Genomic DNA, 57,671 nt, shown 5'->3' with positions numbered 1-57,671 from the left:
ACCCAAGAAATTTTGGAATTTGCTGCCCAAAAAATAGGAAAAGAAGACAAGGAAATGGCAGTCACTTTTGTGACCAACGAGCGTAGTCACGAACTCAACCTCAAGTACCGTGACACCGATCGTCCGACGGATGTCATCAGCCTTGAGTATAAGCCAGAGTTGGATATTGCCTTTGACGAAGAGGATTTGCTTGAAAATCCTGAATTGGCAGAGATGATGTCTGAGTTTGATGCCTATATTGGGGAATTGTTTATCTCTATCGATAAAGCGCATGAGCAGGCTGAGGAATACGGTCACAGCTTTGAGCGTGAGATGGGCTTCTTGGCAGTACACGGCTTTTTACATATTAACGGCTATGATCACTACACTCCGGAAGAAGAAGCGGAGATGTTCGGTTTACAAGAAGAAATTTTAACAGCCTATGGACTCACAAGACAATAAACGAAAATGGAAAAATCGTGACCTGGTATCCAGTTTAGAATTTGCCCTTACAGGAATTCTTACTGCGATCAAGGAAGAACGCAATATGCGAAAACATGCAGTGACAGCCCTTGTGGTTATCCTTGCAGGTTTTGTTTTTCAGGTGTCACGAATCGAATGGCTCTTTCTCCTAATGAGTATTTTCTTGGTAGTGGCCTTTGAGATTATTAACTCCGCTATCGAAAATGTGGTGGATCTAGCCAGTCATTACCACTTTTCTATGTTGGCAAAGAAAGCCAAGGACATGGCAGCAGGAGCCGTGTTGGTGGTCTCTCTTTTTGCTGCGGTAACAGGTGCACTTATCTTTCTCCCACGCATTTGGGATTTATTATTTTAAACACTAAGAGGAAATTATGACATTTAAATCAGGCTTTGTGGCCATTTTAGGACGTCCCAATGTTGGGAAGTCAACCTTTTTGAATCACGTCATGGGGCAAAAGATTGCCATTATGAGTGACAAGGCGCAAACAACACGTAATAAAATCATGGGGATTTACACAACGGATAAGGAACAAATCGTCTTTATCGACACACCAGGGATTCACAAGCCTAAAACGGCTCTTGGAGATTTCATGGTGGAATCTGCCTACAGTACTCTGCGTGAAGTGGATACTGTTCTATTCATGGTGCCAGCTGATGAGCCACGTGGTAAGGGTGACGATATGATCATCGAGCGTCTGAAGGCTGCCAAGGTTCCAGTTATTTTGGTGGTCAATAAGATTGACAAGATCCATCCAGACCAGCTTTTGGCTCAGATTGATGACTTCCGTAACCAGATGGACTTTAAGGAAATTGTTCCGATCTCAGCTCTTCAGGGAAATAACGTTTCTCGTCTAATTGACATCCTCAGTGAAAATCTTGAGGAAGGTTTCCAGTACTTTCCGTCTGATCAAATCACAGATCATCCTGAGCGTTTCTTGGTTTCAGAGATGATTCGTGAGAAAGTCTTGCACCTAACTCGTGAAGAGATTCCTCACTCAGTTGCAGTGGTAGTTGACTCCATGAAGCGGGACGAAGAGACAGACAAGGTTCATATCCGTGCAACCATCATGGTCGAGCGTGATAGTCAAAAAGGTATTATCATTGGTAAAGGTGGCGCTATGCTCAAGAAAATTGGGACCATGGCCCGTCGTGATATCGAACTCATGCTAGGGGACAAGGTTTTCCTAGAAACTTGGGTCAAGGTCAAGAAAAACTGGCGTGATAAAAAGCTAGATTTGGCTGACTTTGGCTATAATGAAAAAGAATACTAAGTAGAGGTGGGCTCATGCCTGCTTCTTGTTTTTACAGAAGGAGGATTTATGCCTGAATTACCTGAGGTTGAAACGGTTCGTCGTGGCTTAGAAAAATTGATTTTGGGAAAGAAGATTTCGAGTGTAGAGATTCGTTATCCCAAGATGGTCAAGACAGATTTGGACGAGTTTCAAAAGGAAGTGCCTGGTCAAGTTGTTGAGTCAATGGGACGTCGTGGAAAATATTTGCTTTTCTACCTAACAGACAAGGTCTTGATTTCCCATCTGCGGATGGAGGGCAAGTATTTTTACTATCCAGACCAGGTTCCTGAACGCAAGCATGCCCATATTTTCATTCGGTTTGAAGATGGAGGCACGCTTGTTTATGAGGATGTACGCAAGTTTGGTACTATAGAACTGTTGACACCCAACCTATTGGAAGCCTACTTTGTTTCTAAAAAACTAGGGCCTGAGCCAATAGAGCAGGATTTTGATTTGCAGTCCTTCCAAGCTGCCCTATCCAAATCTAAAAAGCCTATCAAATCTCACCTTCTAGACCAAACCTTGGTCGCTGGTCTTGGAAATATCTATGTGGATGAGGTTCTCTGGCGAGCTCAGGTCCATCCAGCTAGATCTTCCCAGACTTTGACAGCAGACGAAACGTCAGCTATACATAACCAGACCATTGCTGTTTTGGGACAGGCAGTCGAAAAGGGCGGTTCCACCATTAGAACCTATACCAATGCCTTTGGGGAAGACGGAACCATGCAGGACTTCCATCAGGTCTATGATAAGACTGGTCAGGCATGTTCACGCTGTGGCACCATCATTGAGAAATTCCAGCTTGGCGGAAGGGGAACTCATTTTTGTCCTCAGTGTCAAAGGAGGGGCTGATGGGAAAAATCATCGGAATCACAGGAGGAATTGCCTCTGGTAAGTCAACTGTGACAAATTTTCTAAGAGAAAAAGGCTTTCAAGTAGTGGATGCTGACGCAGTCGTTCACCAACTACAAAGACCTGGTGGTCGTCTTTATCAGCTCTTGGTTCAACACTTTGGGCAGGAAATCATCCTTGAAAATGGAGAACTCAATCGTCCTCTCCTGGCTAATCTCATCTTCTCAAATCCTGAGGAGCGGGAATGGTCTAGGATAACTCAAGGAGAGATTATTCGTGAGGAATTGGCTGCACTGAGAGAACAGTTAGCCCAGACAGAAACGGTTTTTTTCATGGATATTCCCCTGCTTTTTGAACAGGACTACGCCAACTGGTTTGATGAAACATGGCTGGTCTATGTGGACCGTGATGTTCAGGTGGATCGTTTCATGAAACGAGATCATCTTTCTAAGGAAGTAGCTGAGTCCCGTTTGGCTGCCCAGTGGTCTTTAGAAGAAAAGAAAAAATTGGCGAGCCATATATTAGATAATAATGGCAGTCGCGATCAGCTTGTGGGTCAAGTAGTGAAGTTACTTGAAGGAGGCGATAGCTGTGCAAGAGATTAGTTGGAAAGAGAATCTTCGTGTCGCCTGGTTCGGTAGTTTTCTAACGGGAGCCAGTATTTCCTTGGTTGTCCCTTTCATGCCTATCTTTGTAGAGCAGTTGGGAATTGAAGGGGACCAAGTTGCTTTCTATGCTGGATTAGCTATCTCAGTTTCGGCTGTTTCAGCAGCTCTAGTTTCTCCTATCTGGGGTATTCTTGCTGACAAATATGGTCGAAAACCCATGATGATTCGAGCGGGTCTTGCCATGACCATTACGATGGGAGGTTTGGCCTTCGTGCCAAATATCTATTGGCTACTCTTTCTGCGCTTGCTCAATGGTGTATTTACTGGTTTTGTCCCCAATGCAACGGCCTTGATTGCCAGTCAGGTACCTAAAGATAAGTCGGGAGCGGCTCTGGGAACTCTATCTACAGGTGTTGTTGCAGGAACACTGACGGGTCCCTTTGTTGGAGGCTTTATTGCTGAAATTTTTGGCATTCGTAATGTCTTTTTATTGGTAGGTGCTTTCTTATTTTTAGCTGCAATACTAACCATTTTCTTTATCAAGGAAGATTTTCAGCCAGTGGCTAAGGAGAAGGCTATCCCAACGAAAGAAGTATTTTCTTCTTTCAAGTATCCTAGGCTTTTAGTGAATCTATTTTTGACGAGCTTTGTCATTCAATTTTCAGCTCAATCAATTGGTCCCATTCTAGCTCTCTATGTGCGGGACTTAGGGCAGACTGAAAATCTCCTCCTTGTATCTGGATTGATCGTATCCAGCATGGGATTTTCTAGCATGATGAGTGCTGGAATTCTAGGAAAACTTGGCGATAAGGTAGGGAATCATCGATTGTTAGTTGCGGCGCAGATTTATTCAGTCATCATTTACCTTCTTTGTGCTCATGCAACCAGTCCCCTTGAACTCGGCTTGTACCGTTTTCTCTTTGGTTTGGGAACGGGCGCTCTGATACCAGGTATCAATGCCCTTCTCAGCAAAATGACTCCTAAATCAGGTATTTCAAGGTTTTTCGCATTCAATCAAGTCTTTTTTTACCTCGGTGGAGTAATTGGCCCCATGGCGGGATCCGCAGTTGCAGGCTATTTGGGCTACCATGCTGTCTTTTATGCGACAGCAGCCTGTGTAGCTTTCAGTTGTTTATGTAACATAGTGCAATTTAGATTATTATTAAAAGTAAAGGAAATCTAGTGCGAGTAAAAATCAATCTCAAGTGCTCCTCTTGTGGCAGCATAAATTATCTAACCAGTAAGAACTCCAAAACTCATCCTGACAAGATTGAGGTTTTAAAGTATTGTCCCAAGGAAAGAAAAGTAACCCTACATCTTGAATCTAAGTAGATTTTATGGTAAAATAATAGGGATTTTAAGGAGTTTGATATGTACAACCTATTATTAACCATTTTATTAGTATTATCTGTTGTGATTGTGATTGCTATTTTCATGCAACCAACTAAGAACCAATCCAGCAATGTATTTGATGCCAGCTCGGGTGATTTGTTTGAACGTAGTAAAGCGCGTGGTTTTGAAGCTGTGATGCAACGTTTGACAGGTATTTTAGTCTTTTTCTGGCTAGCCATTGCCTTAGCATTGACGGTATTATCAAGTAGATAAGAAATGGGCGAGACTAGGTCTTAGCCTATTTTTATTTTCAATGACACTTATAAAGTTATCAATCAAAAAGAAATTATAAAAATCTAGAAAGAAAACATGAAAGATAAAATAAAAGAATATTTGCAAGAGAAGGGGCGAGTGACGGTAAATGACCTAGCTCAGGCTCTCGGAAAGGATGGATCCAAGGATTTCAGTGAGTTGATTAAAACCCTGTCTCTGATGGAAAGAAAGCACCAGATTCGATTTGGAGAAGATGGAAGCCTCTCCTTGGACCAAAAGAAGAAACATGAAATTACCCTCAAAGGGATTTTTCATGCCCATAAAAACGGCTTTGGCTTTGTTAGTCTAGAAGGGGAAGAGGACGACCTTTTTGTAGGAAAAAACGATGTCAACTATGCCATTGATGGTGATACCGTAGAGGTGGTCATCAAGAAAGTCGCTGACCGCAACAAGGGAACTGCTGCAGAAGCCAAAATTATCGATATTCTAGAGCATAGTCTGACGACAGTTGTCGGGCAAATCGTTCTGGATCAGGAAAAGCCCAAGTATGCGGGCTACATCCGTTCAAAAAATCAGAAAATCAGCCAGCCAATTTATGTTAAGAAACCAGCCCTCAAACTTGAAGGTACTGAAGTTCTCAAGGTCTTTATCGACAAATATCCAAGTAAGAAACACGATTTCTTTGTCGCTAGTGTGCTGGACGTGGTGGGACACTCAACTGATGCTGGGATTGATGTCCTTGAAGTCTTGGAGTCCATGGATATTGTTTCAGAATTTCCAGAAACTGTTCTCAAGGAGGCGGAAAGTGTGCCTGATGCTCCGTCTGAAAAAGATATGGAAGGTCGTCTGGATCTAAGAGATGAGATTATCTTTACCATTGATGGTGCTGACGCCAAGGACTTGGACGATGCAGTGCATATCAAGGCCTTGAAAAATGGAAATCTGGAGCTTGGTGTTCACATCGCGGATGTTTCCTACTATGTGACTGAGGGCTCTGCCCTTGACAAGGAAGCCCTTAACCGAGCAACTTCTGTCTACGTGACAGACCGTGTAGTGCCTATGCTACCAGAACGACTGTCAAATGGCATCTGCTCTCTTAATCCTCAAGTCGATCGCTTGACCCAGTCTGCCATTATGGAAATTGATAAACATGGTCGTGTAGTTCATTACACCATTACCCAAACGGTTATCAAGACTAGTTTTCGTATGACCTATAGCGCTGTCAATGACATCCTAGCTGGTGACGAGGAGAAGAGACAGGAGTTTAAGAAAATTGTTCCTAGTATCGAGCTCATGGCCAAGCTTCATGAAAGGCTAGAAAGCATGCGTGAGAAACGTGGAGCTCTCAATTTTGATACCAGCGAAGCTAAGATCTTAGTGGATAAAAAAGGTAAGCCTGTTGATATCGTTCTTCGTCAGCGTGGTGTTGCCGAGCGGATGATCGAGTCCTTCATGTTGATTGCTAATGAAACGGTTGCGGAACACTTTAGTAAACTGGACCTTCCTTTCATCTATCGGATTCACGAGGAGCCCAAGGCTGAAAAGGTTCAGAAGTTTATTGATTATGCTTCGAGCTTTGGTTTGCGAATTTATGGAACTGCCAGTGAGATTAGCCAGGAGGCGCTTCAAGATATCATGCGTGCGGTTGAGGGAGAACCCTATGCGGATGTATTATCCATGATGCTTCTCCGTTCTATGCAGCAGGCTCGCTATTCAGAGCACAATCACGGTCACTATGGTCTTGCTGCTAACTATTATACTCACTTTACCAGCCCCATTCGTCGTTATCCAGACCTCCTTGTTCACCGCATGATTCGGGACTATGGGCGTTCTAAGGAAATAGCCGAGCATTTTGAACAAGTGATTCCAGAGATTGCGACCCAGTCTTCCAACCGTGAGCGTCGCGCTATTGAGGCAGAGCGTGAAGTCGAAGCCATGAAAAAAGCTGAGTACATGGAAGAATACGTGGGTGAAGAGTATGATGCGGTTGTATCCAGCATTGTTAAGTTTGGTCTTTTTGTCGAATTGCCAAATACAGTTGAAGGTTTAATCCACATCACTAATTTGCCTGAGTTTTATCATTTCAATGAGCGTGATTTGACTCTTCGTGGAGAGAAATCAGGAATAACCTTCCGTGTAGGACAACAGATTCGCATTCGAGTTGAAAGAGCCGATAAGATGACAGGAGAGATTGATTTCTCTTTCGTACCTAGTGAGTTTGATGTCATTGAAAAAGGCTTGAAACAAGCTGGTCGCAGAGACAGGGGTCGTGGTTCAAGTCGCCGTTCAGATAAGAAGGAAGACAAGAGAAAATCAGGACGCTCAAATGATAAGCACAAGCATTCACAAAAAGATAAAAAGAAAAAAGGCAAGAAACCTTTTTATAAGGAAGTAGCTAAGAAAGGAGCCAAGCATGGCAAAGGGCGAGGGAAAGGTCGTCGCACAAAATAAAAAGGCACGCCACGACTATACAATCGTAGATACGCTAGAGGCAGGAATGGTCCTGACAGGAACGGAGATCAAGAGTGTTCGAGCTGCTCGAATCAATCTCAAGGACGGCTTTGCCCAAGTAAAAAATGGGGAAGTCTGGTTGAGCAACGTTCATATCGCTCCTTACGAAGAGGGCAATATCTGGAATCAGGAACCAGAACGCCGTCGCAAACTCCTGCTCCATAAGAAGCAAATCCAAAAATTGGAACAAGAGACTAAAGGAACAGGAATGACCCTAGTTCCCCTCAAAGTCTATCTCAAAGATGGCTATGCCAAGCTTCTTTTAGGACTTGCCAAAGGGAAACATGACTATGACAAACGGGAGTCGATCAAGCGACGTGAACAAAACCGCGACATCGCGCGTGTGATGAAAGCTGTCAACCAGCGATAAAAGAGGAAGTGAAATGGAAAAATTAATTGCCTATAAACGGATGCCCTTGTGGAATAAACAGACCATGCCTGAAGCAGTTCAGCAAAAGCACAATACTAAAGTTGGCACTTTGGGGGAAAATTACAGTCTTGAAGGGGGCACTTAAGTTTATTGAGTTGACAGAAGATGGTGAGGTTCTTGCTGAGCACTTCTTTGAGGCTGGGGCCGACAACCCCATGGCGCAACCACAAGCATGGCACCGAGTGGAGGCTGCCACAGATGATGTAGAGTGGTACTTGGAATTTTATTGTAAACCTGAGGATTATTTCCCTAAGAAATACAATACCAATCCAGTCCATTCGGAAGTCTTAGAAGCTATGCAAACGGTAAAACCTGGAAGAGCCTTGGATTTGGGTTGTGGTCAAGGCCGTAACTCTCTCTTTCTTGCACAGAATGGTTTTGATGTGACAGCTGTGGATCAAAATGAATTGTCCCTTGAAATCTTGCAAAGCATTGTGGAACAAGAGGATCTAGACATGCCTGTTGGTCTTTACGATATCAATTCAGCCAGTGTTAGCCAAGACTATGATTTCATCGTTTCAACAGTTGTTCTGATGTTCCTACAAGCGGACCGCATTCCAGCTATTATCCAAAATATGCAGGAGCACACCACGGTTGGTGGCTATAACCTTATCGTCTGTGCCATGGATACAGAGGATTATCCTTGCTCAGTCAACTTCCCATTCACTTTTAAAGAAGGGGAGTTGGCGGACTACTACAAAGATTGGGAGTTGGTCAAGTACAATGAAAATCCAGGACATCTGCACCGTCGTGATGAAAATGGCAATCGCATTCAACTACGATTTGCGACCATGTTAGCCAAAAAAGTCAAGTAAATCAAACTTAACCCAGCGAATAGAAATCACTTTGCAAGGTTTCTATTCGTTTTTGTTTGCGTTGGTTGATTGGGACGAGCAGGATTTTATGCTATACTAGAAGTAGGAAATCTGAGCAGTAGAGGTCTATTACTGTCTCTCTGCTTAATCAGTTGTAGATGATGGAGGTGATCCAATGGCGAGTCTTTTGGTGGAGCTGTATGATCGGTATGTATTGGAAAAGAATGTCTACCAAGCCTTTGTCAGTGATTGTGACGAGATTCTTTTTCTATCTTTGACGAAAATAAGGAATGAAGAGAAGCTCTCTCTCCGTCAGTTTATCATGGAAGAGGTACCTCATATTCAACGAGTGACCTTTCGTCAGCTATCTTTAGAACAGCTGTCTGATCAGTTAGACTATTGTCTAGCAGGCTATGACCAGGTTCTTCTTGATGTTTTTGGTGGGGATTCGCTACTAGCCTTATCTCTCTATCAATACGGCTTGGATCGGGACCTCCCCATCGTTGCCATGGATGTTGAGCGAGGAAAACAATACAAGTGGGGAGCCGGTCAGTTAGAAAAAGAAGACATGGACATTCCAACCCTAAGCATCCAACAGTTGATAGCCTTGCGTGGTGGAAAAATGCTCAAATCCAAACGCCCTATCCACTCAGCTCAGCAAATTGCAGCCATCAAAAAGATAGCCAGCTCAGCTATTGCCAATCCTGCCCACTGGTACCAAGTGACCCAATTTTTCTCGCTGGCCAAGACCAATGACCTTCATGCTGAGACCGAAAAAATACTGGATAACAACGGCAAGTATTATCACTATCCAGAATCCCTGATTCCCTTACTAGTAGAAGCGGGGATGCTTCGTATTGAAAGAGAGGACAAGGAGCGAGTAATCTACAGCTTTCCAAGTCAAGAAGCTCAAATCTTTTGCCGCAACAAGGGGCATATTTTAGAGGTATATCTCTATCTCTTGGCGCTTGAATCTCAGCTGTTTGATGAGTGCATGATAGGCGGTGAGATTGATTGGAATGGCATCTTTCCAGAGGCGGACAATGTTCAAAATGAGATTGATGTCATTCTGAGAAAGGGACGCTCGATTACCTTTATCTCCTGCAAGATGACAGATTTATCAGTTGAAGCCATCAATGAGATAGAAGTCTACGCCAATCATTTTGCTGGGGAAAGTTGCCTCAAGTTAATTGTCTGTACGGGGAAAATCAATCCTGTTTATGCCAATCGCTGTCAAGAATATGGCGTGCTGGTCATTAGAAGTGAGCAGATTCCTAATCTCATTCCCATGCTAAAAAAATATTCTAAGAGACAAAAAAGATAAGAAATAATATCATGAAAGGCTGGAATTCCAGTCTTTTTTATTTCTTTTTCGAATAAATGAGAAAAGGAGGTAGACCATGTTTGTAGCCAGAGATGCACAGGGGAAATTGGTGAATGCCCTCGAAAAAGATGTTAGCAAGCAAGCTTATACTTGTCCAGCCTGTGGTGGTGGACTACGATTACGTCAGGGACAGAGTATTCGAACGCACTTTGCCCATGAAAGGTTAAGAGATTGTATTGCCATTTTTGAAAATGAAAGTCCAGAACACTTGGGCAACAAAGAGGCCCTCTATCACTGGGCCAAGAAGGACAATCAAGTCGCCTTAGAATACAGTCTGCCCGAGATTCAGCAGATTGCGGATGTTCTCGTCAATGAGAAATTAGCTCTGGAGGTTCAGTGCAGTCCCTTGTCTCAAAAGCTTTTAGGCGATAGAAGTCAAGGCTACCGTAGTCATGGTTATCAGGTTATCTGGCTACTGGGAGAAAAACTCTGGTTAAAAGAGCGATTAACACAACTGCAAAGGGGATTCCTCTATTTTAGTCAGAATATGGGATTCTATGTTTGGGAACTAGATCTCAAAAAGCAAGTTTTGAGACTCAAATATCTTCTGCATCAGGACCTACGTGGCAAGCTTCATTTTCAGGTCAAGGAATTTCCCTTTGGTCAAGGAAATCTCTTGGAAATTTTACGATTTCCTTATCATAAACAAAAACTGCCTCGTTTTGTAGTTAAGCAAGATTCATCTATCTGTCACTACATTCGTCAGCAGTTGTACTACCAAACGCCTTACTGGATGAAGAAGCAGGAGGAAGCCTATCATCAAGGAAAGAATCTATTAAACCGTCAACTAGACGACTGGTATCCTCAAGTCAAGCCGATAGAATCAGGTGATTTTTTGCAGATTGAAACGGATTTGACTAGCTATTATAGAAGTTTTCAGGCTTACTATCAAAAAAATCCTAAAAATAATCGTCAAAAGCTCTATCCACCAGCCTTTTATCGCTTATATTTCTCAAAAAATGTGGTAAAATAGAAAGGATGGAGGAATCTTATGGTATTACAACGACATGAAATAAATGAAAAAGATACATGGGATCTTTCAACAATCTACCCAACAGACCAGGCTTGGGAAGAAGCCTTGAAAGATTTAACTGAAAAAGTACAAACAGCATCTCAGTATGAAGGGCATCTCTTGGATAGTGCAGACAGTTTGCTTGAGATTACAGAATTCTCACTTGACTTGGAACGCCAAGTTGAAAAGCTTTATGTCTATGCGCATATGAAAAATGATCAGGACACGCGTGAAGCCAAGTATCAAGAGTACTATGCTAAGGCAATGACCCTGTACAGTCAGTTAGAACAAGCCTTTTCATTCTATGAACCTGAGTTTATGGAGGTTAGCGAAAAGCAGTATGCTGCCTTCCTAGAAGCTCAACCAAAACTCCAAGTTTACAAACACTTTTTTGACAAGCTCTTGCAAAAGAAAGATCATGTTCTTTCACAACGTGAGGAAGAATTACTTGCTGGAGCAGGAGAGATCTTTGGCGCTGCTAGTGAAACCTTTGCTATTTTGGATAATGCGGATATTAGCTTCCCATACGTTCTTGATGACGAAGGCAATGAAGTACAACTCTCACACGGTACTTACATCCGTTTGATGGAGTCTAAAAACCGTGAAGTGCGTCGTGGTGCCTATGAAGCCCTTTATGCGACATACGAGCAATTCCAACACACTTATGCTAAGACTTTGCAGACAAATGTTAAAGTGCAAAACTACCGCGCAAAAGTTCGCAACTATAAGAGTGCTCGCCATGCAGCCCTCGCAGCAAACTTTGTTCCAGAGAGTGTCTATGACAATTTGGTAGCAGCAGTTCGCAAGCACTTGCCACTCTTGCATCGATACCTTAACCTTCGTTCTAAAATCTTGGGAATTTCCGACCTCAAGATGTACGATGTCTACACACCACTTTCTTCTGTAGATTATAGTTTTACCTACCAAGAAGCCTTGAAAAAGGCAGAAGAAGCCTTGGCGGTTTTAGGTGACGACTACTTGAGCCGTGTCAAACGTGCCTTCAGTGAGCGTTGGATTGATGTCTATGAAAATCAAGGCAAGCGTTCTGGTGCCTATTCTGGTGGTTCTTATGATACCAATGCCTTCATGCTTCTCAACTGGCAGGACAATCTAGACAATCTCTTTACCCTTGTCCATGAAACAGGTCACAGTATGCACTCAAGCTATACTCGTGAAACTCAGCCTTATGTTTACGGAGATTATTCTATCTTCTTGGCAGAGATTGCCTCAACGACCAATGAAAATATCTTGACAGAGAAATTGTTGGAAGAAGTAGAAGATGATGCAACTCGTTTTGCCATTCTCAATAACTTCTTGGACGGTTTCCGTGGAACAGTCTTCCGTCAAACTCAATTCGCTGAGTTTGAACATGCCATCCACCAAGCAGACCAAAATGGAGAAGTCTTGACAAGTGATTTCCTCAATAAGCTCTATGCTGACTTGAACCAAGAGTATTATGGACTCAGCAAGGAAGACAATCCTCAGATCCAATACGAGTGGGCACGCATTCCTCACTTCTACTATAACTACTATGTGTATCAGTATTCAACAGGTTTTGCAGCTGCTTCAGCCTTGGCTGAGAAGATTGTCCATGGTAGTCAAGAAGATCGTGACCGCTATATCGACTACCTCAAGGCAGGTAAGTCAGACTATCCACTCAATGTTATGAGAAAAGCGGGTGTTGATATGGAAAAAGAAGACTATCTCAACGATGCCTTTGCAGTCTTTGAACGTCGCTTGAACGAGTTTGAAGCCCTTGTTGAAAAATTGGGATTAGCATAAGATGGTAGAGTCTTATAGTAAAAATGCCAATCACAATATGCGACGTCCAGTCGTCAAGGAAGAAATCGTAGAACTCATGCGCCAGCGTCAAAAGCAGGTGACTGGTTCTTTGAAAGAATTGGAAGCCTTCGCTCGCAAGGAAAATATCCCAATCATTCCTCATGAAACAGTTGCTTACTTTCGATTTCTCATGGAAAGTAAGCAGCCTAAGAATATTTTGGAAATTGGGACAGCTATCGGTTTTTCAGCTCTTTTGATGGCGGAGCATGCGCCAGATGCTAAGATTACAACCATTGACCGCAATCCTGAGATGATAGGCTTTGCCAAGGAAAACTTTGCCCAGTTTGACAGTCGTAAGCAAATCACCCTCTTAGAGGGAGATGCCGTAGATGTTTTGTCTAGCCTGACAGAAACTTATGACTTTGTCTTTATGGATTCGGCTAAGTCCAAGTACATCGTCTTTCTACCTGAAATCCTCAAACGACTTGAAGTTGGTGGAGTGGTTGTCTTAGATGATATTTTTCAAGGAGGAGATGTTGCCAAGGACATCATGGAAGTCCGCCGTGGTCAACGAACCATTTATCGTGGTTTGCAAAGACTTTTCGACGCAACTTTGGACAATCCAGGTCTAACAGCAACTCTAGTTCCTCTTGGTGATGGCATTCTCATGCTACGAAAGAATGTAGCAGATGTACAGCTACCTGATGATAAATGATTTTCAGAAAAATTTAAGAAATTATAGTAAAATAGATAAAGTAACACTTACCGTAAAAGGAGTAAACATGAAGAAAAAAATTATGGCAGGAGCCATCACACTTTTATCAGTAGCAACACTTGCAGCTTGTTCAAATAGTTCTGAAGGAAAAGATTTGATTAGCATGAAGGGTGATGTGATTACAGAACATCAATTCTTTGAAGAAGTAAAGAATAATCCAACTGCGCAACAAGTCTTGCTCAACATGACCATTCAAAAAGTATTTGAAAAACAATATGGATCAGAAGTGACTGATAAAGATGTGGATGACGCCGTTGCTGAGGAACAAAAGAAATACGGCGATAGCTACAATAGCGTACTTCAACGGGCAGGTATGACACCTGAGACTCGTAAAGCTCAAATCCGTACTAGCAAATTGGTTGAATTGGCGGTTAAGAAAGCTGCCGAGAGTGAATTGACAGATGAGGCTTACCAAAAGGCTTTTGAGTCCTATACACCAGATGTGACAGCTCAAATCATCCGTATGGATAATGAAGACAAGGCAAAAGAAGTGCTTGAGAAAGCCAAAGCAGAAGGTGCAGATTTTGCTCAGTTGGCAAAAGACAACTCTAACGATGATAAGACAAAAGAAAATGGTGGAGAAATCACTTTTGACTCTGCTTCAACAGAACTTCCAGAACAAGTCAAAAAAGCAGCCTTTGCCTTGGATGTGAACGGTGTTTCTGATGTGATTACGGCTACTGGAACACAAGCCTACAGCAATCAATTCTACATCATCAAAGTAACGAAGAAAACAGAAAAATCTTCTAATATAGAGGATTACAAAGAAAAATTGAAGACCATCATTTTGACTCAAAAACAAAATGATTCAGCCTTTGTTCAAGGAGTAATTGGTAAAGAATTACAAGCTGCTAATATCAAAGTCAAAGACCAAGCCTTCCAAAACATCTTCACCCAATACATCGGTGGTGGTGACTCAAGCTCAAGCAGTAGCTCTTCATCTAACTAAGCAATGAAAATACAAATCTCATTTGAGGTTTGTATTTTTTATGCTTGAAGACAAAAAATAAGTAAAATTCGAAGGATTAAAGGATGATAGTTTTTTTCTTTCTGAAAAAGTGGTATAATAACAATCAAAACTAGAAAATAAAACGGAATTAGGGACAACCACCTCTGTTCCTATTAGAGTGGTGAAATATGAAAATTAGTAAAAGGCACCTACTGAACTATTCCATTTTGATTCCTTATTTTCTTCTGTCGATTTTGGGATTGATTGTAGTTTACTCGACAACGAGTGCAACCCTAATTGAAGAAGGAAAAAGCGCTTTTCAATTGGTACGTAACCAGGGAATTTTCTGGGTAGCTAGTTTGGTTTTGATTGCCTTAATCTATAAATTAAAATTAGGTTTCCTGAGAAATGGACGTCTCATTTTTATCGTGATGATTGTGGAGATGATTCTTTTAGCCCTAGCGCGTCTGGTCGGAACACCTGTCAATGGAGCATACGGATGGATTTCTGTAGGACCTGTAACGATTCAGCCGGCTGAATACCTTAAGATTATCATCATATGGTACTTGGCACATCGTTTTTCAAAACAGCAAGATGAGATTGCGGTTTATGATTTCCAGGTGTTGACCCAAAATCAATGGCTACCTCGAGCTTTTAACGACTGGCGTTTTGTTCTGCTGGTTCTGATTGGTAGCTTGGGGATTTTCCCCGACTTGGGAAATGCGACCATCTTGGTCTTGGTGGCGCTCATTATGTACACCGTTAGTGGAATCGCCTATCGTTGGTTCTCGACTATTCTAGCTCTCTTGGCAGGGAGTTCAATTTTATTCTTATCTGTCATTCGTCTTGTTGGGGTTGAAAAATTTTCTCAGATACCGGTATTTGGTTATGTTGCTAAACGTTTTAGTGCCTTCTTTAATCCCTTTAATGACTTGGCGGGTGCAGGACACCAGCTTGCAAATTCCTACTATGCCATGGTTAATGGAGGCTGGTTCGGACTAGGATTGGGAAATTCTATCGAGAAGCGTGGCTATCTGCCAGAAGCCCATACGGATTTCGTCTTTTCGATTGTCATCGAAGAGTTTGGATTCGTAGGAGCGAGTATGATTTTGGCTTTACTCTTCTTCTTAATTTTACGAATCATCTTGGTTGGTATTCGAGCTAAGGATCACTTTAACTCCATGGTTGCTATCGGTGTTGGAGGGATGATTCTTGTCCAGGTCTTTGTCAATATCGGTGGGATTTCTGGTTTGATTCCTTCTACAGGGGTGACCTTCCCCTTCCTTTCACAAGGTGGGAACAGTCTCCTGGTATTATCCGTAGCCATTGCCCTCGTATTAAATATCGATGCCAGCGAGAAACGTGCTAAACTCATTAGAGAATACGAATCTCAAACTGTTGAAGGTCTGTAAGGATTGTATGGAAAGGAAAAATATATGTCTCTTCAGAAATTAGAAAACTATAGTAATAAAGCCGTCATCCAAGAAGAAGTCTTGATTTTGACAGAGTTACTAGAAGATATTACAAAAAATATGCTAGCGCCAGAGACCTTTGAAAAAATCATGCAGTTGAAGGAATTATCAACAAATGAAAACTATCAAGGGCTCAATGAACTGGTGACTAGCCTTTCCAATGAAGAAATGATTTACATTTCTCGTTATTTCTCTATCCTTCCACTCTTGATTAATATATCTGAGGATGTGGACTTAGCCTATAAAATTAACCACCAGAACAATATTGACCAAGACTATCTAGGGAAATTGTCTACAACCATAAAGATGGTAGCTGAAAAAGAAAATGCAGCTGAAATTTTAGAAAAGTTAAATGTCGTTCCTGTCTTGACCGCCCATCCAACGCAAGTACAACGCAAGAGTATGCTGGACTTGACCAACCATATCCATACTCTTTTGCGCAAGTACCGTGATGTCAAACTAGGCTTGATTAATAAAGAAAAATGGAACATGGATCTCCGTCGTTACATTGAAATTATCATGCAAACAGACATGATTCGTGAGAAGAAATTGAAGGTAACCAACGAAATCACCAACGTGATGGAGTACTATCAAAGTTCATTCCTGAATGCTGTGCCACGTTTGACGGCTGAATATAAGAAACTAGCTAAAGAACAAGGAATTGAGCTTCAACATCCAAAACCAATTACTATGGGGATGTGGATTGGAGGAGACCGCGATGGAAATCCTTTCGTAACAGCGGAAACCCTCAACAAATCAGCCTTGACTCAGTGCGAAGTCATCATGAACTACTACGATGAAAAGATTTATAATCTTTATCGTGAATTTTCACTTTCAACCAGCATCGTGAATGTCAGCGACAAAGTTCGTGAGATGGCGTTGAAGTCGCAAGACAACTCCATTTATCGCGAAAAAGAACTCTATCGTCGTGCCCTTTTTGATATCCAAGCTAAGATGCAGGCAACTAAGGCTTATTTGATTGAAGACAAGGATCTTCAGCCTAGATATGCTACTGCAGATGAATTTTATCAAGACTTGTTGGCCATTCGAGATTCTCTCCTTGAGAATAAAGGGGAATACCTGATTTCAGGAGAATTTGTTGAACTGATGCAAGCCGTTGAAATCTTTGGCTTCTACCTTGCTTCTATCGACATGCGCCAAGATTCTAGTGTTCATGAAGCTTGTGTGGCTGAGTTGTTAGCATCTGCTGGCATCAACGACCACTATAGCGATCTTTCTGAAGATGAAAAATGCGCCCTCCTCTTAAAAGAGTTGGAAGAAGACCCTCGAATCCTCTCAGCAACTCATGCTGAAAGGTCAGAACTGCTTGAAAAAGAACTGTCTATCTTTAAAGCTGCCCGCAAGTTGAAGGATAAACTGGGTGAAAATGTCATTCGCCAAACCATCATCTCTCACGCGACAAGTGTATCTGATATGCTAGAATTAGCCATCATGCTCAAAGAAGTAGGCTTGGTTGATGCTCAAAAAGCGCGCGTTCAGATTGTTCCTCTTTTTGAAACGATTGAAGACTTGGATCACTCGGAAGAAACCATGAGAAGATACTTCTCTCTTCCATTGGCTAAAAAGTGGATTGCTTCAAAAGACAACTACCAAGAAATCATGCTTGGCTACTCCGATAGTAATAAAGATGGTGGTTATCTATCATCATGTTGGACACTCTACAAGGCTCAACAACAACTGACTGCTATTGGAGATGAATTTGGCGTTAAAGTCACCTTCTTCCATGGCCGTGGTGGTACTGTAGGTCGTGGTGGTGGCCCAACTTATGAAGCCATCACATCTCAACCGCTCAAGTCTATCAAGGACCGTATCCGTCTGACTGAGCAAGGAGAAGTCATTGGAAACAAATACGGAAACAAAGACGCTGCCTACTATAACCTTGAAATGTTGGTATCCGCGGCCATTAACCGTATGATTACCAAGAAAAAGAGCGATACCAATACCTCAAATCATTATGAGTCTATCATGGATCAAGTAGTGGACCGTAGCTACGATATCTACCGTGATTTGGTCTTTGGAAACGAACATTTCTATGATTATTTCTTCGAGTCAAGCCCAATCAAGGCTATATCAAGCTTCAACATTGGTTCACGTCCTGCAGCTCGTAAGACTATCACTGAAATTGGTGGTCTACGTGCCATTCCTTGGGTCTTCTCATGGTCACAAAGTCGTGTCATGTTCCCTGGATGGTATGGAGTAGGATCCAGCTTTAAAGAGTTTATTGATCAAGATCCGAAGAATATCGAGTTTCTTCGTGACATGTACCAAAACTGGCCTTTCTTCCAATCTCTTCTTTCCAATGTAGACATGGTCTTATCTAAGTCTAACATGAACATTGCTTTTGAATATGCTAAGCTCTGTGAAGATGAAGAAGTGCAGGCTATCTACTACACTATTTTAGATGAATGGCAGTTGACTAAGGACGTTATTTTAGCTATTGAAGGCTATGACGAACTCTTGGCAGAAAACTCTTACCTAAAAGACAGCCTAAATTATCGTATGCCTTACTTTAATATCCTTAACTACATTCAGTTGGAATTGATCAAACGTCAACGTCGTGGCGAATTGTCAGCTGACGAAGAAAAACTGATCCATACAACTATTAACGGAATTGCAACCGGTTTGCGTAATTCAGGCTGATATTCTACAAACTTCCTCTTTTTTCAGGGGGAAGTTTTTGAATTGTTTAAAAAATTCTAAAAATAGCCTTGACAAGTAGTTGAAAAATGATATAATTTAAACATTCAGAAAGTAATCATGCTCATTTTTTAGAGAGTCTGTGGTTGGTGAAAACAGATAGATGAAAGTGATGAAATTGGGCTGAATGTTATTAAGAATTTGAAATCATAAAAATTCGGTGAGCACACCTTACAGTGCAACTCGTTATTGCGAGAAAGAGCGATAGGGATACTCCCTATAATTGAGGTGGTACCGCGCATCGACGTCCTCACACAAGTTTTTTGTGTGAGGATTTTTTCTATGGGAGGAAAGATTATGAAATTTAGACGATGGCGTCGCTTGTTTTGAGTGAAAAGAGTATTATACAAGTGATTTAAAAGGAGAAAGAATATGAAAAATAAACGTTTGATTGGAATTATCGCTGGATTAGCTATATTGGTGGTGGCTAGCTTGATTTATTCATCAATGAACAAGCCAGTAGCTAAGGAAGAGCAAAAGGTTGCTAAGGTTGGTGTCCTTCAATTTGTTAGTCACCCATCCTTGGACTTGATTTACCAAGGGATTCAAGATGGACTAGCTGAAGAAGGCTATAAGGACGACCAAGTAAAAATAGACTTTATGAACTCTGAAGGAGATCAGAGCAAGGTTGCAACCATGAGTAAACAATTGGTGGCAAATGGAAACGATGTTGTTGTTGGGATTGCAACACCAGCAGCTCAAGGACTTGCAAGTGCTACTAAAGATCTACCTGTTATCATGGCTGCTATTACAGACCCAATCGGTGCTAACTTGGTCAAAGATTTGAAAAAACCAGGTGGCAACATCACAGGGGTATCAGACCACAACCCAGCTGAACAGCAAGTGGAATTGATTAAAACTTTGACACCAAATGTCAAAACAATCGGAGCTCTTTACTCAAGTAGCGAAGATAACTCAAAAACACAGGTAGAAGAATTCAAGGCTTATGCTGAAAAAGCAGGTTTGACAGTCGAAACCTTTGCCGTTCCTTCCACTAACGAAATTGCTTCAACAGTTAATGTCATGACAAGCAAGGTCGATGCGATTTGGGTTCCAATTGACAACACCATCGCATCAGCATTCTCAACAGTTGTTTCAAGCAACCAAACAGCTAAAAAGCCAATCTATCCAAGTGCTACTGCCATGGTAGAAGCAGGTGGATTAGCATCTGTAGTAGTTGACCAACACGATCTTGGAGTGGCTACTGGTAAAATGATTGCCAAAGTTTTGAAAGGTGAAAAACCAGCTGATACGCCAGTTAATGTCTTCTCAACTGGTAAGTCGGTTATCAATAAAAAACTAGCGCAAGAACTTGGTATCACAATCCCTGAGTCTGTTCTAAAAGAAGCAGGACAAGTGATTGAATAAAGATAAAGGAGGAGTTGGGGACATCTCCTCCCATTTTTACTAAAGAAAGAAATGAGTGAAAGATTATGATAGTATCCATTATTTCTCAGGGGATGGTCTGGGCGATTCTAGGTTTGGGAATCTTTATGACTTTTCGAATTTTGAATTTTCCAGATATGACTACTGAGGGCTCTTTTCCTCTTGGGGGAGCAGTAGCTGTAACATTGATAACACAAGGAGTCAATCCATTTTTAGCGACCTTGGCTGCAGTAGGAGCAGGCTGCCTAGCTGGTATGGCAACAGGTCTCTTATACACCAAAGGTAAAATACCAACTCTCTTATCAGGGATTTTGGTCATGACTTCTTGCCATTCTATCATGCTGATGATTATGGGACGTGCCAATCTGGGGCTTCTTGGAACCAAGCAAATTCAGGATGTCTTTCCTTTTGATTCAGATCTTAACCAACTCCTGACTGGATTAATCTTTGTAGCTCTTGTTATTGGCCTTATGCTCTTTTTCCTTGATACCAAACTAGGTCAGGCTTACATCGCTACAGGTGACAATCCCGATATGGCTCGTAGCTTTGGTATCAATACAGGACGAATGGAACTTATGGGCTTGGTTCTCTCAAATGGGATCATCGCACTTGCAGGGGCCTTAATTGCTCAACAAGAAGGATACGCAGATGTTTCTCGAGGAATTGGAGTGATTGTCGTAGGGCTTGCTAGCTTGATTATTGGTGAGGTTTTGTTCAAGAGTTTGACCTTGGCAGAGCGACTCATGACCATCGTAGTAGGGTCTATCGCTTATCAGTTCCTCGTCTGGGGAGTGATTGCTCTTGGCTTTAACACCAGCTATTTAAGACTCTACAGCGCCTTGATTTTGGCAGTTTGCCTCATGATTCCAACCTTCAAAAGCAAATACCTGAAAGGAGTCAAGTTTAGCAAATGACAGCAATTGTAGAATTAAAAAATGCTACCAAAGTCATCACGAATGGCTTTGACGAGGAAAAAATCATTCTGAATGATGTTTCTCTTGAAATTTTTGAACATGATTTCATTACCATCCTAGGTGGAAATGGAGCAGGGAAGTCAACGCTTTTTAACACTATTGCAGGTACCCTACCTTTAACAAGTGGAAGTATCCGTATCATGGGGGAGGATGTGACGCATTTTTCACCTGAGAAGCGGGCTAAGTACTTGTCTCGTGTCTTTCAGGATCCTAAAATGGGTACGGCTCCTCGTATGACGGTGGCGGAAAATCTCTTGATTGCCAAGTTTCGTGGTGAGAAGAGAGGACTCCTTCCCAGAAGGCTATCAAGTCATCGGGAAGAGTTTCAGACAACCATTGAAAAAGTGGGAAATGGTCTTGAAAAACATCTGGACACTCCGATTGAATTTCTATCAGGTGGTCAACGTCAGGCCTTGAGTCTCTTGATGGCAACCTTAAAGCGACCAGAGTTGCTCTTGTTGGATGAACACACAGCAGCTTTAGATCCAAAGACCAGTGTTGCCTTGATGGAGTTAACAGATGAATTTGTCAGCAAAGACCATCTGACTGCCCTCATGATTACCCACCATATGGAGGATGCTCTCAAGTATGGAAACCGTCTCATCGTTATGAAAGAAGGCCGTATCATCCAAGACCTCAATAAAGAAGAAAAAGCTAAGATGAAAATTTCAGACTACTATCAATTATTTGAATAGATGAGTTAAATTATTATCAAAAATAGTGAAGAAAAACTTAGAATCCTGAAAGTGTTTCTGAGTTTTTTATCTTCCTTTTCTATCCAGAAAAATATGGCAAAGAGAATTCCGGAAAGCGTATGAAATGGTTTACTTTTTTTCAGAAATAAGCTATACTAGTTAACGTAAAACTATGATAAGATGGAGGTATTGTGTATGGTTGACAAGCAAGTTATTGAAGAAATCAAAAACAATACCAACATTGTGGAAGTCATAGGCGACGTGATTTCTTTACAAAAGGCTGGACGGAACTATTTAGGGCTCTGTCCTTTTCATGGTGAGAAGACCCCTTCTTTCAACGTTGTAGAAGACAAGCAGTTTTATCACTGTTTCGGATGTGGTCGTTCAGGAGATGTTTTTAAGTTCATCGAAGAGTACCAAGGTGTGTCCTTTATGGAAGCTGTTCAGCTCTTAGGGGAGCGCGTCGGTATTCAATTATCCATGCCTGTCCAGTCTCGTCCTCAACAGGCCTCCCCTCATCAAGCTTTATATGATATGCATGAAGAAGCTGCCCGTTTTTACCATGCAATTCTCATGACGACCAAGATGGGAGAAGAAGCAAGGGCTTATCTCTACAAACGTGGATTGACGGATGATGTTCTGAAGCACTTTCAAATTGGACTGGCTCCAGCAGAGAGAACCTATCTCTACCAACGTTTATCTGACAAGTTTGAGGAAAAGGATTTATTGGATTCGGGCTTGTTTTACTTGTCAGATGGCAATCAGTTTTATGATACTTTTTTCGGACGTATCATCTTTCCTTTGACCAATGACAAGGGGCAGGTTATTGCTTTTTCAGGTCGTATCTGGGACGAAACTGATAGTCAGACTGCCAAGTACAAAAATAGTCGCTCGACTGCAATTTTTAACAAGAGTTACGAATTGTATCATTTGGACAAGGCAAAAAAGGGAACAGGGAAGATCACAGAGCTCTATCTGATGGAAGGTTTCATGGATGTAATCGCAGCCTACCGTGCTGGTATAGAAAATGCTGTAGCTTCCATGGGGACAGCCTTAAGCAAGGAGCATGTTGACCACCTCAAACGCTTTACCAAAAAAATTGTTCTCAGCTATGATGGCGACAAGGCAGGACAGGCAGCAACAGCCAAGGCTCTAGAGGAGTTAAAAGACTTCTCAGTTGAGGTTGTTCGAGTACCTGATGCCATGGACCCAGATGAGTATTTGCAAAAGAATTCTGCTGAAGACCTAGCTTACCTCTTAACAAAGACTCGGATCAGTCCTATAGAGTTCTATATACACCAGCTCAAGCCAGAAAATAGTGACAACTTGCAGGCACAAATCGAATTTATTGAAAAGATTGCGCCCCTAATCGCTAAAGAAAAGTCTATCACTGCCCAGAATTCTTATATCCACATTCTGGCTGATAATCTACCTTCTTTTGATTACCAGCAGGTGGAGCAGATTGTAAATGAAAGTCGCATTGTTCAAAGGCAGGAAAGAGTCAAAGAGGAGCAACCTCCGGCAGCGATTAGTTTACCTGTAACGCGGCAACTGACAGCAGTCATGAGAGCAGAGGCTCATCTCCTCTATAGGATGGCTGAGAATCCAGTTGTTTTGAATGACTATCGATTAAGAGAAGATTTTTTCTTTGATACCCCAGAATTTCAGATTCTTTACGAATTATTAAGTGAGCAGGGAGAAATCGGCTCAGAGGAGCTTTCTCATCAGACACCTGAAGTTGAAAATGCCTGGTACCACGTGCTTAGCCTGGATTTGCCAGCTGAGATGTCGCCTCAGGAGCTCGCGGAAGTCGAAGAAACTCGAAACCGTGCCCTCCTCAGCAAGGACAACTTACGAATTAAAAAGAAAGTGCAGGAAGCTAGTCATGTAGGAGATACAGACACAGCCTTGGAAGAATTGCAACGATTGATTTCCCAAAAGAGAAGAATGGAGTAATAATGGCAACAAAACAAAAAGAAGTAACCACATTTGATGTGCAAGTAGCAGATTTTATCCGTAACCACAAAAAAACAGGAACAGCAACAGACGACGAAATCAATTCAAGTCTGGTTATTCCTTTTACCCTGGATGCAGATGGCATTGAAGACCTTTTGCAACGGATTCAGGATGCTGGAATTTCTATCACAGATAACGAAGGAAATCCAAGTGCGCGTGTGCTTAGTGCAGAAGAAGAACCAGAACTCAGTGATGAGGACTTGATTGGCTCAACTTCAGCCAAGGTTAATGACCCTGTCCGTATGTATTTGAAGGAAATCGGGGTTGTTCCTCTCTTGACCAACGAAGAGGAAAAAGAATTGGCCCTAGCTGTTGAGGCTGGTGATATCGAGGCCAAACAACGTCTTGCCGAAGCCAACCTTCGTTTGGTGGTTTCTATCGCTAAGCGCTACGTAGGGCGTGGCATGCAGTTTCTTGACTTGATCCAAGAAGGAAACATGGGCTTGATGAAGGCTGTTGACAAGTTTGACTATTCAAAAGGATTTAAGTTTTCAACTTACGCAACTTGGTGGATTCGTCAGGCAATCACTCGTGCCATCGCTGACCAGGCTCGTACCATTCGTATCCCTGTCCACATGGTTGAAACCATTAACAAGCTTGTCCGTGAACAGCGGAATCTCCTTCAAGAATTAGGGCAAGATCCAACTCCTGAACAAATCGCTGAGCGTATGGATATGACACCTGACAAGGTCCGTGAAATCTTGAAAATCGCCCAAGAACCAGTATCACTTGAAACACCGATTGGTGAAGAGGACGATAGCCATCTTGGGGACTTTATCGAAGACGAAGTGATTGAAAATCCAGTAGACTACACAACTCGTATCGTTTTGCGCGAGCAGTTAGATGAAGTCTTGGATACTCTTACAGACCGTGAAGAAAACGTCTTGCGCTTACGTTTCGGACTAGATGATGGGAAAATGCGTACTCTTGAAGATGTTGGTAAAGTCTTTAACGTAACTCGTGAACGTATCCGTCAGATTGAAGCCAAGGCTTTGAGAAAATTGCGTCAACCAAGTCGCAGCAAACCACTTCGTGATTTTATTGAAGACTAAGAGTGAGGAATAACATGGCTTATACAGAAGAACAAATTGAAACGATCAAAACACGCATTTTAAATGCCTTGGAAGAGGTCATCGACCCTGAGTTGGGGATTGATATTGTCAACCTAGGTTTGATTTACGAGATTCGTTTTGATGGTGAAACAGGTCACACGGAAATTGATATGACCTTGACAACTATGGGTTGCCCACTGGCTGACCTCTTAACAGACCAGATACACGATGCGATGACAGAGGTGCCTGAGGTAACCAATATCGAAGTCAAATTGGTCTGGTATCCAGCCTGGACGGTTGAAAAAATGAGTCGCTATGCGCGTATCGCCCTAGGAATTAAGTAATCGATTGGAAAATTACGAGAGACGATTGGAAAAGAGAGGGGCTCCTCCATTTTCCTCTGGTCTCTTCTTTCTTTTACTGATTTTCTTGAAATAAAATGGTATAATGAGTAATATGGAAAACAAAAAATTGCGTATTAATATGCTAAGTTCAAGTGAAAAAGTGGCTGGTCAAGGAGTGTCAGGAGCCTACCGTGAATTGGTGAGTCTCCTTCATCGTGATGCCAAAGATCAGTTGATTGTTACGGAGAATCTTCCTGTAGAGGCAGACGTAACCCACTTTCACACCATTGATTTCCCTTATTATTTATCCACATTTCAAAAGAAACGCTCTGGGAGAAAAGTTGGCTATGTGCATTTCTTGCCTGAGACACTCGAAGGGAGTTTGAAAATTCCATTTTTCCTAAAAGGAATTGTCAAACGCTATGTTTTTTCCTTTTACAATCGGATGGAACACTTGGTGGTGGTCAATCCCATGTTTATAGAGGATCTAGTTGCTGCGGGTATTCCACGAGAAAAAATAACTTATATTCCCAATTTTGTAAACAAAGAAAAATGGCATCCATTACCAGCTGAACAAGTTGCACAACTTCGTGAAGAAATGGATCTCGCAAAAGATCAGTTTGTCGTGGTTGGTGCGGGCCAGGTTCAGAAACGAAAAGGGATAGATGATTTTATCCGTCTTGCTGAAGAATTGCCAGAAATTACCTTTATCTGGGCTGGTGGTTTTTCATTTGGTGGAATAACAGATGGTTATGAACGCTATAAGAAGATTATGGACAATCCACCTAAAAATCTAATTTTCCCAGGTATTGTGTCACCGGAGAGGATGCGGGAACTGTATGCTTTAGCTGATTTGTTCTTACTACCTAGCTATAATGAACTATTCCCTATGACCATCTTAGAGGCAGCTAGTTGCGAGGCTCCTATTATGTTAAGGGATTTGGACCTGTATAAGGTCATTCTTGAGGGAGATTATCGTGCTACAAGTGATGTCTCTGAGATGAGAGAAGCAATCCTAGAATATAAAGAAAATCCTGAAGCGTTGAAAGAATTGAAAGAAAAAGCTAAAAGGATATCCAAGCAGTATTCAGAAGAGCGTTTACTGGGAATTTGGTTAAAATTTTATCGGGAACAGGCTGCTCTAGGTAAAAAGTGAGGTAATCTATGCGAATTGGTTTATTTACAGACACCTATTTTCCTCAGGTTTCCGGGGTTGCGACCAGTATTCGAACCTTGAAGACAGAGCTTGAGAAGCAAGGCCATGCAGTTTTTATCTTTACAACAACAGATAAAGATGTGAACCGCTACGAGGATTGGCAAATTATTCGAATTCCAAGTGTCCCTTTCTTTGCATTTAAAGATCGACGATTTGCCTATAGAGGTTTTACAAAGGCACTTGAAATCGCCAAGCAGTATCAACTCGATATCATTCATACCCAGACAGAATTTTCACTTGGATTATTAGGGATTTGGATTGCACGAGAATTGAGAATTCCTGTTATCCATACTTACCATACCCAGTACGAAGACTATGTGCATTATATTGCTAAGGGAATGTTGATTCGTCCAAGTATGGTAAAATATTTGGTACGTGGTTTCCTTCGTGATGTAGATGGAGTAATCTGTCCTAGCGAGATTGTCCGGGACCTTTTATCTAAATACAAAGTGAAGGTTGAAAAACGTGTCATTCCAACCGGAATTGAGCTAGCTAAGTTTGAACGACCTGAGATTAAAGAGGAAAACTTGCAAGAACTTCGTTCGAAGTTAGGTATTCAGGAAGACGAGAAAATGCTACTGAGCCTTTCGCGTATTTCTTACGAGAAGAATATCCAAGCAGTTCTAGATGCTTTTGCTGAAGTATTGAAAGAAGAAGATAAAGTAAAGCTGGTCGTTGCTGGAGATGGTCCTTATCTGGACAGTCTGAAAGAGCAAGTAGTGAAATTAAACCTGCAAAAACATGTGATTTTTACAGGGATGATTGCTCCAAGTGAGACAGCTTTATACTATAAGGCTGCAGATTTCTTCATCTCTGCCTCTACTAGTGAAACCCAAGGATTAACTTATCTAGAGAGTTTAGCCAGTGGAACACCCGTCATTGCTCATGGCAATCCTTATCTTGATAACCTGATCAGTGACAAAATGTTTGGAACCCTCTACTATGGAGAACAGGAGTTAGCAGGGGCCATCCTTGAAGCCTTAATCGCTACTCCGGATATATCTGAACAAAAGTTGGCGGATAAGTTGTACGAAATTTCGGCTGAAAACTTTGGAAAACGAGTACATGAGTTTTATCTTGATGCCATTATCTCAAATAACTTTGAACATGAATTACATGATGGAAAACCTGTCAGTCAGCGCTTCTTGAAAACGATTTTATATCTACCCCAACAGGCTGTTACAAGTCCAGTAAAAGAGTCTAAGCGTATTTTGCGGGCTTCTCGGAAGCAATTATCCAGCATCAGAGATTATTGGAAAGATGAATTCAAATAATAGAATAAGAGGAAAATATTATGAAAAAATTAATGCGAAGTGGAAAAAATCAAATAATTGGTGGAGTCTGTGCCGGTGTTGCCAACTATTTTGATATTGATCCGACAATTGTCCGAGTGATTTGGGGAGTTCTAGCCTTTTGTTATGGAGCAGGGGTTCTTGCTTACTTGATTTTGTGGGCAATTGCGCCTGTTTCTACAGAATATTAAATTAAAATTATAGAGTGAAAAGGAGAAACTATGGCTTTTGGAGATAATGGTAACCGTAAAAAAACAATGTTTGAAAAGGTGACACTTGTTGTCGTGCTCATCATGTTGTTTGTGACCCTTGCTGGTATCTTTGCAACGGCGCTTGGAGCTTTTAGCAGATTCTAAGCAAGTTGTTTAGACAGAAACAATGACTAATGACTGGGATTTCCCAGCCTTTTTAAAGTGAGAAGAAAATATGAGTATGTTTTTAGATACAGCCAAGATTAAGGTCAAGGCTGGTAATGGTGGCGATGGCATGGTTGCCTTTCGCCGTGAAAAATATGTCCCTAATGGAGGTCCTTGGGGTGGTGATGGTGGACGTGGAGGTAACGTTGTTTTCGTGGTAGACGAAGGCTTGCGTACCTTGATGGATTTCCGCTATAACCGTCATTTCAAGGCTGATTCCGGTGAAAAAGGGATGACCAAAGGAATGCACGGTCGTGGGGCAGAAGATCTTCGTGTTCGGGTACCCCAAGGGACTACTGTACGTGATACGGAAACAGGAAAAGTCATTACAGACTTGATTGAACATGGTCAAGAATTTATCGTGGCTCATGGCGGTCGTGGCGGTCGTGGGAATATCCGTTTTGCCACTCCAAAAAATCCTGCACCTGAAATCTCTGAGAATGGAGAACCAGGTCAAGAACGTGAGTTGCAACTGGAATTGAAAATCTTAGCAGATGTTGGCTTGGTCGGTTTCCCATCTGTCGGCAAGTCAACTTTGCTTAGTGTCATCACTTCAGCTAAGCCAAAAATCGGTGCTTACCACTTTACGACTATTGTTCCTAATTTGGGCATGGTTCGTACTCAGTCAGGTGAATCTTTTGCAGTAGCAGATCTTCCAGGTTTGATTGAAGGTGCCAGTCAAGGTGTTGGTCTTGGAACCCAGTTTCTCCGTCATATCGAACGCACTCGAGTTATCCTCCATGTCATTGATATGTCAGCTAGTGAAGGACGTGATCCTTACGAGGACTACCTTGCTATCAATAAGGAATTAGAATCCTACAACCTTCGTCTCATGGAACGTCCACAGATTATCGTAGCCAACAAGATGGATATGCCTGGAAGTCAGGAAAATCTGAAAACTTTCAAGGAAAAGTTGGCAGCAAACTACGACGAGTTTGAGGAACTTCCAGCCATCTTCCCAATTTCTGGTCTGACCAAGCAAGGCTTGGCAACTCTTTTGGACGCGACAGCTGAATTGTTAGACAAGACTCCAGAATTCCCAATCTATGATGAATCCGATATGGAAGAAGAGGCGTACTACGGTTTTGACGAGGAAGAAAAAGCCTTTGAGATTAGTCGTGATGATGATGCGACATGGGTACTTTCTGGTGAAAAACTCATGAAACTCTTTAACATGACCAACTTTGACCGTGACGAATCAGTCATGAAGTTTGCCCGTCAGCTTCGTGGTATGGGGGTTGACGAAGCCCTTCGTGCACGTGGTGCCAAAGATGGCGACTTGGTCCGCATCGATAAATTTGAATTTGAATTTGTAGACTAGGAGATTGATATGGGAGATAAACCGATATCATTCCGAGATGCAGATGGAAATTTTGTTTCTGCAGCAGATGTATGGAATGAAAAGAAACTAGAAGAATTGTTTAATCGTCTCAACCCTAAACGTGCCCTTCGATTAGCACGTACAAAGAAAGAAGATACACAGTCAAAGAAATAAAAAATTCCCGTGATTTTTAATCACGGGATTTGTTTTATTCACTAAAGAAAAATGGTGGTGCGTATTTTTTAAGACTTTCAAAACAAGCTTGCGCTTTTGTAGCATCTTCACAGATAATCATGCAGACATCGTCTCCACAAAGGGTTGCAATGACATCTGGAAAGTCCAAAGAATCAATTACAGATCCAAACGATTGGGCTAAACCGGGTAGAGTTTTCAAAATAACCTGGTGTTGCACAGGACGCAACATAATAAGAGCATCTTCCATATAATTTTCAAGACGTTTTTCCCATTTGGAGATAGACCCTGTATTTAGCACATAGTAAGAATGATCTTCTTCGCGAACTTTTGAGAGGTTCATGGTTTTGATATCGCGTGATAAGGTGGCTTGTGTAACTTGGATATCATTTTCCGCTAACAAGGCTTGTAATTCAGCTTGAGTATGGATTTTGTTTTTTGAAACGAGGGCGCGGATAAGTTGGTGTCTGTGTTCAGATTTGTTCATAAGTGTTAATAGCTCCTTTTATGAGGGAATAGTGATAGTAGACTGTGCTAAATCAACAGTCAAGTGATAGTCTGTATTATCTCGAATTGTAATCTCAAAGTCTGTTGTGTAGAGCACTAAGCGGAGAATGTCTCCTTCTTTAAGTTTGTAAATAGTTGGTTGAAGCTCTAGCTTGAAGTCCATCCATTCATTTGGTTGGATTTCTTCGATTGTCAAGAGATCATCTCGGTTTTGAAGATTGAGGTAGGCTTTAGTGATGACACGTTGAGCACTTGGATTGAATGGCAGTTCACAGAGATTTTCTAACATGTGGTAACGACCATTGTCAATTGTTCGGACTGATTGAACTGCTGGATAGGGTTGAAGGTACTTCTGTTGTCCTAGTTGGAGGAGTTGAGCAGACAATAAGCCCTTGTTTGTATTTGATTTGACACGAAGTTTCAGCTCCACTCGCCCATTTAAGTGAATGTCTTGACTTACTGGAAGGTCAATGGTGATTTGATTGGCTTTTCCTTGGTAAAGTTCTGTGTTGAAGGTTTGGTAAGTCTTGCCATACCGCTCAAAATCTTTTTGATCATACTGGTTTTGAATCACTTTTTCTTCAGTTCCAAGTGGGAAAGTATGCAGTTTATTCTGCTTGCCAAAGTCATCAAGTCTCTGCCATGTTTGCGGTGCAGTATTGTCCTGCCAGATGACAGTAGGGAGTTGATAGCTTGAGTCAAGTCCTAACAATTTCTTACTTAACAAGGCATTCATGGACTCGCGGAAGTCAATTGACTGCCAGTTGTTCACATAGATATGGGCACCATGATGGAAAAAGAGGTGCTTATTGATATGAGTTGGAAGAGCATGAAACATCTGGTAAACATGAAGAGGTTTGACGTTCCAATCCTGGGAACCATGTGTAAAGACGACCTCAGCTTGAACCTTATGAGCATTGAGCAGATAGTTGCGGTCATGCCAAAACTGATTGTAGTCACCAGTCTTGCGATCTAATTGTTCTTTTACCTTCTCTAAGTCTGCCTGATGAGCTCCATTACCACGAATATAATCACCAGCTAGGAGATTACGGGAGTAGGTCAATTCAGCAAGTGAGTCAAAATCCTCACCTGGATAACCACCTGGGCTAGTCACCAAACCATTTTCCCGATAGTAGTTGTACCATGAGGAAATACCTGCTTCTGCGATGATCACTTCTAAGCCATCAACACCAGTGGTCGCAAGTCCATTGGACATGGTCCCTAGATAGGAAATTCCTGTTGTTGCGACTTTGCCGTTTGACCAGTCAGCCTTGACTTGACGTTTGCGTGTGTGATCCGTGAAAGCACGGCAACGACCATTAAGCCAGTCAATCACGTTTTTATATGCTTCAATTTGATGGTAGTCCCCATTAGTCATGAGACCTTGGGAATCCCTGGTACCAACACCCGATACATAGAGATTGGCAAATCCTCGTGGGAGGAAGTAGTCATTGAGGGTGTATGAGCTATTGATATGAGCTAACTTTTCTTCAGCTTCAGAGACGAGTTCAGCTTGGCCGAGAGGCTCGACTAAATTCAGCTTAGGCTCCTCCTCAAGCTCAATGGTGTGGGCAGGTTTGACCTCAAGTTCTCCTTCCATTTTGTAGAGAGCTTTATCGCTAGCTTTGACGTTGGTCCCTTGGTGATAAGGGCTGGCAGTCATAAGAGCAGGTACTTGACCATCATAACGCGGGCGAATAATGCTGACCTTGACTAAGTCAGGGAGACTGTCTTTATCAGTATCCACACGACTCTCGACATACACGACTTCACGAATGACATCACGAGTAGAGAAGGTTGCCAAGCTCTTACCGTTAAAGTAGTGGTAGTGATTGTCTTCTAAAATGAGTCCGTCACTAACAAGTTGGTCGATGAGCGTATTTCCTTTTTTAGTTCGTGTATTGAGCAATTGATAAAGATTTTCGATGAGATCTCCATAAACAATAGGAAATCCAGTTTCTTTACGGAATTGTTCGGCGTCCTCAAAGTCAACAAGATAGTTAAACCCTAAAAGTTGAAAAACTACCGTGTAGAAAACATCAGCAGTTAAATCACGCTCTGATTGGAAAAAAGTTAATAGATCTGTTTCGTTATCCGCGGCCAAAGTGGATAAGGCATAATCAGTGTTAGAATAAGTGAAAAAACTCCAACGGATGAAGTCTTCAAATTGCTTTTTTAAGGGCAGTTGAGGTGACAATTCCAGACCAAGACTTGCTAGTTCATCTAATTGTTGAGAACTAGTGGTCGGAAGATAGCTAAATTGATTAAAACGCATGGTTCTCTCCTTTGAAAACAGACTGAATTTATTATATCAAAAAATAAGGAAAAATGGAATAAATAAACTTTAATGCAAGAAATTTCGTGAAGCGGAATACCTATTTAGTAAGTTATTATAAAATGATGAATAAATACTATAATAAAAAGCCCTTTCTTAGAATTTTTTATATGTGAAATTGCATATAGAGTCTGACTTTATTATACTTTACTTAGTATAAAAATGTCTAAAATGATATTCAAATCCATCTTATAATATTAAAAATTAAAGGGAAGAAAGACGGAGAGGTTGTAAATGCTGATGTTGAAAAGAAAGCATCCGAGTTGCTTCAATATCCAACTTAAAATGGTATAATAGTAGTAAAACGAAAGCAAGGAGGAGAAGAAATGATTGTGCAGCTCGACACCAAGACTGTTTACAGTTTTATGGAAAGTGTGGTTTCGATTGAAAAATATGTACAAACAGCTAAAGAGTATGGCTATTCTCACCTTGCTATTATGGATGTGGATAATCTCTATGGAGCCTATCATTTTCTAGAAGTGACTCGTAAGTATGGCATCCAACCTTTAATTGGTCTTGAAATGACCTTGATCAAAGATGAGGAGAATATTTCTCTTCGTTTTCTAGCCCTATCCACTAAAGGCTATCAAGAGTTGATGAAGTTATCCACTTTAAAAATGACTGGACGGAAAAATTGGTCTGACTTCACCTCCCACCTCGAAGATGTGGCCATTATTGTTCCCTATTTTAATGGGGTCGAACAACTGGATTTGGGGCATGATTATTTTATCGGTGCCAGTCCAGATACTCCTCAAGAAGTCTTTACCAGACCGATTCTTCCACTCTATCAAGTCAATTCTTTTGAAAAAGAAGACCTACAAGTTTTGCAAATCTTGTCGGCAGTCAAGGACAATGTCAGTCTTAGGGAAGTGGATCTGCATTCACAACAAGGGATTTTTTTACCTGCCTCAGATTTAGAAGCTCGGTTTAAAAATCGCTTCTCTCAGGCATTTGCCACTCTTCAAGGTTTGATAGAGAATGTTAGCTACCAACTTGATCCAAGTTTAAAACTTCCTCGCTTTAATCCTGAAAGACCAGCGGTCGAAGAACTTAGAGAGAGAGCTGAGCAAGGCTTGAGTGACAAGGGGCTAACCTCAGCTATTTATCATGAGCGACTGAACGAGGAATTGGCTGTGATTCATGATATGGGCTTTGATGACTATTTTCTAGTTGTTTGGGATTTGTTGCGTTTTGGACGTTCCCAAGGCTACTATATGGGAATGGGGCGTGGGTCTGCTGTTGGTAGTCTGGTGGCTTACTCACTTGACATTACAGGAATTGATCCGGTTGAAAAGAACTTGATTTTCGAGCGCTTTTTAAATCGTGAGCGCTATACCATGCCCGATATCGATATCGATATCCCTGACCTTTATAGACCAGAGTTCATTCGTTACGTTCGTGATCGCTATGGCAGTCAACACGTGGCACAGATTGTCACTTATTCGACCTTTGGAGCAAAACAAGCGATTCGTGATGTTTTCAAACGCTATGGCGTTCCAGAGTACGAATTAACAAATATTACGAAAAAAATCAGTTTCCGAGATACGCTAACGACGGCCTATGAAAAGAATTTGCAATTTAGGCAGGTCATCAATAGCAAGATTGAATACCAAAAAGCTTTTGAGATTGCTCGAAAGATTGAAGGATATCCTCGTCAGACCTCTATCCATGCGGCAGGAGTCGTTATGAGTGACCAAGATTTGACGGACTATATTCCTCTAAAATACGGTGAGGACATGCTAATCACCCAATATGATGCACATGCAGTTGAAGCAAATGGCCTTCTAAAAATGGATTTCCTAGGTCTGCGTAACTTAACTTTTGTCCAAAAAATGCAGGAATTACTAGCTGAGTCAGAAGGTATTCATTTGAAAATCGAAGAGATTGATTTGGAAGACAAAGAAACTCTGGCCCTTTTTGCTTCTGGAAATACCAAGGGGATTTTCCAATTTGAACAACCTGGTGCCATTCGACTGTTAAAACGGGTGAAACCACAAGTCTTCGAAGAAGTGGTAGCAACGACATCTCTCAACAGACCAGGGGCTAGTGATTATATTGATAATTTTGTGGCTCGCAAGCATGGTAAAGAAAAGGTGACGGTGCTGGATCCCGCATTGGAGGACATCCTATCATCAACCTACGGTATCATGCTCTATCAAGAGCAAGTCATGCAGGTAGCTCAGCGCTTTGGAGGATTCAGTCTTGGTAAAGCTGACATTCTCAGACGTGCCATGGGTAAGAAAAATGCTAAAGAGATGCATTTAATGAAGGAAGATTTTATCTCGGGTGCAGTAAAACTTGGGCATTCAGAAGAGAAAGCCAATCAAGTTTTTGCAGTGATGGAAAAGTTTGCAGGCTATGGATTTAATAGATCCCACGCCTATGCCTACTCAGCCCTGGCTTTCCAGCTTGCTTATTTCAAGACGCACTATCCTGCTATTTTCTTTCAAGTTATGTTGAATTATTCAAGCGGTGATTACATTGTGGATGCTCTGCAGATGGGATTTGAAGTAGCGTCTTTAGCCATCAACAGCATTCCCTATCATGATAAAATTACCCAGAAAACAATCTATCTTGGTTTGAAAGCTATTAAGGGGGTGCCGAGAGATTTTTCCTATTGGATCATTGAAAATCGTCCCTTCTCAAGCATTGAGGATTTCGTCACACGTCTTCCTAAGAATTACAAGAAACTGTCACTTTTGTCTCCTCTGGTTGAACTGGGGCTCTTTGATGACTTTGACAAGAACCGCCAGAAAATCCTAGTGAACCTACCAAACCTATTTGTCTTTGTTGAAGAGTTGGGAGGACTCTTTGCGGATGCAAACTATAGTTGGACGGAGGCTGATGATTTTACAGAAGCAGAGAAATTTTACAAGGAGCAGGAACTGATCGGGGTTGGTATCAGTGCCCATCCTATCCAAACACTTGCCAAACAAGCCCTTTATCCAACGACACCCATTGCTACTCTCACTGAGGGGAGTCAAGCAACTCTTCTAGTTGAAGTGCAAAAACTAAAGGTGATTCGAACCAAGAAGGGCGAGAATATGGCCTTTCTACAGGTTCATGATAGTAAGTCTCGGATGGATGTGACTGTATTTTCGGATCAGTATCGAAAATTCGCCTCTATCCTATCTGAAGGGAAATTTTACTATATCAACGGGAAGATTCAATCTCGAGATGGTCGTTTGCAAATGATTGCACAAGATTTGAAAGAAGCAGTAGCAGAACGATTCTGGATTCAAGTTAAAAATCATGAATACGATAAAGAGATTTCAAGTATCCTGGAACAATATAAAGGCCCAATTCCTGTCATTATCAGGTATGAAGAGGAACAGAAAACGATTGTTTCCACACAATATTTTGTAAGAAAAGATTCTACTCTACAAGAAAAATTAAAGGAAATCACCATGAAAACGATTTATCGCTAAAAATACAAAAAATAGAAGAATTTTCGATTTAAATGTGGTATAATCAATAAGAATGTTAAAAGAAAAAGGAGCAAAACCAAATGAAACGTATTGCTGTTTTGACTAGCGGTGGAGACGCCCCTGGTATGAACGCTGCCATCCGTGCAGTAGTTCGCCAAGCAATCTCAGAAGGAATGGAAGTCTTTGGTATCTATGATGGATACGCAGGGATGGTTGCCGGCGAAATTTATCCACTTGATGCTGCTTCAGTTGGAGACATCATTTCACGTGGTGGTACTTTCCTTCACTCTGCTCGTTACCCTGAGTTTGCACAACTTGAAGGTCAACTTAAAGGGATTGAGCAGTTGAAAAAACACGGTATCGAAGGAGTCGTAGTTATCGGTGGAGACGGTTCTTATCATGGAGCTATGCGCTTGACTGAGCATGGATTCCCTGCTATCGGACTTCCAGGTACAATTGATAACGATATCGTAGGTACTGACTTCACAATCGGATTTGATACTGCAGTTACTACTGCAATGGATGCGATCGATAAGATTCGTGATACATCATCAAGTCACCGTCGTACTTTCGTTGTTGAAGTAATGGGACGTAATGCTGGTGATATCGCTCTTTGGGCAGGTATCGCAACTGGTGCTGACGAAATCATCATCCCTGAAGAAGGCTTCAAGATGGAAGAAATCGTAGCAAGCATCAAAGCTGGTTATGAACACGGTAAGAAACACAACATCATCGTTTTGGCAGAAGGTGTTATGTCAGCAGCTGAATTTGGTCAAAAACTAAAAGAAGCTGGAGATACAAGCGACCTTCGTGTAACAGAACTTGGTCACATCCAACGTGGAGGATCACCAACCGCTCGTGACCGTGTATTGGCATCACGCATGGGTGCACACGCTGTTAAACTTCTTAAAGAAGGAATCGGTGGTGTCGCTGTTGGTATCCGAAACGAAAAAATGGTTGAGAATCCAATTCTTGGTACAGCAGAAGAAGGAGCTTTGTTTAGCCTAACAGCTGATGGCAAGATTGTTGTTAACAACCCTCATAAAGCTGATCTTGAACTTTCTGCTTTGAACAAGAGCTTGTCTTAATCAACTTTCATTAATTTGGTAACATGACCATAAAAGGTCGAATTATATAAAGGAGTCACAAAATCATGAATAAACGTGTAAAAATCGTTGCAACTTTGGGTCCTGCGGTAGAAATCCGTGGTGGTAAAAAATTCGGTGATGACGGATACTGGGGAGAAAAACTTGATGTTGAAGCTTCAGCTCAAAATATTGCAAAATTGATTGAAGCTGGTGCAAATACTTTCCGTTTCAACTTCTCACACGGTGACCACCAAGAACAAGGTGAGCGTATGGCAACTGTTAAACTTGCTGAAAAAATTGCAGGTAAAAAAGTTGGTTTCCTTCTTGATACTAAAGGACCTGAAATCCGTACTGAATTATTTGAAGGTGACGCAAAAGAGTACTCTTACAAAACTGGTGAAAAAATCCGTGTTGCAACTAAACAAGGAATCAAATCAACTCGCGATGTGATTGCTTTAAACGTTGCTGGTGCTCTTGACATCTATGATGATGTTGCAATTGGAAAACAAGTGCTTGTTGATGATGGAAAACTTGGACTTCGTGTAATTGGCAAGGATGATTCAACACGTGAGTTTGAAGTGGAAGTGGAAAATGATGGCATCATTGCTAAACAAAAAGGTGTTAATATTCCTAACACTAAGATTCCATTCCCAGCTCTTGCTGAACGTGATAATGATGATATTCGCTTTGGCCTTGAACAAGGTATTAACTTCATCGCAATTTCATTCGTCCGTACTGCAAAAGACGTAAACGAAGTTCGTGCGATCTGTGAAGAAACTGGTAATGGTCACGTTCAATTGTTCGCTAAAATCGAAAACCAACAAGGTATCGACAACTTGGATGAAATCATTGAAGCTGCTGACGGTATCATGATTGCTCGTGGTGACATGGGTATCGAAGTACCATTCGAAATGGTCCCAGTTTACCAAAAAATGATCATCACAAAAGTAAATGCAGCTGGTAAAGTCGCTATCACAGCAACAAACATGCTTGAAACAATGACTGAAAAACCACGTGCGACTCGTTCAGAAGTATCAGACGTATTTAACGCTGTTATCGACGGAACTGACGCTACAATGCTTTCAGGTGAGTCTGCAAATGGTAAATATCCACTTGAGTCAGTTACTACGATGGCAACTATTGACAAAAATGCTCAGACTCTTTTAAAAGAATACGGTCGCTTGTCATCTGTTAACTTGTCACGTAATTCTAAGACTGAGGTTATGGCTTCAGCTGTTAAGGATGCGACAAACTCTATGAATATCAAGTTGGTGGTTACTCTTACTAAGACAGGTCACACTGCTCGTTTAATTTCTAAATACCGTCCAGATGCTGATATCTTGGCAATCACTTTCGATGAATTGACTCAGCGTGGTTTGATGCTTAACTGGGGAGTTATTCCAGTAACAACTGATCGCCCATCAAACACTGATGATATGTTTGATCTCGCTGAAAGAATTGCAGTTGAGCAAGGTTTGGTAGAATCTGGTGATGATATTGTTATCGTTGCAGGTGTACCGCTTGGAGAAGCTGTCCGTACAAACACAATGCGTATCCGTACAGTACGTTAATCTAACATTACAAAGCCTGTCATATCAAGCTTTATCGCTTGTGTGATAGGCTTTTTTTATTGAAATGGAATGTTTAATCAATAGGAATGGGAAAAAAATGAAAATTATGGTATAATAGAATGAAAAGACCTTTTTAGTAAATTTTGAAAGAGTATAACATGAGAAAAATTGTCATCAATGGTGGACATCCATTGCAAGGTGAGATCACCATTAGCGGTGCTAAAAATAGTGTTGTAGCGCTTATTCCAGCTATTATCTTATCAGATGATATTGTCACTTTAGATTGTGTTCCAGATATTTCAGACGTTGCTAGTCTTGTAGAAATTATGGAGATTATGGGGGCAACTGTTAAGCGTTATGATGATGTCTTGGAAATCGATCCAAGAGGTGTTCAAAATATTCCTATGCCTTATGGTAAGATCAATAGCTTGCGTGCTTCTTATTATTTCTACGGAAGTCTCTTAGGTCGCTTTGGTGAAGCTACAGTTGGACTTCCTGGTGGATGTGATCTGGGGCCTCGTCCGATTGATCTTCACTTAAAAGCCTTTGAGGCCATGGGTGCTAAAGTTAGCTATGAGGGAGATAATATGAATTTATCTGCCCAAGGTAAGGGACTTCATGGCGCAAGTATTTACATGGATACCGTCAGCGTTGGTGCAACGATTAACACCATGATTGCTGCGGTCAAAGCTAAGGGGCGTACTGTCATTGAAAATGCGGCTCGTGAACCGGAAATTATCGATGTTGCTACCCTTTTGAACAATATGGGCGCTCACATTCGTGGTGCAGGGACTGATATTATCATTATTGATGGTGTTGAGAAACTTCATGGAACGCGTCACCAAGTCATTCCAGACCGTATCGAAGCTGGAACCTATATTTCACTTGCTGCAGCGGTAGGAAAAGGAATCCGTATTAACAACGTTCTCTATGAGCACTTAGAAGGTTTTATCGCCAAACTAGAGGAAATGGGCGTTCATATGACGGTCTCAGAAGACAGTATCTTCGTTGAAGAGCAGTCTGATTTGAAGGCTATCAATATCAAAACAGCTCCTTATCCTGGATTTGCAACTGATTTGCAACAGCCAATAACTCCGCTATTGCTGACTGCTCAAGGTCGTGGAACCATTATTGATACGATTTATGAAAAACGTGTTAACCATGTTTTTGAATTAGCAAAAATGGATGCGGATATTACGACTACAAATGATCATATTATCTACAATGGTGGTCGTAGATTGCACGGGGCAAGCGTAAAAGCTACAGACTTGCGAGCTGGTGCAGCGCTTGTTATTGCTGGCTTGATGGCTGAAGGTAAAACTGAAATTACAAATATTGAGTTTATCTTGCGTGGCTACTCAGATATTATTGAGAAATTACGTAGTCTCGGAGCGGATATTACACTCATTGAAGACTAAACCGTTGAGGTGATTATGAATATTTGGACCAAATTAGCAATGTTTTCTTTTTTTGAAACGGAGCGCTTGTATTTGCGTCCTTTCTTTTTTAGTGACAGTCAAGCATTTTACGAGATTGCTTCCAATCCTGAAAATTTGCAGTTTATTTTTCCTAGTCAATCAAGTTTAGAAGAAAGTCAATACGCGCTTGCCAACTATTTTATGAAGGCTCCTCTAGGTGTTTGGGCAATTTGTCTCCAAGGAAATCAGGAAATGATTGGCTCTATTAAATTTGAAAAGATTGATGAAATCAAAAAAGAAGCAGAAATTGGTTATTTCTTAAAAAAAGATTCTTGGTCACAAGGTTATATGACAGAAGTAGTTACCAAGCTTTGTCAGCTTTCCTTTGAAGAATTTGGTTTAAAACAATTATCCATCATCACTCATCTGGAGAATCAAGCTAGTCAAAAAGTAGCCTTAAAATCGGGCTTTAGTTTCGTCCGACAGTTTAAGGGAAGCGATCGCTATACACGAAAAATGAGGGACTATCTTGAATTTCGATACATAAAAGGAGAATTCAATGAGTAAACACCAGGAAATTTTGTCCTATCTGGAAGAGTTGCCAATTGGGAAGAGAGTTAGTGTTCGCAGTATTTCCAATCACCTAGGTGTTAGTGACGGAACAGCCTACCGAGCTATCAAAGAAGCTGAAAATCGTGGCATTGTTGAAACTCGGCCACGTAGTGGAACCATACGAGTTAAGCCAAAAAAAGTGGCTATTGAACGGCTGACCTATGCTGAAATTGCTGAAGTCACCTCCTCTGAAGTTTTAGCCGGTCAGGAAGGGCTAGAGAGAGAGTTTAGCAAATTCTCCATTGGGGCCATGACAGAGCAGAATATCCTGTCCTATCTCCATGATGGTGGTCTTGTGATCGTAGGTGACCGTACTCGTATTCAACTTTTAGCGCTGGAAAATGAAAATGCGGTCCTTGTGACAGGTGGTTTTCATGTCCAGGACGATGTTCTTGAGTTGGCTAATAAAAAAGGGATTCCAGTTCTGAGGAGTAAACATGACACTTTTACAGTAGCGACCATGATTAACAAGGCCCTCTCAAATGTTCAAATCAAAACCGATATTCTGACAGTCGAAAAGCTCTATCGTCCCAGTCACGAGTATGGTTTTTTGAGAGAAACGGATACAGTCAAAGACTATCTAGACTTGGTCCGTAAGAACAGAAGTAGTCGTTTTCCAGTCATTAACCAACATCAAGTGGTTGTCGGGGTTGTTACTATGCGTGACGCAGGAGACAAGTCTCCCAGCACGACGATTGACAAGGTGATGACGCGCAGTATCTTCGTAACAGGATTGGCGACCAATATTGCCAATGTCAGTCAACGAATGATTGCAGAAGACTTTGAGATGGTTCCCGTTGTCAGAAGCAACCAAACCCTACTCGGTGTCGTAACACGACGAGATGTCATGGAAAAGATGAGCCGTTCCCAAGTTTCTGCCTTGCCAACTTTCTCAGAGCAAATCGGGCAAAAACTATCTTACCATCATGATGAAGTCGTCATAACTGTTGAGCCCTTCATGTTGGAGAAAAATGGGGTCCTTGCTAATGGAGTCTTGGCTGAAATCCTCAACCATATGACACAAGACCTCGTTGTGAATAGCGGACGTAATCTCATCATTGAACAGATGTTGATTTATTTCTTGCAGGCTGTACAGATAGATGATACTCTGCGGATTCAGGCTCGTATTATTCACCACACGAGACGCTCAGCTATTATTGATTATGATATTTATCATGGTCATCAGATTGTTTCAAAAGCAAATGTTACGGTTAAAATTAATTAGAATCTAGGAGAAAAAATGATAACTTTAAAATCAGCACGTGAAATCGAAGCCATGGACAAGGCTGGTGATTTCCTAGCAAGTATCCATATAGGCTTACGTGATTTGATTAAGCCAGGCGTGGATATGTGGGAAGTTGAAGAGTACGTTCGTCGACGTTGTAAAGAGGAGAATTTCCTTCCTTTACAGATTGGCGTGGATGGGGCAGTCATGGATTATCCCTATGCCACTTGTTGCTCTCTCAACGATGAAGTAGCTCACGCTTTTCCACGTCATTATATCTTGAAAGATGGCGATTTGCTCAAGGTTGATATGGTACTGGGTGGTCCGATTGCCAAATCCGACCTTAATGTATCTAAACTCAACTTCAACAATGTTGAGCAAATGAAAAAATACACCCAAAGTTATACTGGTGGTTTAGCAGATTCATGCTGGGCTTATGCGGTTGGTACACCGTCTGAAGAAGTGAAAAACTTGATGGACGTGACCAAGGAAGCTATGTATATAGGGATTGAGAAAGCAGTTCTTGGCAATCGCATCGGTGATATCGGTGCGGCCATTCAAGAATACGCTGAAAGTCGCGGTTATGGTGTCGTACGTGATTTGGTTGGTCATGGTGTTGGTCCAACTATGCACGAAGAGCCAATGGTTCCTAACTACGGTATAGCAGGCCGTGGGCTCCGTCTCCGTGAAGGAATGGTACTAACCATTGAACCCATGATCAATACTGGTGACTGGGAAATTGATACAGATATGAAAACTGGCTGGGCTCATAAGACTATAGATGGTGGCCTGTCTTGCCAATATGAACACCAGTTCGTGATTACCAAAGACGGTCCAGTTATCTTGACTAGTCAAGGTGAAGAAGGAACGTATTAAAATAAAGGGAGCTTAGCTCCTTTTTTTGTGTCAAATGTAGATAAAATAAACAAGCGTAGCAAACTTCTTACAATTTTTTTCTTTTATAGTAAAATAAGATTAGAATTTTGTGAAAGTAGGTAATTCGTTGGAGTCTATTATATTTTTAGTATCGGTTTTTTTAGCAGGTATTCTGTCCTTCTTTTCACCCTGCATCTTTCCTTTGCTACCTGTCTATGCTGGTATTTTACTGGATGATCAGGGAAATTCAAAAAGCTTTCGATTTTTCGGAAGAGACGTTGCATGGTCGGGCTTAATTCGGACCTTGTGCTTTATTGCTGGGATCTCCCTCATTTTCTTTATTTTGGGATTTGGAGCGGGATTCCTAGGGCATATGCTCTATGCTGACTGGTTTCGTTATGTTATGGGAGCAGTCATTATCCTCTTGGGCCTTCACCAGATGGAAATCTTACATTTCAATAAACTGGAGGTTCAAAAGACAGTCACCTTCAAACAATCTAAGTCGAATCACTATCTGTCAGCCTTTTTACTTGGGATAACCTTTAGTTTTGGTTGGACCCCTTGTATCGGACCAGTCTTAAGTTCAGTCTTGGCCCTAGCAGCTTCAGGTGGCAATGGTGCTTGGCAAGGAGCCGTGTTAACATTAGTATACACATTGGGAATGGCCCTTCCTTTCATTGTTTTGGCCTTGGCTTCGGGCTGGATTATGCCCTATTTTAGTAAATTAAAACCCCATATAATTCTACTAAAGAAAATCGGGGGAGCTTTGATTATTTTGATGGGATTATTATTAATGCTAGGGCAGTTAAATGCCTTGTCAGGAATTCTTGGATAAAAGGAGAAAAAGATGAAAAAAATTATTTTTACAGGATTGAGTATTATGTCTCTATTCTTGTTGATTGCCTGTGGTGAAAAAGAAACCAAACAGACAAGCAGTCCAAAACAACCCGCTGTACAACAAATCGCAGTCGGTAAGGATGCACCAGACTTCACCTTGCAGTCTATGAATGGCAAAGAAGTGAAGTTATCAGACTATAAAGGGAAAAAAGTTTATTTGAAATTCTGGGCTTCTTGGTGTGGACCATGTAAAAAAAGCATGCCTGAGTTGATGGAATTAGCTGCCAAACAAGATCGAGACTTTGAAATCTTGAGTGTCATTGCACCAGGTCTACAAGGTGAAAAAACAGTTCAAGACTTTCCAAAATGGTTTCAAGAACAAGGCTACAAGGATATTCCAGTTCTATATGATACGCAAGCAACTACCTTCCAAGCCTACCAAATTCGTAGTATTCCAACGGAATACTTGATTGACAGTCAAGGTAAAATTGGGAAAATTCAGTTCGGTGCTATTAGCAATGCAGATGCAGAAGCGGCTTTTAAAGAAATGAAATAAAGAAAAAATCGCGATTGTTCGCGATTTTTTTATAGTTTTTCATTGATAAAGCGGATAAAACGATTCCACCAAACCTTCAAAAAGAAGGCATTTTCTACTTTCTTTTCAGCGACCATTTCAAAAGATGGTTTTTCTGAAGTGAGGTAGCCTTGACCCACCAAATCTTGGTCATCATAGGTTAGAGTACCGACAACCTTGCCTTCTTCCAGTGGAGCTATTTCTGATTTTGGTGTGAATTGAAGAGCTGATGTTGTTTCACTTCCAACTCGTTGGACGATTGCAATATCTGACTTAGCAATTGCAGCTACCTTATCTTCTTTCCCGTCAAGTACTGTCACTTTACTATCTTTATAGGTTTCGCCTTTCTGAACGACAGTTTTTAAAGCAAAGTTCGCAGAAACATAATCTAAAAGTGAAGAAGTTGCAGTAAAACGTGCATAAGGGTTGATATCTTGTTGGTCCGCATTTAAAACAACCGTAATGATACGCATTCCTTTTTCAACGGTTGTTCCAACGAAAGAGGCACCGGCTTTGTCGGTAGTACCTGTTTTCAAACCGTCGACACCACCACGATAGGCTGGCATTCCTTCCAACATATAGTTGGTTGAGTGGATTTCAAGTCCAGCAAAAGTAGAAGTTGGTTTTTTGGTGATTTCCAACACTTGAGGATAATCTCGGATGAGATTACGAGCGACGATTGCAACATCGTAGGCACTCAACTTGTTTTCATCATCTTTTTTAGAACCTGGATAGATATTATCGCCAAGGGTCTCATTATTTAAACCAGTTGTGTTTACAATTGTTGCATCTTGGATTCCCCATTCAAGAAGTTTAGCCCTCATTTTGTCTACAAAGTCTTTCTCAGAACCAGCAATCTTTTCTGCTAGCGCAATCGCAGCACTGTTCGCGCTGGATACCATTGTAGCCTCTAATAGTTGTTCAACAGTATAATTTCGAGCTTCCATAGGGACGTTACTCGCCTCAGAATTGGTTGTAAGTTTGTAAGGATAGTCCGAAATATCAACAGGTGTAGATAGGCTGATAGTTCCTTGTTCCAGAGCTTCATAGACCAAATAAACTGTAACCAGTTTCGTAATAGAAGCAATTTCTACAGGCTGATTTGCATCTTTTTCATAGAGGATTTTTCCAGTTGTAGCCTCGACAGCAATGGCATGTTTAGCAGCAACATCAAACTCCTGAGCAGAAACAGTAGAAACTGTTCCAAAAACAAAAAGTGTTATAAAAGATAGAATTATTTTTTTCATATTAGCTTTATTTTATCATAAAGAAAAAAAATATTCTCACTTTTATACTAAAGCCATCTTATCTTTTGAAGAAATATGATAAAATAAATAGAGGAGGATGCCTATGTTCCGTAGAAACAAATTATTTTTTTGGACAGCTGAAATTTTATTATTAACACTGATTTTCTATCTTTGGAGAGAGATGGGAGCGATTATTACTCCTTTCGTGACGGTTGTGAATACCATCATGATTCCATTTTTGTTAGGTGGATTTTTTTACTACATTACCAATCCAATCGTTACCTTTTTGGAAAAGAGATGTAAGATTAATCGTCTAATTGGTGTCTTGGTCACTCTCTGTGCTTTAATTGGTGCCATCGTTGTAGGTGTTGTTTATCTCTTACCGATTTTGATTAATCAGTTGACAAGCTTGATTATTTCTAGTCAAAACATCTATAGTAGACTACAAGATTTGATCATTGATTTGTCCATGAATCCAGTCTTCCAAAATATTGATATTCAACAAACCATTCAACAACTTAACCTCTCCTATGTGGATATCCTCCAGAATATCCTTAATAGCGTCAGCAATAGTTTAGGAAGTGTTCTTTCAGCCTTGTTTAGTACAGTTCTGATTCTCATTATGACCCCTGTATTCTTGATTTATTTCTTGTTGGATGGTCATAAGTTGCTACCAATGTTGGAACGTACTGTCTTAAAACATGACAAATTGAATCTTTCTAGCCTTTTAACCAATCTCAATACAACCATAGCGCGCTATATCAGTGGAATTGCGATTGATGCTGTTATTATCGGATGTTTAGCCTATATTGGTTATAGCGTTATCGGATTAAAGTACGCTCTTGTTTTTGCTATTTTCTCTGGAATCGCAAATTTAATTCCTTATGTTGGTCCAAGTATTGGCTTGATTCCAATGGTGATTGCGAATGTGTTCACGGATCCTCATCGTATGTTGATTGCGGTTGCTTATATGCTTATTATTCAGCAAATCGATGGAAATGTTCTCTATCCACGTATCGTTGGAGGGGTTATGAAAGTGCATCCGATTACGATTTTGGTGCTCCTCTTACTGTCAAGTAATATCTACGGCGTCATAGGGATGATTGTAGCAGTGCCAACCTATTCTATTCTCAAAGAAATCACTAAGTTCTTGGCGAAATTATATGAAAATCATAAGGAAGCTAAAGAACTGGAAAAATCAGAATCCATTTAGAATCAGGGGAACCTGATTTTTTTGTGAGCATAATACCGCTAGAATGAAATAAGCTTGAATTGTATAAAGAAGCAGAAGAACAGCACTTTGTAAGATTCAGATTAATTCATAAAATATGTGTAAAACACTTGCAATTTAGCAGAAATTTGATAAAATAGTAAGGAAAGTTAGACTGTATTGCCTACTGTCTATCTATAAAATATATTTTATTGGAGGCTTTTACTCAAATGGCAAAAGAAAAATACGATCGTAGTAAACCACACGTTAACATTGGTACTATCGGACACGTTGACCACGGTAAAACTACTTTGACTGCAGCTATCACAACTGTTTTGGCACGTCGCTTGCCTTCAGCAGTTAACCAACCTAAAGACTATGCGTCTATCGATGCTGCTCCAGAAGAACGCGAACGCGGTATCACTATCAACACTGCGCACGTTGAGTATGAAACTGCAAAACGTCACTATGCTCACATCGACGCTCCAGGACACGCGGACTACGTTAAAAACATGATCACTGGTGCCGCTCAAATGGACGGAGCTATCCTTGTAGTAGCTTCAACTGACGGACCAATGCCACAAACTCGTGAACACATCCTTCTTTCACGTCAAGTTGGTGTTAAACACCTTATCGTCTTCATGAACAAAATTGACTTGGTAGACGACGAAGAATTGCTTGAATTGGTTGAAATGGAAATCCGTGACCTCTTGTCAGAATACGACTTCCCAGGCGACGAGCTTCCAGTTATCCAAGGTTCAGCTCTTAAAGCACTTGAAGGTGATACTAAATATGAAGACATCATCATGGAATTGATGGATACTGTTGATGAGTACATCCCAGAACCAGAACGTGATACAGATAAACCATTGCTTCTCCCAGTCGAAGACGTATTCTCAATCACTGGACGTGGTACTGTTGCTTCAGGACGTATCGACCGCGGTACTGTTCGTGTCAACGACGAAATCGAAATCGTTGGTATCAAAGACGAAACTAAAAAAGCAGTTGTTACTGGTGTTGAAATGTTCCGTAAACAACTTGATGAAGGTCTTGCCGGAGATAACGTAGGTGTACTTCTTCGTGGTATTCAACGTGACGAAATCGAACGTGGACAAGTTATCGCTAAACCAGGTTCAATCAATCCACACACTAAATTCAAAGGTGAAGTCTACATCCTTACTAAAGAAGAAGGTGGACGTCACACTCCATTCTTCAACAACTACCGCCCACAATTCTACTTCCGTACTACTGACGTTACAGGTTCAATCGAACTTCCAGCAGGTACTGAAATGGTAATGCCTGGTGATAACGTGACTATCGACGTTGAGTTGATCCACCCAATCGCCGTAGAACAAGGTACTACATTCTCTATCCGTGAGGGTGGACGTACTGTTGGTTCAGGTATGGTTACAGAAATCGAAGCTTAATTCGATTAAGTTCCCAGAAGAACAATTATTTAAGTCAGACACTAAAAGAATCTTGCCTTGCAAGGTTCTTTTTTTATTCTTGATCTATTTAAAGTGCTCCTACTCTAGCAGTATAATCGTTTTTTTGGTATAATAAAAGTTATGGAAATCGAAAAAACCAATCGTATGAATGCGCTTTTTGAATTTTATGCTGCGCTTTTGACAGACAAGCAGATGAACTATATTGAACTCTACTATGCTGATGACTACAGTCTTGCTGAGATTGCTGAAGAGTTCGGTGTCAGTCGTCAAGCTGTTTATGATAATATCAAGCGGACGGAAAAGATTCTAGAAGATTATGAGATGAAATTGCACATGTATTCGGACTACATTGTCCGCAGTCAGATTTTTGACCAGATCTTGGAGCGTTATCCTAAGGATGACTTTCTGCAGGAGCAGATAGAAGTTTTAACAAGCATTGATAATAGAGAATAAGTGTGGGAAGTATAGTCATCTACAAAGGTATACCCTGTACACTATTAGCTGCTGAGGAACCTTTTCCCATAAGACTACAAATCCTCTCACCTGATTCTATCTCCAGAGCTCTTCAAGAGGGATTTAGCTGTTGGGGATATCCAAATGAGATAATGAAAGAAGTCACTCCAGAAGAACTTGTTTGTTTACAAGATTTTGGACGTTTTCCACCGAATTAATGAAACATAGGAGAAAAAAATGGCATTTGAAAGTTTAACAGAACGTTTGCAGAACGTCTTTAAAAATCTACGTAAAAAGGGAAAAATTTCTGAGGCTGATGTCCAAGAAGCAACCAAAGAGATTCGTTTGGCCTTGCTGGAAGCTGACGTTGCCTTGCCTGTTGTAAAGGATTTTATCAAGAAGGTTCGTGAGCGTGCAGTAGGGCACGACGTCATTGATACCCTTAATCCAGCACAACAGATTATCAAAATCGTTGATGAGGAACTGACGGCTGTTTTAGGTTCCGATACGGCAGAGATTATCAAGTCACCAAAAATTCCAACCATTATCATGATGGTCGGTTTGCAAGGGGCTGGTAAAACGACCTTTGCTGGTAAGCTGGCTAATAAACTCAAGAAGGAAGAAAATGCTCGTCCTTTGATGATTGCGGCGGATATTTATCGTCCAGCAGCCATCGATCAGCTGAAAACACTTGGACAGCAGATTGATGTTCCTGTTTTCGCTCTTGGAACAGAAGTACCAGCTGTTGAGATTGTTCGACAAGGTTTGGAGCAAGCACAAGCCAATCATAACGACTATGTCTTAATCGATACGGCAGGTCGTTTACAGATTGATGAACTTCTCATGAATGAGCTTCGTGACGTAAAAGCATTGGCCCAACCAAACGAAATTCTACTCGTAGTGGACGCCATGATTGGTCAGGAAGCGGCTAATGTTGCCCGTGAGTTTAATGTTCAGTTAGAAGTGACTGGTGTTATCCTTACCAAGATTGATGGGGATACTCGTGGTGGTGCGGCTTTGTCTGTTCGCCACATCACTGGTAAACCTATCAAGTTCACTGGTACGGGTGAAAAGATTACAGATATCGAAACCTTCCACCCAGACCGTATGTCAAGCCGTATCCTTGGCATGGGGGATATGCTGACCTTGATTGAGAAAGCTTCTCAGGAATACGATGAGCAGAAAGCCCTTGAAATGGCTGAAAAGATGCGTGAAAACACCTTTGATTTCAATGATTTCATTGATCAATTGGATCAGGTGCAAAACATGGGGCCTATGGAAGACTTGCTCAAGATGATTCCAGGTATGGCTAATAATTCTGCCCTTCAAAATATGAAGGTGGATGAGCGCCAGATAGCTCGCAAACGTGCCATTGTGTCTTCCATGACACCTGAAGAACGTGAAAACCCTGATTTGTTAAATCCAAGTCGTCGCCGTCGTATCGCTGCAGGTTCTGGAAATACCTTTGTCGAAGTCAATAAATTCATCAAAGACTTTAACCAGGCTAAACAGCTTATGCAAGGTATCATGTCTGGGGATATGAACAAGATGATGAAGCAGATGGGAATCAATCCAAATAACCTTCCTAAAAATATGCCAAATATGGGAGGGATGGATATGTCAGCCCTTGAAGGCATGATGGGACAAGGTGGAATGCCCGATATGTCAGCTCTTGGAGGAGCAGGCATGCCAGATATGACCCAGATGTTTGGTGGCGGACTTAAAGGTAGAATTGGCGAATTCGCCATGAAACAGTCTATGAAACGCATGGCCAACAAAATGAAAAAAGCGAAGAAGAAACGCAAATAAAAAAAGGAAAGCAGAAATGCTTTCCCTGCATATAAAAAAGAACTCTGAATCTGATTCAGAGTTCTTTTTAAGTGCGATTGGCCTATTCCCACTCAACGGTTGCAGGTGGTTTACTTGTAATATCGTAGACGATGCGGTTAACGTGGTCCACTTCGTTGACGATACGTACAGAAATCTTTTGAAGGACTTCCCAAGGAATCTTGGCAAAGTCAGCTGTCATACCATCGATAGAAGTGATAGCACGAATGGCAATCGTGTAGTCATAAGTACGACCATCACCCATAACACCAACTGAACGAACGCCTGTGTTGACAGTGAAATATTGCCAGATATCACGGTCAAGTCCAGCTTTAGCGATTTCTTCACGAAGGATAGCATCAGACTCACGAACAGTTTCTAGTTTTTCTTCAGTGATTTCACCCATGACACGGATAGCGAGACCTGGTCCTGGGAATGGTTGGCGCCATACGATGTGGTCTGGCATACCAAGCTCTGTACCGAGGGCACGGACTTCGTCTTTATAAAGAGTGTTCAATGGTTCAATCAATTCAAACTGCATGTCTTCTGGAAGACCACCAACGTTGTGGTGTGACTTGATGGTTTGGGCTGTATCTGTACCAGACTCAATCACGTCAGTGTAAAGCGTTCCCTGAGCAAGGAATTTTACATCTTTTAGCTTGCTTGCTTCGTCATCAAAGACATAAACAAATTCGTTACCAATGATTTTCCGTTTTTGCTCAGGATCAGAAACGCCAGTAAGTTTGTCAAGGAAGCGTTTTGCAGCGTCTGCTTTGACGATATTCAAACCAAACTTACCACCAAGCATGTCCATAACTTGGTCAGCCTCTCCCTTACGGAGAAGACCGTGATCTACAAAGATACAGATTAATTGATCACCGATTGCTTTTTGAAGAAGAACCCCAACAACAGAAGAGTCAACACCACCTGATAGACCTAGAAGAACACGCTTGTCACCTACAGTTTCACGGATTTTCTTGATCTGCATGTCGATGAAGTTGTCCATTGACCAGTCGCCTTTAGCCTTACAGATGTTAAGGGCAAAGTTGCGAAGGATATCATTTCCGTATACAGAATGGCGCACTTCTGGGTGGAATTGGATACCGTAAATGTGCTTTTCTGGGTTTTCAATAGCTGCATAAGGACAGTCAGCAGAAGTGCCAGTACGAACAAAATCAGCTGGAATCTCTGTAACAGCATCGCCATGACTCATCAAAACAATCTGTTCTTCAGGAGTCCCTTCAAAGAGGGCAGAAGTGGTATGAGTAAGTGGTGATTGGCCATACTCGCGGTTACCAGCATCACCTGCAGGAACAACTTTTCCTCCAAGTTTATGAGTTAAAAGTTGCATACCATAGCAGATTCCCAAAATTGGAATGCCAAGTTCAAAAATTTCTGGGTCAATATCAAATGAACCATCTTCGTATACAGAGTTTGGTCCACCAGAGAGGATGATCCCTACAGGGTTAATCGCACGAACCTCTGCAGCTGAGATTTTGTGACTTTTTAGCTCTGAAAAAACACCAATTTCACGAATACGGCGTGAAATCAGCTGGTTGTATTGGCTACCATAGTCCAGCACGATGATTTTTTCGACATCTTGCAAATCAGTTGAAATGTTGCTCATCTTTTTCCTTTCTCAAAAGAAATATCTTTTTCAATATTCTATCACAAATAGGGGCGAATTACCAACTAAACAAGGCAAAGTTTGACTTTTTCTTAGCAAATACGGTACAATGGAGAAAATAAAGAAAAGAAGTGAGAATCATGTTACCAGCTTATATGAAAATCCACGATCAGATCAAGAAGGATATAGATGAGCATCATTGGAAAATCGGGGAGAGACTTCCAAGTGAGCGAGATTTAGCTGAACAGTTTCAAGTTAGCCGGATGACATTACGTCAAGCTATCTCTCTCTTGGTTGAGGAAGGGGTTTTGGAGCGTCGTGTAGGGAGTGGGACTTTTGTCTCTAGTACTCGTGTCCAAGAAAAAATGCGGGGAACGACTAGTTTTACGGAGATTGTCAAATCTCAGGGGAAAGTACCTTCTAGCCAACTCATTTCTTACAGAAGAACCATTCCAAATGAGCAAGAGGTCGCAAAGCTGGGGATTACTCCGACAGAGAATATTATCCGCATGGAGCGGGTGCGTTATGCTGACCAAGTACCACTAGTCTATGAAGTAGCATCTATTCCTGAGAAATTTATTAAGGACTTCAAAAAAGAAGAAGTAACTAGTCACTTCTTTCAAACCTTGCAAAAATATGGCTACCGGATTGGCAAATCCCAACAGATCATTTATGCGAGATTGGCTAAGGAAAAGATAGCTCACTATCTGGAAGTCGAAAAGGGGCATGCGATTCTAGCCTTGACTCAGGTTTCCTATCTTGATGATGGGACGGCTTTTGAATATGTTAAGAGTCAGTATGTGGGTGAACGTTTTGAATTTTATCTTGAAAACAACTAGTCTCAGAAGATTAGTTTTTTCTTTTTGAAAAGATTAGAATTGTCAAAACAATCTTTCTAGACTTGATTTTATCCATTATTTACTATAAAATGAGAAGGAAAAACGTCAAACTTTTATATTGCAAATAGGAGAAAAAATGACAAAAACATTAAAACGTCCTGAGGTTTTATCACCTGCGGGGACTTTAGAGAAGCTAAAAGTAGCTGTTCAATACGGTGCGGACGCAGTCTTCATTGGTGGACAGGCCTATGGTCTTCGTAGCCGTGCAGGAAACTTTACCTTTGAACAGATGGAAGAAGGCGTGCAGTTCGCCGCTAAGTATGGTGCTAAGGTCTATGTGGCTGCCAATATGGTCATGCATGAAGGAAATGAAGCTGGTGCTGGTGAATGGTTCCGTAAGTTGCGTGATATCGGGATTGCGGCAGTTATCGTGTCAGATCCTGCCTTGATTATGATTGCAGCAACAGAAGCGCCAGGTCTTGAAATCCATCTTTCAACTCAAGCCAGTGCGACCAACTATGAAACTCTTGAGTTCTGGAAAGAACTTGGTCTAACTCGTGTGGTTTTAGCTCGTGAGGTTTCCATGGAAGAATTGGCAGAAATTCGTAAACGTACAGACGTTGAGATTGAAGCCTTTGTCCATGGAGCCATGTGTATTTCTTACTCAGGTCGTTGTACGCTTTCAAACCACATGAGTATGCGTGATGCTAACCGCGGAGGCTGTTCTCAGTCTTGCCGTTGGAAATACGACCTCTACGATATGCCCTTTGGCCAAGAACGTAAGAGCCTTAAGGGTGAAATCCCAGAAGAATTTTCAATGTCTGCCGTTGATATGTCTATGATTGACCATATCCCAGATATGATTGAAAATGGTGTAGATAGTCTCAAGATTGAAGGTCGAATGAAGTCTATTCACTATGTTTCAACAGTAACAAACTGCTACAAGGCGGCTGTGGATGCTTACCTTGAAAGCCCAGAAAAATTTGAAGCTATTAAACAAGACCTGGTAGATGAGATGTGGAAAGTTGCCCAGCGTGAATTGGCAACAGGTTTCTACTATAGCACACCTACAGAAAATGAACAGTTGTTTGGTGCACGTCGTAAAATCCCTGAATACAAGTTTGTCGCTGAGGTGGTTTCTTATGATGATGCAACCCAGACAGCAACCATTCGTCAACGGAATGTTATCAATGAAGGAGATCAAGTTGAGTTTTATGGACCAGGTTTCCGTCATTTTGAAACCTATATCGAAAATCTTCACGATTCTAAAGGCAATAAAATCGACCGTGCTCCAAATCCAATGGAACTCTTGACCATTAAGGTTCCTCAACCTGTGCAAGCTGGGGATATGGTTCGAGCTCTCAAAGAAGGTCTTATCAATCTCTATAAGGAAGACGGGACAAGTGTCACAGTTCGTGCCTAGATAAGGAAAAGTGAATGATTCAAGTGCAAGGATTGTTGGTAGATAATGAAGGCAGATGTATTCATTACCATGGCGAAAAGGACATCGTTTCCCTCCAGTGTTATGAGTGTAAAAAATACTATGCTTGCTATCAGTGCCACGATGCTATAGAAACGCATTTGTTTTCACCTTACCCCTTGACGCTTACCGAGGATCGACCGATTTTATGTGGGGCTTGTAAGAGGACAATAACATTTCAAGAATACCAAAAACAAATAGCCTGCCCTTATTGCAAATCTCCATTTAATCCAGGGTGTAAACAACACTATTCCTACTATTTCAAATAAAATGAATCTATCCAAGTTCTAAACTTGGATTTTTCAATTTATTTCAGAAAATATAGAAAAAGTGGAAACACATTTCATCATAAAATGATAAACTTATCTATACAGTGGTATAAAAATAGCAAAAATAGAAATAAATCATCTGAAACGCTTCCAACGTAAGTAAAAAGTTGACAAAAACAAATTTTAGGACTAAACTAAGTAAGTAAATTTTAAATAAAAGGAGAATTCATCATGAATTTAACATTTTTCGGTCTATGTCTTGCCTGTATGGGTGTATCTCTTGCAGAAGGATTTTTGATGAACGGTTTGTTCAAGTCTGCAGCACGCCAACCAGATATCATCCCACAATTGCGTAGTTTGATGATCATGGGGATTGCGTTTATCGAAGGAACATTCTTTGTAACTCTCGTATTTTCATTTATCATCAAATAAAGAGAAGTATAAAATGGAAAAGGGAGGATTCTAGATGGAAGAAAGTATCAATCCAACCATCAATATTGGTCCTGTTACCTTTGATTTAACCTTGACAGCATTGACTTTGTTGTCTGTGGCACTGATTTTTGGCTTTATCTATTGGGCAAGTCGTAATATGACTGTGAAACCCAAAGGAAAGCAAAATGTACTAGAGTATCTCTATGACTTTGTAGTCGGATTTACAGAACCCAACGTAGGTTCTCGGTACATGAAAGATTACTCACTCTTTTACTTGTGTTTATTTCTTTTTATGGTTATCGCAAACAATCTTGGTTTGATGGCGAAACTTCAAACTACAGATGGGACAAACCTTTGGACATCGCCAACTGCAAATCTCCAGTTTGACTTGGCTTTGTCATTTGGAATTATCCTGATGACCCATATAGAAGGAATTCGTCGCCGTGGTGTTAAAAAGTATCTGAAAGGCTTTGTTACCCCAGGTTTTATGACACCGATGAATCTCCTTGAAGAAGTCACGAATTTCCTATCACTTGCTTTGCGGGTGTTCGGGAATATCTTTGCCGGAGAAGTGATGGCAAGCTTGCTTATTACTCTTTCTCATCAGGCTCTTTATTGGTATCCAGTCGCATTTGTTACCAATCTTGTCTGGACGGCATTCTCTGTGTTTATTTCCTGTGTTCAGGCCTATGTATTCACAGTCTTGTCTTCAATGTATCTAGGAAATAAAATTAATGATGAAGAGTAGAAAGGAGTAAATGATGCACGTAACAGTAGGTGAATTGATTGGTAACTTTATTTTAATCGCTGGCTCTTTTATCCTTTTGGTCGTCTTAGTCAAAAAATACGCATGGTCAAACTTGACAAGTATCTTTGAAGAACGAGCTGAAAAGATTGCTGCTGATATTGATGGCGCTGAACAAGCTCGCCAAAAAGCAGAGACTCTTGCTCAAAAGCGCGAAGATGAATTAGCAGGTAGTCGTAGTGAAGCTAAAACTATCATTGAAAATGCTAAAGAGACAGCTGAAAAGAGTAAATCAGATATTTTGGCTGAAGCTAAGCTAGAAGCTGGTCGCTTGAAAGAAAAAGCTAACCAAGAAATTGCGCAAAACAAAGCTGAGGCTTTACAAAGTGTTAAGGGCGAGGTGGCAGATTTGACAGTTAGCCTAGCTGGGAAAATCATCTCACAAAACCTTGACAGTCATGCCCATAAGGAACTCATTGATCAGTATATTGATCAGCTAGGAGAAGCCTAATGGACAAGAAAACAGCAAAGGTAATTGAAAAATACAGCATGCCTTTTGTCCAATTAGTGATTGAAAAAGGAGAAGAGGACCGGATTTTTTCAGACTTGGATCAAATCAAGCAAGTCGCAGAAGAAACGGGCTTACCTTCTTTTTTAGCTCAGGTGGCAGTCGATGAGTCAGATAAGGAAAAAACAGTTCGTTTCTTTCAAGACTCTGTGTCACCTTTAATGCAAAACTTTATTCAAGTTCTGGTTTACAATCACAGAGCAAATCTTTTTTATGAAGTAATTGCAGATTGTTTGAATCGCCTTGAAAAAGAGACCAATCGTTTTGTTGTCACGATTTCTTCAGCCCATCCTTTAACAGATGAACAGAAGGAACGTCTGCTCCCATTGATAGAGAAAAAAATGTCTCTGAAAGTGCGGAGCGTCAAAGAACAAATTGATGAAGGACTCATTGGTGGTTTTGTCATTTTTGCTAATCACAAGACAATTGACGTGAGTATTAAACAACAACTTCGAGTTGTTAAAGAAAATTTGAAATAGAAAGTGGTGTTCTTTTGGCAATTAACGCACAAGAAATCAGCGCTTTAATTAAGCAACAAATTGAAAATTTCAAACCCAATTTTGATGTATCTGAAACAGGTGTTGTAACCTATATCGGGGACGGAATTGCGCGTGCTCACGGCCTTGAAAATGCCATGAGTGGAGAGCTGTTGATTTTTGAAAACGGCTCTTATGGGATGGCGCAAAACTTGGAGTCAACAGACGTTGGGATTATCATCCTAGGTGACTTTACAGATATTCGTGAAGGCGATACAATTCGTCGTACAGGTAAAATCATGGAAGTTCCTGTTGGTGAGAGCCTTATTGGACGTGTTGTGGATCCACTTGGTCGTCCAGTTGACGGTCTTGGAGAAATCCATACTGATAAGTCTCGTCCAGTAGAAGCGCCGGCTCCTGGTGTTATGCAACGTAAGTCTGTATCAGAACCATTGCAAACAGGTTTGAAAGCTATTGATGCCCTTGTTCCGATTGGTCGTGGTCAACGTGAGTTGATTATCGGTGACCGTCAGACAGGGAAAACAACCATCGCTATTGATGCTATTTTGAACCAAAAAGGTCAAGATATGATCTGTATCTATGTAGCGATTGGACAAAAAGAGTCAACTGTTCGTACGCAAGTTGAAACACTTCGTCAGTACGGTGCCTTGGACTACACAATCGTTGTGACAGCTTCTGCTTCACAACCTTCTCCATTGCTCTTCCTAGCTCCTTATGCTGGGGTTGCCATGGCAGAAGAGTTTATGTACCAAGGGAAGCATGTTTTGATCGTTTATGATGATCTTTCAAAACAAGCGGTCGCTTATCGTGAACTCTCCCTCTTGCTTCGTCGTCCACCAGGTCGTGAAGCCTTCCCTGGGGATGTTTTCTACCTTCATAGCCGTTTGCTTGAGCGTTCAGCTAAGGTTTCTGATGAACTTGGTGGTGGTTCAATCACAGCTCTACCATTTATCGAGACACAAGCAGGAGATATCTCTGCTTATATCG

The 57,671-nt window shown here is 41.3% G+C and carries 55 protein-coding genes, 1 pseudogene and 1 other annotated feature (2 of these 57 cut by a window edge); of the genes and pseudogenes, 52 read left to right on the top strand and 4 right to left on the bottom strand.

Annotated features, from left to right (window positions below):
• From ybeY to HMPREF1125_RS09800, 30 genes and pseudogenes are all read left to right on the top strand, one after another.
• Nucleotides 1–441, top strand: the 3' portion of a protein-coding gene (gene ybeY, locus HMPREF1125_RS09945) for an rRNA maturation RNase YbeY (protein ID WP_000275174.1). Its footprint begins 57 nt before the window's first position; the window shows 441 of its 498 coding nt (coding positions 58–498); its start codon lies beyond the left edge, outside the window; its stop codon occupies nucleotides 439–441.
• On the top strand, nucleotides 422–817 hold the full coding sequence (locus HMPREF1125_RS09940; protein ID WP_000378186.1) for a diacylglycerol kinase family protein: 396 nt from the start codon (nucleotides 422–424) through the stop codon (nucleotides 815–817). The genes ybeY and HMPREF1125_RS09940 overlap by 20 nt, the downstream gene beginning before the upstream one ends.
• Nucleotides 818–833: 16 nt before the next feature.
• Nucleotides 834–1,733: a GTPase Era gene (gene era / locus HMPREF1125_RS09935; RefSeq protein ID WP_000143271.1), complete on the top strand. Its 900-nt coding sequence runs from the start codon at nucleotides 834–836 to the stop codon at nucleotides 1,731–1,733.
• A gap of 48 nt (nucleotides 1,734–1,781) precedes the next feature.
• On the top strand, nucleotides 1,782–2,606 hold the full coding sequence (gene mutM / locus HMPREF1125_RS09930; protein ID WP_001114631.1) for a DNA-formamidopyrimidine glycosylase: 825 nt from the start codon (nucleotides 1,782–1,784) through the stop codon (nucleotides 2,604–2,606).
• On the top strand, nucleotides 2,606–3,211 hold the full coding sequence (gene coaE / locus HMPREF1125_RS09925) for a dephospho-CoA kinase (RefSeq protein WP_000516167.1): 606 nt from the start codon (nucleotides 2,606–2,608) through the stop codon (nucleotides 3,209–3,211). Before mutM ends, coaE begins: the two co-directional genes overlap by 1 nt.
• On the top strand, nucleotides 3,198–4,397 hold the full coding sequence (locus tag HMPREF1125_RS09920; protein WP_001156303.1) for a multidrug efflux MFS transporter: 1,200 nt from the start codon (nucleotides 3,198–3,200) through the stop codon (nucleotides 4,395–4,397). Before coaE ends, HMPREF1125_RS09920 begins: the two co-directional genes overlap by 14 nt.
• Entirely contained in the window at nucleotides 4,397–4,546 is a 150-nt protein-coding gene (rpmG, locus tag HMPREF1125_RS09915) for a 50S ribosomal protein L33 (RefSeq protein WP_001809104.1), read from the top strand. The genes HMPREF1125_RS09920 and rpmG overlap by 1 nt, the downstream gene beginning before the upstream one ends.
• A 39-nt stretch (nucleotides 4,547–4,585) precedes the next feature.
• Nucleotides 4,586–4,819: a preprotein translocase subunit SecG gene (secG, locus tag HMPREF1125_RS09910; protein ID WP_000282517.1), complete on the top strand. Its 234-nt coding sequence runs from the start codon at nucleotides 4,586–4,588 to the stop codon at nucleotides 4,817–4,819.
• A gap of 96 nt (nucleotides 4,820–4,915) precedes the next feature.
• Nucleotides 4,916–7,270 (top strand): ribonuclease R, encoded by a 2,355-nt coding sequence (gene rnr, locus HMPREF1125_RS09905; RefSeq protein WP_000653282.1) that lies wholly within the window; start codon nucleotides 4,916–4,918, stop codon nucleotides 7,268–7,270.
• Nucleotides 7,233–7,700 carry an SsrA-binding protein SmpB gene (gene smpB, locus HMPREF1125_RS09900; RefSeq protein WP_001051752.1) on the top strand — a complete coding sequence of 156 codons (468 nt, stop codon included), beginning with the start codon at nucleotides 7,233–7,235 and terminating at the stop codon, nucleotides 7,698–7,700. Before rnr ends, smpB begins: the two co-directional genes overlap by 38 nt.
• A gap of 13 nt (nucleotides 7,701–7,713) precedes the next feature.
• Nucleotides 7,714–8,575 (top strand): annotated as a pseudogene (tehB, locus tag HMPREF1125_RS09895) (SAM-dependent methyltransferase TehB).
• Between the two features lie 175 nt (nucleotides 8,576–8,750).
• Nucleotides 8,751–9,899, top strand: coding sequence for a hypothetical protein (locus tag HMPREF1125_RS09890; RefSeq protein ID WP_000157676.1), 1,149 nt, complete (start codon nucleotides 8,751–8,753; stop codon nucleotides 9,897–9,899).
• A gap of 76 nt (nucleotides 9,900–9,975) precedes the next feature.
• Nucleotides 9,976–10,932 carry a competence protein CoiA gene (locus HMPREF1125_RS09885; RefSeq protein WP_000495886.1) on the top strand — a complete coding sequence of 319 codons (957 nt, stop codon included), beginning with the start codon at nucleotides 9,976–9,978 and terminating at the stop codon, nucleotides 10,930–10,932.
• A gap of 18 nt (nucleotides 10,933–10,950) precedes the next feature.
• Complete coding sequence (gene pepF, locus HMPREF1125_RS09880; protein WP_000244103.1) at nucleotides 10,951–12,753, top strand: oligoendopeptidase F; 1,803 nt, start codon at nucleotides 10,951–10,953, stop codon at nucleotides 12,751–12,753.
• A 1-nt stretch (nucleotide 12,754) separates the two neighbouring features.
• Nucleotides 12,755–13,468 carry an O-methyltransferase gene (locus HMPREF1125_RS09875; RefSeq protein ID WP_000230404.1) on the top strand — a complete coding sequence of 238 codons (714 nt, stop codon included), beginning with the start codon at nucleotides 12,755–12,757 and terminating at the stop codon, nucleotides 13,466–13,468.
• 67 nt (nucleotides 13,469–13,535) lie between these two features.
• Nucleotides 13,536–14,477, top strand: coding sequence for a peptidylprolyl isomerase PrsA (gene prsA / locus HMPREF1125_RS09870; protein ID WP_000727162.1), 942 nt, complete (start codon nucleotides 13,536–13,538; stop codon nucleotides 14,475–14,477).
• A gap of 188 nt (nucleotides 14,478–14,665) precedes the next feature.
• Nucleotides 14,666–15,889 carry a cell division peptidoglycan polymerase FtsW gene (ftsW, locus tag HMPREF1125_RS09865; protein WP_000703347.1) on the top strand — a complete coding sequence of 408 codons (1,224 nt, stop codon included), beginning with the start codon at nucleotides 14,666–14,668 and terminating at the stop codon, nucleotides 15,887–15,889.
• Nucleotides 15,890–15,913: 24 nt separating this feature from the next.
• Nucleotides 15,914–18,610, top strand: a complete 2,697-nt coding sequence (ppc, locus tag HMPREF1125_RS09860; RefSeq protein ID WP_000058151.1) for a phosphoenolpyruvate carboxylase — start codon at nucleotides 15,914–15,916, stop codon at nucleotides 18,608–18,610.
• Between the two features lie 96 nt (nucleotides 18,611–18,706).
• Nucleotides 18,707–18,922 (top strand) — a binding site (T-box leader).
• 117 nt (nucleotides 18,923–19,039) lie between these two features.
• Nucleotides 19,040–20,035 carry a tryptophan ABC transporter substrate-binding protein gene (gene trpX / locus HMPREF1125_RS09855; protein ID WP_000792172.1) on the top strand — a complete coding sequence of 332 codons (996 nt, stop codon included), beginning with the start codon at nucleotides 19,040–19,042 and terminating at the stop codon, nucleotides 20,033–20,035.
• Between the two features lie 65 nt (nucleotides 20,036–20,100).
• On the top strand, nucleotides 20,101–20,967 hold the full coding sequence (locus tag HMPREF1125_RS09850) for an ABC transporter permease (protein WP_000637249.1): 867 nt from the start codon (nucleotides 20,101–20,103) through the stop codon (nucleotides 20,965–20,967).
• Nucleotides 20,964–21,722 (top strand): ABC transporter ATP-binding protein, encoded by a 759-nt coding sequence (locus HMPREF1125_RS09845; RefSeq protein WP_000125426.1) that lies wholly within the window; start codon nucleotides 20,964–20,966, stop codon nucleotides 21,720–21,722. The genes HMPREF1125_RS09850 and HMPREF1125_RS09845 overlap by 4 nt, the downstream gene beginning before the upstream one ends.
• A 195-nt stretch (nucleotides 21,723–21,917) precedes the next feature.
• Nucleotides 21,918–23,678 (top strand): DNA primase, encoded by a 1,761-nt coding sequence (gene dnaG / locus HMPREF1125_RS09840; protein WP_000227918.1) that lies wholly within the window; start codon nucleotides 21,918–21,920, stop codon nucleotides 23,676–23,678.
• 2 nt (nucleotides 23,679–23,680) lie between these two features.
• A complete protein-coding gene (gene rpoD / locus HMPREF1125_RS09835) occupies nucleotides 23,681–24,790 on the top strand; it encodes an RNA polymerase sigma factor RpoD (protein WP_000201892.1) in 1,110 nt (369 codons plus the stop codon).
• A gap of 14 nt (nucleotides 24,791–24,804) precedes the next feature.
• On the top strand, nucleotides 24,805–25,134 hold the full coding sequence (locus tag HMPREF1125_RS09830; protein ID WP_000331931.1) for a metal-sulfur cluster assembly factor: 330 nt from the start codon (nucleotides 24,805–24,807) through the stop codon (nucleotides 25,132–25,134).
• Nucleotides 25,135–25,246: 112 nt separating this feature from the next.
• Entirely contained in the window at nucleotides 25,247–26,290 is a 1,044-nt protein-coding gene (locus HMPREF1125_RS09825) for a glycosyltransferase family 4 protein (RefSeq protein WP_000428259.1), read from the top strand.
• An 8-nt stretch (nucleotides 26,291–26,298) separates the two neighbouring features.
• Nucleotides 26,299–27,624 carry a glycosyltransferase family 4 protein gene (locus tag HMPREF1125_RS09820; protein ID WP_001219469.1) on the top strand — a complete coding sequence of 442 codons (1,326 nt, stop codon included), beginning with the start codon at nucleotides 26,299–26,301 and terminating at the stop codon, nucleotides 27,622–27,624.
• A gap of 17 nt (nucleotides 27,625–27,641) precedes the next feature.
• Complete coding sequence (locus HMPREF1125_RS09815; protein ID WP_080585613.1) at nucleotides 27,642–27,833, top strand: PspC domain-containing protein; 192 nt, start codon at nucleotides 27,642–27,644, stop codon at nucleotides 27,831–27,833.
• Between the two features lie 30 nt (nucleotides 27,834–27,863).
• A complete protein-coding gene (locus tag HMPREF1125_RS09810) occupies nucleotides 27,864–27,998 on the top strand; it encodes a DUF4044 domain-containing protein (protein WP_000863864.1) in 135 nt (44 codons plus the stop codon).
• A 70-nt stretch (nucleotides 27,999–28,068) separates the two neighbouring features.
• Entirely contained in the window at nucleotides 28,069–29,379 is a 1,311-nt protein-coding gene (gene obgE, locus HMPREF1125_RS09805; RefSeq protein WP_033630737.1) for a GTPase ObgE, read from the top strand.
• A gap of 9 nt (nucleotides 29,380–29,388) precedes the next feature.
• Nucleotides 29,389–29,553: a hypothetical protein gene (locus tag HMPREF1125_RS09800; RefSeq protein ID WP_000502576.1), complete on the top strand. Its 165-nt coding sequence runs from the start codon at nucleotides 29,389–29,391 to the stop codon at nucleotides 29,551–29,553.
• Between the two features lie 34 nt (nucleotides 29,554–29,587).
• Here the strand turns inward: HMPREF1125_RS09800 and HMPREF1125_RS09795 are convergent, their stop codons facing one another.
• Both HMPREF1125_RS09795 and HMPREF1125_RS09790 read right to left on the bottom strand, forming a co-directional pair.
• Nucleotides 29,588–30,058: an arginine repressor gene (locus tag HMPREF1125_RS09795; protein ID WP_001043013.1), complete on the bottom strand. Its 471-nt coding sequence runs from the start codon at nucleotides 30,056–30,058 to the stop codon at nucleotides 29,588–29,590.
• Between the two features lie 18 nt (nucleotides 30,059–30,076).
• Nucleotides 30,077–32,353, bottom strand: a complete 2,277-nt coding sequence (locus HMPREF1125_RS09790) for a Xaa-Pro dipeptidyl-peptidase (protein WP_001212002.1) — start codon at nucleotides 32,351–32,353, stop codon at nucleotides 30,077–30,079.
• Nucleotides 32,354–32,739: 386 nt separating this feature from the next.
• Between HMPREF1125_RS09790 and HMPREF1125_RS09785 the strand changes: the two genes are divergently transcribed.
• The 9 genes from HMPREF1125_RS09785 to sdbB all read left to right on the top strand — a co-directional run bounded on the left by HMPREF1125_RS09785 (nucleotide 32,740) and on the right by sdbB (nucleotide 44,024).
• Nucleotides 32,740–35,841, top strand: a complete 3,102-nt coding sequence (locus HMPREF1125_RS09785) for a DNA polymerase III subunit alpha (RefSeq protein WP_000636963.1) — start codon at nucleotides 32,740–32,742, stop codon at nucleotides 35,839–35,841.
• Between the two features lie 80 nt (nucleotides 35,842–35,921).
• The gene (pfkA, locus tag HMPREF1125_RS09780; RefSeq protein ID WP_000820883.1) at nucleotides 35,922–36,929 is read left to right on the top strand and encodes a 6-phosphofructokinase; all 1,008 of its coding nucleotides are present in this window, start codon (nucleotides 35,922–35,924) and stop codon (nucleotides 36,927–36,929) included.
• A 65-nt stretch (nucleotides 36,930–36,994) separates the two neighbouring features.
• Nucleotides 36,995–38,500 carry a pyruvate kinase gene (pyk, locus tag HMPREF1125_RS09775; RefSeq protein ID WP_001042800.1) on the top strand — a complete coding sequence of 502 codons (1,506 nt, stop codon included), beginning with the start codon at nucleotides 36,995–36,997 and terminating at the stop codon, nucleotides 38,498–38,500.
• Between the two features lie 158 nt (nucleotides 38,501–38,658).
• The gene (locus tag HMPREF1125_RS09770) at nucleotides 38,659–39,918 is read left to right on the top strand and encodes a UDP-N-acetylglucosamine 1-carboxyvinyltransferase (protein ID WP_001227077.1); all 1,260 of its coding nucleotides are present in this window, start codon (nucleotides 38,659–38,661) and stop codon (nucleotides 39,916–39,918) included.
• 15 nt (nucleotides 39,919–39,933) lie between these two features.
• Complete coding sequence (locus HMPREF1125_RS09765) at nucleotides 39,934–40,485, top strand: GNAT family N-acetyltransferase (RefSeq protein ID WP_001028752.1); 552 nt, start codon at nucleotides 39,934–39,936, stop codon at nucleotides 40,483–40,485.
• Complete coding sequence (gene spxR, locus HMPREF1125_RS09760; protein WP_000033800.1) at nucleotides 40,478–41,755, top strand: CBS-HotDog domain-containing transcription factor SpxR; 1,278 nt, start codon at nucleotides 40,478–40,480, stop codon at nucleotides 41,753–41,755. The genes HMPREF1125_RS09765 and spxR overlap by 8 nt, the downstream gene beginning before the upstream one ends.
• A gap of 15 nt (nucleotides 41,756–41,770) precedes the next feature.
• The gene (locus HMPREF1125_RS09755) at nucleotides 41,771–42,631 is read left to right on the top strand and encodes a methionyl aminopeptidase (protein ID WP_000631554.1); all 861 of its coding nucleotides are present in this window, start codon (nucleotides 41,771–41,773) and stop codon (nucleotides 42,629–42,631) included.
• 127 nt (nucleotides 42,632–42,758) lie between these two features.
• Nucleotides 42,759–43,466 carry a thiol-disulfide oxidoreductase-associated membrane protein CcdA2 gene (ccdA2, locus tag HMPREF1125_RS09750; RefSeq protein ID WP_000443813.1) on the top strand — a complete coding sequence of 236 codons (708 nt, stop codon included), beginning with the start codon at nucleotides 42,759–42,761 and terminating at the stop codon, nucleotides 43,464–43,466.
• Between the two features lie 12 nt (nucleotides 43,467–43,478).
• Nucleotides 43,479–44,024, top strand: a complete 546-nt coding sequence (sdbB, locus tag HMPREF1125_RS09745) for a thiol-disulfide oxidoreductase-associated lipoprotein SdbB (RefSeq protein ID WP_000720084.1) — start codon at nucleotides 43,479–43,481, stop codon at nucleotides 44,022–44,024.
• Nucleotides 44,025–44,053: 29 nt separating this feature from the next.
• Here sdbB and pbp3 read toward each other — a convergent pair whose 3' ends face one another.
• Nucleotides 44,054–45,289, bottom strand: coding sequence for a D-alanyl-D-alanine carboxypeptidase PBP3 (pbp3, locus tag HMPREF1125_RS09740; protein WP_000720622.1), 1,236 nt, complete (start codon nucleotides 45,287–45,289; stop codon nucleotides 44,054–44,056).
• A 103-nt stretch (nucleotides 45,290–45,392) separates the two neighbouring features.
• Here pbp3 and HMPREF1125_RS09735 point away from each other — a divergent pair, with 103 nt between their 5' ends.
• From HMPREF1125_RS09735 to ffh, 5 genes are all read left to right on the top strand, one after another.
• Nucleotides 45,393–46,502, top strand: coding sequence for an AI-2E family transporter (locus HMPREF1125_RS09735; RefSeq protein WP_000489822.1), 1,110 nt, complete (start codon nucleotides 45,393–45,395; stop codon nucleotides 46,500–46,502).
• A gap of 227 nt (nucleotides 46,503–46,729) precedes the next feature.
• Nucleotides 46,730–47,926: an elongation factor Tu gene (gene tuf, locus HMPREF1125_RS09730; protein WP_001040716.1), complete on the top strand. Its 1,197-nt coding sequence runs from the start codon at nucleotides 46,730–46,732 to the stop codon at nucleotides 47,924–47,926.
• 141 nt (nucleotides 47,927–48,067) lie between these two features.
• Nucleotides 48,068–48,400 carry a putative DNA-binding protein gene (locus HMPREF1125_RS09725; RefSeq protein WP_000402068.1) on the top strand — a complete coding sequence of 111 codons (333 nt, stop codon included), beginning with the start codon at nucleotides 48,068–48,070 and terminating at the stop codon, nucleotides 48,398–48,400.
• A 2-nt stretch (nucleotides 48,401–48,402) separates the two neighbouring features.
• A complete protein-coding gene (locus HMPREF1125_RS12890; protein ID WP_000534889.1) occupies nucleotides 48,403–48,618 on the top strand; it encodes a hypothetical protein in 216 nt (71 codons plus the stop codon).
• A 19-nt stretch (nucleotides 48,619–48,637) separates the two neighbouring features.
• The gene (gene ffh, locus HMPREF1125_RS09720) at nucleotides 48,638–50,209 is read left to right on the top strand and encodes a signal recognition particle protein (RefSeq protein WP_000863601.1); all 1,572 of its coding nucleotides are present in this window, start codon (nucleotides 48,638–48,640) and stop codon (nucleotides 50,207–50,209) included.
• A gap of 82 nt (nucleotides 50,210–50,291) precedes the next feature.
• Here ffh and guaA read toward each other — a convergent pair whose 3' ends face one another.
• Nucleotides 50,292–51,854, bottom strand: a complete 1,563-nt coding sequence (gene guaA / locus HMPREF1125_RS09715) for a glutamine-hydrolyzing GMP synthase (RefSeq protein ID WP_000065699.1) — start codon at nucleotides 51,852–51,854, stop codon at nucleotides 50,292–50,294.
• Nucleotides 51,855–51,994: 140 nt separating this feature from the next.
• On the opposite strand from guaA, the gene HMPREF1125_RS09710 reads away from it, so the two are divergent.
• From HMPREF1125_RS09710 to atpA, 8 genes are all read left to right on the top strand, one after another.
• Nucleotides 51,995–52,693 (top strand): GntR family transcriptional regulator, encoded by a 699-nt coding sequence (locus tag HMPREF1125_RS09710; RefSeq protein WP_000936180.1) that lies wholly within the window; start codon nucleotides 51,995–51,997, stop codon nucleotides 52,691–52,693.
• 136 nt (nucleotides 52,694–52,829) lie between these two features.
• Nucleotides 52,830–54,116, top strand: coding sequence for a peptidase U32 family protein (locus HMPREF1125_RS09705; RefSeq protein WP_000169103.1), 1,287 nt, complete (start codon nucleotides 52,830–52,832; stop codon nucleotides 54,114–54,116).
• A 14-nt stretch (nucleotides 54,117–54,130) separates the two neighbouring features.
• Entirely contained in the window at nucleotides 54,131–54,442 is a 312-nt protein-coding gene (locus HMPREF1125_RS12645; protein ID WP_080585612.1) for a CHY zinc finger protein, read from the top strand.
• A 231-nt stretch (nucleotides 54,443–54,673) separates the two neighbouring features.
• Nucleotides 54,674–54,874 carry a F0F1 ATP synthase subunit C gene (locus tag HMPREF1125_RS09700; RefSeq protein WP_001054552.1) on the top strand — a complete coding sequence of 67 codons (201 nt, stop codon included), beginning with the start codon at nucleotides 54,674–54,676 and terminating at the stop codon, nucleotides 54,872–54,874.
• A gap of 34 nt (nucleotides 54,875–54,908) precedes the next feature.
• Nucleotides 54,909–55,622 (top strand): F0F1 ATP synthase subunit A, encoded by a 714-nt coding sequence (atpB, locus tag HMPREF1125_RS09695; protein ID WP_000392856.1) that lies wholly within the window; start codon nucleotides 54,909–54,911, stop codon nucleotides 55,620–55,622.
• A gap of 13 nt (nucleotides 55,623–55,635) precedes the next feature.
• Complete coding sequence (gene atpF, locus HMPREF1125_RS09690) at nucleotides 55,636–56,130, top strand: F0F1 ATP synthase subunit B (RefSeq protein WP_000558551.1); 495 nt, start codon at nucleotides 55,636–55,638, stop codon at nucleotides 56,128–56,130.
• The gene (locus tag HMPREF1125_RS09685; RefSeq protein ID WP_000358986.1) at nucleotides 56,130–56,666 is read left to right on the top strand and encodes a F0F1 ATP synthase subunit delta; all 537 of its coding nucleotides are present in this window, start codon (nucleotides 56,130–56,132) and stop codon (nucleotides 56,664–56,666) included. Before atpF ends, HMPREF1125_RS09685 begins: the two co-directional genes overlap by 1 nt.
• 14 nt (nucleotides 56,667–56,680) lie before the next feature.
• A protein-coding gene (gene atpA, locus HMPREF1125_RS09680) for a F0F1 ATP synthase subunit alpha (protein WP_000996624.1) crosses the window boundary here: on the top strand, nucleotides 56,681–57,671 show its 5' portion. It continues 515 nt past the right edge of the window; only the first 991 of its 1,506 coding nucleotides appear in the window; its start codon is at nucleotides 56,681–56,683; its stop codon lies off the right edge, out of view.

It is taken from the genome of Streptococcus oralis SK304 (genome assembly GCF_000287715.1).
GTDB lineage: Bacteria > Bacillota > Bacilli > Lactobacillales > Streptococcaceae > Streptococcus > Streptococcus oralis_Y.
Note: the sequence above shows the minus strand (reverse complement) of the source record. Positions and strands in the feature narration are given on the sequence as shown.

What these genes read in the sequence shown, in the direction of transcription:
- guaA (WP_000065699.1), bottom strand. Translation starts at nt 51,854, where the DNA reads ATGAGCAACATTTCAACTGATTTGCAAGATGTCGAAAAAATCATCGTG.
- HMPREF1125_RS09890 (WP_000157676.1), top strand. Translation starts at nt 8,751, where the DNA reads ATGGCGAGTCTTTTGGTGGAGCTGTATGATCGGTATGTATTGGAAAAG.
- HMPREF1125_RS09725 (WP_000402068.1), top strand. Translation starts at nt 48,068, where the DNA reads ATGGAAATCGAAAAAACCAATCGTATGAATGCGCTTTTTGAATTTTAT.
- pfkA (WP_000820883.1), top strand. Translation starts at nt 35,922, where the DNA reads ATGAAACGTATTGCTGTTTTGACTAGCGGTGGAGACGCCCCTGGTATG.
- HMPREF1125_RS09820 (WP_001219469.1), top strand. Translation starts at nt 26,299, where the DNA reads ATGCGAATTGGTTTATTTACAGACACCTATTTTCCTCAGGTTTCCGGG.
- HMPREF1125_RS09885 (WP_000495886.1), top strand. Translation starts at nt 9,976, where the DNA reads ATGTTTGTAGCCAGAGATGCACAGGGGAAATTGGTGAATGCCCTCGAA.
- pyk (WP_001042800.1), top strand. Translation starts at nt 36,995, where the DNA reads ATGAATAAACGTGTAAAAATCGTTGCAACTTTGGGTCCTGCGGTAGAA.
- HMPREF1125_RS09845 (WP_000125426.1), top strand. Translation starts at nt 20,964, where the DNA reads ATGACAGCAATTGTAGAATTAAAAAATGCTACCAAAGTCATCACGAAT.
- HMPREF1125_RS09830 (WP_000331931.1), top strand. Translation starts at nt 24,805, where the DNA reads ATGGCTTATACAGAAGAACAAATTGAAACGATCAAAACACGCATTTTA.
- HMPREF1125_RS09850 (WP_000637249.1), top strand. Translation starts at nt 20,101, where the DNA reads ATGATAGTATCCATTATTTCTCAGGGGATGGTCTGGGCGATTCTAGGT.
- atpB (WP_000392856.1), top strand. Translation starts at nt 54,909, where the DNA reads ATGGAAGAAAGTATCAATCCAACCATCAATATTGGTCCTGTTACCTTT.
- HMPREF1125_RS09800 (WP_000502576.1), top strand. Translation starts at nt 29,389, where the DNA reads ATGGGAGATAAACCGATATCATTCCGAGATGCAGATGGAAATTTTGTT.
- rnr (WP_000653282.1), top strand. Translation starts at nt 4,916, where the DNA reads ATGAAAGATAAAATAAAAGAATATTTGCAAGAGAAGGGGCGAGTGACG.
- obgE (WP_033630737.1), top strand. Translation starts at nt 28,069, where the DNA reads ATGAGTATGTTTTTAGATACAGCCAAGATTAAGGTCAAGGCTGGTAAT.
- ftsW (WP_000703347.1), top strand. Translation starts at nt 14,666, where the DNA reads ATGAAAATTAGTAAAAGGCACCTACTGAACTATTCCATTTTGATTCCT.
- HMPREF1125_RS09735 (WP_000489822.1), top strand. Translation starts at nt 45,393, where the DNA reads ATGTTCCGTAGAAACAAATTATTTTTTTGGACAGCTGAAATTTTATTA.
- smpB (WP_001051752.1), top strand. Translation starts at nt 7,233, where the DNA reads ATGGCAAAGGGCGAGGGAAAGGTCGTCGCACAAAATAAAAAGGCACGC.
- HMPREF1125_RS12645 (WP_080585612.1), top strand. Translation starts at nt 54,131, where the DNA reads ATGATTCAAGTGCAAGGATTGTTGGTAGATAATGAAGGCAGATGTATT.
- tuf (WP_001040716.1), top strand. Translation starts at nt 46,730, where the DNA reads ATGGCAAAAGAAAAATACGATCGTAGTAAACCACACGTTAACATTGGT.
- pbp3 (WP_000720622.1), bottom strand. Translation starts at nt 45,289, where the DNA reads ATGAAAAAAATAATTCTATCTTTTATAACACTTTTTGTTTTTGGAACA.
- HMPREF1125_RS09940 (WP_000378186.1), top strand. Translation starts at nt 422, where the DNA reads ATGGACTCACAAGACAATAAACGAAAATGGAAAAATCGTGACCTGGTA.
- HMPREF1125_RS09875 (WP_000230404.1), top strand. Translation starts at nt 12,755, where the DNA reads ATGGTAGAGTCTTATAGTAAAAATGCCAATCACAATATGCGACGTCCA.
- sdbB (WP_000720084.1), top strand. Translation starts at nt 43,479, where the DNA reads ATGAAAAAAATTATTTTTACAGGATTGAGTATTATGTCTCTATTCTTG.
- HMPREF1125_RS09785 (WP_000636963.1), top strand. Translation starts at nt 32,740, where the DNA reads ATGATTGTGCAGCTCGACACCAAGACTGTTTACAGTTTTATGGAAAGT.
- HMPREF1125_RS09705 (WP_000169103.1), top strand. Translation starts at nt 52,830, where the DNA reads ATGACAAAAACATTAAAACGTCCTGAGGTTTTATCACCTGCGGGGACT.
- dnaG (WP_000227918.1), top strand. Translation starts at nt 21,918, where the DNA reads ATGGTTGACAAGCAAGTTATTGAAGAAATCAAAAACAATACCAACATT.
- spxR (WP_000033800.1), top strand. Translation starts at nt 40,478, where the DNA reads ATGAGTAAACACCAGGAAATTTTGTCCTATCTGGAAGAGTTGCCAATT.
- prsA (WP_000727162.1), top strand. Translation starts at nt 13,536, where the DNA reads ATGAAGAAAAAAATTATGGCAGGAGCCATCACACTTTTATCAGTAGCA.
- HMPREF1125_RS09790 (WP_001212002.1), bottom strand. Translation starts at nt 32,353, where the DNA reads ATGCGTTTTAATCAATTTAGCTATCTTCCGACCACTAGTTCTCAACAA.
- HMPREF1125_RS09755 (WP_000631554.1), top strand. Translation starts at nt 41,771, where the DNA reads ATGATAACTTTAAAATCAGCACGTGAAATCGAAGCCATGGACAAGGCT.
- pepF (WP_000244103.1), top strand. Translation starts at nt 10,951, where the DNA reads ATGGTATTACAACGACATGAAATAAATGAAAAAGATACATGGGATCTT.
- rpoD (WP_000201892.1), top strand. Translation starts at nt 23,681, where the DNA reads ATGGCAACAAAACAAAAAGAAGTAACCACATTTGATGTGCAAGTAGCA.
- HMPREF1125_RS09710 (WP_000936180.1), top strand. Translation starts at nt 51,995, where the DNA reads ATGTTACCAGCTTATATGAAAATCCACGATCAGATCAAGAAGGATATA.
- era (WP_000143271.1), top strand. Translation starts at nt 834, where the DNA reads ATGACATTTAAATCAGGCTTTGTGGCCATTTTAGGACGTCCCAATGTT.
- ppc (WP_000058151.1), top strand. Translation starts at nt 15,914, where the DNA reads ATGTCTCTTCAGAAATTAGAAAACTATAGTAATAAAGCCGTCATCCAA.
- HMPREF1125_RS09810 (WP_000863864.1), top strand. Translation starts at nt 27,864, where the DNA reads ATGGCTTTTGGAGATAATGGTAACCGTAAAAAAACAATGTTTGAAAAG.
- coaE (WP_000516167.1), top strand. Translation starts at nt 2,606, where the DNA reads ATGGGAAAAATCATCGGAATCACAGGAGGAATTGCCTCTGGTAAGTCA.
- HMPREF1125_RS09685 (WP_000358986.1), top strand. Translation starts at nt 56,130, where the DNA reads ATGGACAAGAAAACAGCAAAGGTAATTGAAAAATACAGCATGCCTTTT.
- secG (WP_000282517.1), top strand. Translation starts at nt 4,586, where the DNA reads ATGTACAACCTATTATTAACCATTTTATTAGTATTATCTGTTGTGATT.
- HMPREF1125_RS09770 (WP_001227077.1), top strand. Translation starts at nt 38,659, where the DNA reads ATGAGAAAAATTGTCATCAATGGTGGACATCCATTGCAAGGTGAGATC.
- trpX (WP_000792172.1), top strand. Translation starts at nt 19,040, where the DNA reads ATGAAAAATAAACGTTTGATTGGAATTATCGCTGGATTAGCTATATTG.
- HMPREF1125_RS09825 (WP_000428259.1), top strand. Translation starts at nt 25,247, where the DNA reads ATGGAAAACAAAAAATTGCGTATTAATATGCTAAGTTCAAGTGAAAAA.
- mutM (WP_001114631.1), top strand. Translation starts at nt 1,782, where the DNA reads ATGCCTGAATTACCTGAGGTTGAAACGGTTCGTCGTGGCTTAGAAAAA.
- ffh (WP_000863601.1), top strand. Translation starts at nt 48,638, where the DNA reads ATGGCATTTGAAAGTTTAACAGAACGTTTGCAGAACGTCTTTAAAAAT.
- atpF (WP_000558551.1), top strand. Translation starts at nt 55,636, where the DNA reads ATGCACGTAACAGTAGGTGAATTGATTGGTAACTTTATTTTAATCGCT.
- HMPREF1125_RS09765 (WP_001028752.1), top strand. Translation starts at nt 39,934, where the DNA reads ATGAATATTTGGACCAAATTAGCAATGTTTTCTTTTTTTGAAACGGAG.
- HMPREF1125_RS09795 (WP_001043013.1), bottom strand. Translation starts at nt 30,058, where the DNA reads ATGAACAAATCTGAACACAGACACCAACTTATCCGCGCCCTCGTTTCA.
- HMPREF1125_RS09700 (WP_001054552.1), top strand. Translation starts at nt 54,674, where the DNA reads ATGAATTTAACATTTTTCGGTCTATGTCTTGCCTGTATGGGTGTATCT.